The organism is Sphingomonas sp. (assembly GCF_050725575.1).
In the GTDB taxonomy this organism is placed as follows: Bacteria; Pseudomonadota; Alphaproteobacteria; order Sphingomonadales; family Sphingomonadaceae; genus Sphingomonas.
Genome location: NZ_JBOHHW010000005.1, coordinates 55,216 through 111,880, shown reverse-complemented (window position 1 = coordinate 111,880; position 56,665 = coordinate 55,216). Strand labels below are relative to the sequence as shown.

Here is a 56,665-nt window from a genome sequence, read left to right as displayed (position 1 = left end):
ATCGGGCGCGATTTTAAACATGAGAAAGGAAAGAACATGACTGCCAAGACCATCTATTCCGGAACCACTCACAATGTCGGTGGCCCCAACGGTTATACCCGCAGCGCCGATGGCTTCCTCGACCTGCAGTTGGCTGACCCGCACCCCGCAGCAGAAAACTTCTTCGGCGCCGCCTGGTCGGGCTGCTTCATGGGCGCGATCGGGGTTGCCGCCGCTCAGAAGAAGGTCAAGCTGCCAGAGGCCCCAAGTGTCGACGCGAAGATCGATCTGTTGATGGAAGGCGCCGAATTCTTCCTGCGCGCCAAGCTCGACGTCACCGTTCCGGGCATCGACATCGAACTGGCCCGAGAGCTGGTTCATCTCGCGCACCAGATCTGCCCCTATTCGAAGGCCACCCGCGGCAACATCGAGGTCGAAGTGACTGTGCTTGAGCCGGCCTTCGCCTGACTTTCAACCAACCAAACACTTCAACCGACCGAACGAACGGCGCCCAGCAATGGGTGCCGTTCGAGCCCTTCCGATTCAATCGGGTACGCTTTAGGTGATGAGCGATATTATATACTGGAAAGCAGGATCGATGGCGCACAACAGAAATCCACGCGAGTCCGCCAAGCTGGGCGAGTTCCTCTGTTTTGCGGTATATTCAGCCAATCTTGCCTTTGGGCGCGCCTATCGGCCGATCCTCGACAAGCTCGGCCTGACCTACACCCAATATGTGACGCTGGTCGCACTGGGCGAGGAGGACGACCAGAGAGTCAGCGATCTGGGCGACAAGCTGTTCCTCGAATCCAACACACTGACCCCGATCCTCAAGAAGCTGGAGCAGTTGGGCCTGGTCGACCGCCGACGCGATCCCGCCGACGAACGCCAGGTCCGCGTCAATGTGACGCCGGCGGGCCGCAAACTGCAGCAACAGGTCGAAAGCAGCGCGCCCCAGCGGATCGAAGCCACGGGCCTGGGGGACGATTTCGCCAAGGTCCAGCAGAGCATCGCCAGGTTGCGCGACAATCTGCTGAGTTCAACCAAGTCATAGTTCGGCTCTTTGCGCCAAGCTCCGCCCCCAGACGGTAATGACGTCTGACCGCGAAAGACGCAGGCACAATCGTCATCGCGACGAGTCGTACGCCCGATAGCGGACAGTCCGCTTCGCATTTTGCCTCAACCGCAGCGCCGTCTCATGTCTCGGCACCGGCACGAAATGTCGGCGGCGTTACCGCCCCACGCCAGGGCGATCGTCGCAATCCACCTCGTCGGCACGAGGTCATTGGCCAACCCAAACGCCAACGGCATCAGCACGAAGAATATATCGCCTGCCGCTTTCCCTTCAATCAGGGTCGGCCAATTGAGAAATAATACGGATAGACGGATCAATAGACGGTAAACCAGTTTTACCACCATTTTGGCTGTAAAATGGACACACACATTAGTAATCTGACATCACCGCAGCCAGAAAATTGTAAAAAACGGACATACACTCCTTCTAAAAATTGAACACTCTCTTCAAATATCACAGAGAATCTTTGGTGATCATTGATGTTGTGTAGATTTTCCTTGTCACACCGGCGATTCTGGTAAAGACTAGTACTCACAAGAAGCGCATTGAAAGTTGCTCAGCCAATTTCGGCGTTTGGCCGGTGTAAACTCTGCTTGGGGGTGGGGGATGTCGCTACAAACTTGTCTGTTGCTCCATCAGTCGTCGAGGGTATTGGCTCGATCGACCGCAAAACCCCGAACCCTGTTGTCCCGGGAGGCGTCTTAACAATCCGCAGAGCATCTCGCGTAATCCGATAGTCTTGGTGTGCCGACAAAATCCCTCATTTCAACGAAGGAAAAAGCGATGAAGACCGAAAAAATGCTCGCACATGACGCAAATACCTCGTCCACCCGCATCGATGCCCTGTTGGGGGGGACGATTTTCGCGAGCGAATTCGCGGGCGCGGCGTTCGATGTTCGGGTCGTCAGCGAAAACGCTGTCGATGCCCCCCAGGGAACTCAGACGAAAACCTGCAAGCCGACGCGCAATCCCTGCTGCAAGGGTCATAGCGAGGAGCCGGCTGCCGGGCATCGTCACGATGCACTTGATCTTCTCAGCGTCTGAGCATCACATGCGGCAGGACAATATGGCATCAGGCATGATCGCCAAATAGTGATCCTGACCCGACAGAATGTGCTCCACTATCTGGTCCAGGCCGATCATCTCGGCCTGGACCGCATCGTGAACGGCGACATCCAGATCGTCTCGCGAGAATCACGCAACCGCGCCTTCGCCGTTTCCGACGCGCGCGGGCCGGGCTTCTTCGTCAAGCAGCATCGCCCGGACGAAGGACATTGGAGCGGTGGCTCCACCCTGGAGAGCGAAGCACATATCTATGCGCTCGCTGCGGCCAACGACCGGCTCGCGGCCTTGCTTCCGCCTTTCCACAGCTTTGATTCGGAGCATCAGATCCTCGTCATCGGTCTTGTCGAACCGGCCGAGACGCTGCGCGCGCGCCATCGGCGAACCGGCACGCTCTCGCTTCCGGCCGCCGAAGCGATCGGTCATGCTCTGGCGACATGCCATATCGAGTTCGGCAAGACGCTTCGTTTCGGGCCACCCAACGCGTCGCTCGCAAAGCATCGCCCCTGGATCCTGAGACCGGACCGGCTCGATCCCCATGTCACGCCCAGCCAGAGCGCGGCACAGGCAAGGGTCATCTCGATCGTCCAGGATCACCCCGATCTGATCGATCGACTGCGCGCGCTTGAGCCCGGCTGGCGCGTCAACGGCATCATCCATGGGGACATGAAATGGGATAATTGCCTGGTGACGGATGCGGGAGCGTCGGGCGACACGACCGTGACTTTAGTCGATTGGGAAATGGCCGGAACGGGCGATGTGGCGTGGGATGTCGGTGGCATCCTGCAATCCTGCATTATTGCCTGGATTCGCTCGACCCGACCAAAATCGGGGGACACCGCCGCGTCGATTGCGGCGAGTGCCGAAATTCCCCTGTCGGCACTGCAGCAGACGACGCGCGGCTTCTGGAACGCCTATGCCGATCATCTGGACCTGGATCGACGCGCAACCGCCACATTGCTGTCGAGCGCGGTGGCCTATGCCGCGGCACGGATCGTGCAGACCGCGTTCGAAGCGACGAGCGACGACGCGCTGGTGAGCGCGCACATGATCCTCGCGCTGCAGTTCACCGCGAACATGCTCGCCGATCCGAAAGCCGTGGCCGCCTCGCTCCTTGGGCTGGCGGCGTGAACGCAACCGCCCGGGGCGCGAGCCGACCGCGCTGGCTCGACGATCTGCAACCTATCCTCGACACGGTCCAAATCGTGTCACCGACCTGCTTCACCCTCGCCGGCGAGCGAGTCGATACCACGCGGCGTCCCCCACCATCGTCTAGGGACGAGTTCTTCGATCCCGATCCACTGATGAGCATGTTGCACCGGCGGCTCTATGCCACTTTTCATGCGGGCGCCTCCGGCAGCGACGATGGCGGGGCGGAGCAGCAAATTTATGTTGCCGGGTTGTCGGCGGCGAATTTGAGCTTTGACCGGTGGGACAGGGGCTGGACCGTCGTCGAAACGCTGGCGAGCGGCGCCGTCATCGTAGAGAAGGGATATCGGACACGGCGCGCCAATCCCGGCGAATTCCTGTCCGGGACGGCGCCAGCCAATGTGGTGCGGGGAACCCCGGTCGAGATCCGCTTCAGGCGGGAAGCGAGAGTGCTGCAAGAGAGCTTCTATTATGCGTTCGGGGGTGAGCTCGACGATGATTTCGCACGGATGCGCTCAGTGCGGTATTATCTGAACATGGATGCGATTGCGGCACCGTCCGTCATCGGCATGCTGACCGGCGAATTTACCACCCGCGCTGTCCCGTTTGCGTGCAAATGCGCCAACAGCCCGGCCGGATTCGAGCGTCGCGATCCGTGCGTCCTCTATGTCGGCGCGCGGCACGCCCAGCTCGTCCATTATATCCTCCTGTCGCTGCTGCCGACGCTGGCGCCGCATTTGCGGCCGGCCGTGCCGATGCTGACCCACCAATTGGCGTCCGGTCTCGGATTTGCCGAGGAGCCCCTGGGAAACGACAGTTTCGGCAGTCACCGCATGCGTGCAATTGCCCTTGGCCTCATCACCGCCCACAAGGAAGAGCGTGACGACGTCGACGGTCGCCGTGCCGCGGTGCTTGCCAGCTTTGCCGCGCTTGGCATCGACCTCGATCTGCCACATCTCACGGCGAGCGATGCGGATCCGTTCGGACTGCGGCGGCTGAGTTTTTCCGATGACGAGTGACGCCGGCCAACGGATCGATGCGGCGCTGCGCATCGGCAATCTGCTCTGCGCCGATGCCTTGTGGTGGGACGGCCGTTGTACCTTCACCACCGACGATGTGGATCCGATCGCTGCGGGCTGGCAGATCGTTCACCGCACCTGTGGCGGCGACCTCTACACCGGTACCGCGGGCATCGCGCTTTTCCTGGCCCGGCTGGCCGCGCTAACCGGCGACCGCGTGATCGCGCGAACGGCCGCCGGCACGCTCGCCCATGCCCTTGCCGAGGCGGACACACCGGGGATGGAAGGCCGGAGCGCGCTCTATACGGGTCGCCTGGGCATTGCGGTGGTCGCCGCCATGGCGGGAGAGTGGCTCGGCCGGGCCGACTTCACGGCGGCGTCGGCGCGGCTGGTCACGTCGATCGAGACGAGCGCCATCGCCGGATTTTCCGGCGGCGATTTGATGGCGGGACTCTCGGGCGGGATCGCCGGCGCGCTGATCCTTGCACGACGGCTCGCTGATGATCGGCTGCTTGCCTGGGCATCCCAACTCGGCGATGCGCTGATCGCCGAAGCGCATCGATCGCCCTCGGGATGGCATTGGCCAACGCCGAAAGAACTGATCGGCCTGTGCGGCCTTTCGCATGGCGCCGCGGGTATTGCCTGGGCGTTCGCCGAACTCGCGCGCGCCACGGGCGAACAGCGCTTTGCTCAGGCCGCCGCCAATGCCGTCATACATGAACAACATTGGTTCGACGCTGACGCCGGCAACTGGCCCGATCTTTCGCCGGACAGCTGCGACAGTGCAGGCCGCCGCTCCTTCAGCCTGTCATGGTGTCACGGTGCACCCGGGATCGCGCTGACGCGGCTGCGCTTGTGGGAACTGACCGGAAACGATCAGTTGCGCGAACAGGCTCGCGTCGCGATCGCAACAACCGCGGCAGATCTCCGTGCAAGCCTCGAACAGGGCATCGGCAACTATTCGCTCTGTCATGGGCTGGCCGGCAATGCCGAGGCGCTGATCGAGGCGGGCCCATCCTTCGAAACGGGAGACCTGGCAGCGTCCGTTGCGATGGCGGGCATTGATCGCTTCGGCGCCGATCCACGATCATGGCCGGCCGGAGTCGATTCCGGCGACACCACCTCGCCGACATTGATGCTGGGTCTGGCCGGCACCGGCTATTTCCTCCTGCGCATCGACGACGCCGCGGGAACGCCCTCGATCCTCCTCCCCGACGCCGGTGTGTCGCCCGCGTGTCCGACCGTGCCGAGTCTTGTCGAAGCCTTTGCCGATAAAAGCGCGCGGTCCGGATAATTCCAGCATGGCCGCAGCCGGGTCGCTCGTATATTCTGGATTAACTACTTGATCTATAACAATTTTTCTTGAATTTTACGAGAACACGGCGAGGGGAGATATGACACGACCGGTGTCCCATATCTTTCGCCACTCGATCTCCCGGCCTTGCCGCCTGTCAGACCGCCGCCGTCATCTGCCCGGCATACCAGCGGACATAACGATCGACATTCTGCTCCTTGAGCGGCGAATAGGGCCCGGGTTCGAAACCGGGCGCGGTGACCCCGCGCCATTGCCGGCGGCAGATGTCCCAATCCTCCATCATCACCCGGTGATGGAATGCGGCGACCTGGTCCGGATCATAATCGCGCCCCGCCTCTGCCTTCTCATCGACCAGCCAGTATCCGCGCACGATCGTCCGCGTCGGCGAGACCGGGTGATGCGCACCGTATGGGCATAATCGGCATTGGCGTGGCACCAGAAATTGATGTTGGTGTTGGCGCGCGCGGTGCCCATGTCGGGATCGTTGAACCCACCCATCAGCACGGCGCATACCGCCTGTCCGTCCGGGCTTTCCGTCACCATGTCGCGGCGCACCGGCGTGCGGTTGGCGCGAAACCACTCGGCGGTATAGTCGGATGACGTATTGACCCGGCTGGTATCGAGACCCGCCTTTTCCCACCGCACCGTACAATCGGCGAGGCGTTCGGCAATCTCGCCCTGCAGCGCCGGATTGTCGTTCTCGGTGTCATATTGCACCGCGACATAGTCGGGATGGTTGGCCTTGCAATGATAGCATTCGCGGTTGTTCTCGACCACCAGCTTCCAGTTCAGCTCGAGATCGTAATCGCGCATCACCGCGATCTTCGCGCGGTCCATCCCCTGTGACGACAGGATCGGCGAGAGATGGTCGCGCAGCGCATCGATCGGCTCGGCGTCATCGGCCAGGTTGACGAAGACCAGGCCGTCAAACTCCGCGACCTGCACCGGCTTCAGGCCATGTGCGGCCTTGTCGAACCCCGCCCCCATCATCGGCGCCGCGATCAGCGCCCCGTCCAGCGCATAGGTCCAGCTATGATAGGGGCAGGTCAGGCGGGCCGCCCTGCCCTGCTCGCTGGTGCAGATGATCGACCCGCGATGGCGGCAGATATTGAGATGGCCGTGCAACACGCCGTCACCGTCACGAACGATGACGACCGGCGCATTGCCAACGTCCAGCGTCAGATAGGCGCCCGCCCCCGCCAGTTCGATCGAATGGCCGGCGAAGAACCAGTTGCGGTGAAAGATCCGCGCCTGTTCCTCGGCATAGACACCTTCGCTGAGATAGGCAGCGCGTGGTAGCCCGTAACCGGGACGATATGTGTCGAGCAGTTGAACATTCATTGTCATTTTTCCGGATCAGGCCATTGCGACCGCGCGGACCACCGGCCGCGGTCGAATGAAATGCAGCGCCGACAGCGCCACGCCGAGGATGCAGAACAGCGCCGTGCCGTAAGCGGTCGCTTCGAAGAAGCGCAGCCAGTCGAACTGGATCGCCGAGAAATTCTTCAGCAGCAACAGCCCGACCGTCCCGGCATAGCCGCATGAATCGGCGAGATAGATCAGGAAGCCGGCGGTGCCGACCTCGCGCGTGACCGCAATGATCCGATCGAACAGCATCGCGTTGAATGGCGTATAGGCCATGTACAGCCCGGCGCCGGCAAGGACCATCCAACCGGCCGGGCCAAGCCAGCCGCATTGATAGGCCAGGGTCGAGCCGCCGATCAGCAGCGCGCCGACGATGATCGCCCCATGCACGAAGAGCAGAGCGCGGCGATTGTCGCGCACGCCCATCAGCGCCCCGAGCGTGACGAGCGAGAATAACGCGACCGGCACTTCGCTCGCGGTGAACATCGTCGCGACATTGTGATAGCCGAGCGCCTGCCAGATCTCCGCCGCAAAATTGTCACGAAAATCGCGAAACGCCGTGAGCAGGACATAGGCGATGATCAACGGGATGATCGCTGCGGCATGGTTGCGCAGAAAGGTCGCGCGCTGGGTGCGGTTCATCGGCGCGCGCGGCGTGCGCTCGGCACGGTCGGCGGTGTCGGGCGGGGGCAGCATCGACAGGCCGACCACCGCGATCAGCAGCAGCGGGAAGAACAAGGCACCGGCCGCCACGGGCATCCAATAGTCGGTGACACCCAGGCCGAGCAGCCAGCTGCCGACCGACTTGACTACGCCGGATGACAGAATGAAGCTGGAACACAGGATCGCACCGAGCATTTCCGAGGTCCGCCGTCCTTCGACATAGCTGTAGACCAGCCCCCAGATCAGTCCCAGCGGGAGGCCATTGAGGAACATCGCGGCGACATTCCACGGCGCAGGCAGGATCGCAAACAGCAGCAGCGCGAACCAGGACAATGCGATCAGGCCGATGATCGCCGCGCCGCGATGCGCCTGCCCCATTTCGGAGATCAGCTTGACGCCGATGATCTTCGACAGGGCATAGCCCAGCACCTGGGCGATGATCAGCGCGATCTTGTAATCAAGGATGAAATGCCAGCCTGCGACGTGCTCGAACGTCGCCGCGGCGAATGGCTTGCGAAACGCATACATCGCGAAATAGGCGGAAAAAGACGCTGCACCGGCAAACAGGCAGAAAAAGACGGAGTGCGCGCGCTGGAGGCGATCGGCGAGTCTCATCGCTCGCCTCCCTTGTCGACGCCGGGCAAGGCGACCGGGCTGAGCGAGCGCAGCGTTTCGACGATCGCCATGACTTCGCGGACCAGCGCGGTGCGGCGCCGATCGGTAAGGCAGACGACATAGCCCGAGAGTCTGAAACCGACCTCCGAGCCCTCGACCGGGAGATAGACAATGCGCGGATCGGGCGGCGCCTCGCACGAGAAGAAGAAGCCAACCCCAACGCCCAGCGCCACCGCCTCGCGAATGGCCTCGCGAGTGTGCATCTCGATCGTGGCCACGGGTTCGATCTCCGCCGCCGCGACCAGCGACTGCGAAATCGCCCGGGTCCGCGACGTTTCCTCACGGATCAGCAGCGTCTCGCTCTGCAATGCCGCGAGGGGGAAAACCGTCGAGCCCGCGAGTGCGTGGCCGGCGGGCAGCGCGATGACGATGCGGTCGGCATAAAGCGGCTCATAGGCGAACAGCGTGTCGCCCGGCGGATCGGAGGCGATCGCGACATCGGCTTCCGCCTGCCGCAGCTGCTCGATCACTTCGCGTGCATTGCCGATGCGGACGCGCAGCTGGACCGTCGGGTGCAACCGATGAAATGCCGCAACCAGTTGCGCGGCATAGGGCGGCGAATCGGACGCGATCCGCAACGTCGTGCCGTCGAGCCCGACCGCACCGCTCAGCATTTCACTGATATCGTCGCTCGCCGAGAAGAGTTTCTGGCTGAGCCGGAACAATTGCTTGCCGGTTTCCGACAGTTTGAGCGGCGATTTCCGGCTTTCGAACAAAGTAACGCCGTGACGTTCCTCAAGTGCCTTGAGCTGCTGCGAAAGGGTTGGCTGAGACACGTTGAGCCGGCGCGCGGCGCGGCTAACGCTCGCCTCGACCGCGATCGCGTGAAATGCTCTCAGATGCTGGAAATTCACCGACACCCCGGTTCCGAACGAGATCGCTTTAGTCGCCATGGATGTCGGTTTGATGACGTTTGCGACGCAGCGCCAATTGGAGCTTTCTATAGGGGGCATAGACGCAATGACTTTGAAGCCGCCGCGACATCCGACCATTGGGGCTGCCGCAGGACGGCGGCACGACGCTCCCGTCTCCGACTTTCCTGGGGAGCAGAAACATGCATCGAATTACCAGACAGAGCCTCGCCGCTGGCGTGGCCCTGATCGCTTTAACGCTGGCCGGCGCCGCGCGTGCGGAGGACAAACCTGCCGACACGGCTGCGGAGTCGGCGCCCGAAGCGCCAGCCGACGATATCATCGTCACGGCAGCATCGGTTGCGCGCGGCAACAGCATCGTCAGCGCCGACCGGCTGCGCGCGCAGGGCTCGACGCTCAATGTGGTTAACGCCATCGCCGATGTGCCGGGCGTGTCGATCCGCGGCTCGGACGCCTATAATTCCGATCCCTGGAGCTACGGCATCAACATACGCGGCTTCGACGTGAACCTGCGTTCCTCGAAGATCGGCCAGACGATCGATGATATGCCGGCCTACAACGCCTCCTATTATCTCGGCGGTGCGCCGGCGCAGAAATATCTGCTCAATGAACTGGTCAGCGAAATCCGCGTCGATCAGGGAACTGCGGGCGTCGGCTCGGCTTCCGCCTCGGCGCTGGGCGGCACGATCGCTTATTACACCCGCGATCCGTCGGAGGCGATGGGCGGCCTGATCTCGGTCGGGATCGGCGACTATAATTTGCGCCGCTATGCCGGCTATGTCGAAACCGGGCGGATCTTCGACGGCACTACCCGCGCCTATGTTGGCGGCTCGCGCCTCACCTCGTGCCGCTGGGCCTATGGCTGCGCCGACCAGAGCGGCGCCGACGAATGGCATGGCGAGGCCAAGTTCGTCAGCGAACTCGGCAAACTCACGCTTACCGGCCGTGTTTCATACGACAAGGCAGTCGATGATCCGCTGATCGAGGCGTCGCGCGGCTTTCTCGACTCGACCAACGCGCCGGACGGCTCAGTACCCGCCTGGCTCGGCATCCCCGCGGGTATCAACGAAAATTGGGCGCATGCCTGGTCGGCGCACCGCGAGAATGTCTTCGGCTATCTGAAACTGAAATATCAGGCGAGCGACAGCATCAGCATTGAGCTCTCGCCTTATTATCACTGGCAAAAGGGCCAGGGCGACTGGGTTCCGCCATACCAGCAGATCGCGCTCGACCCCAATGGCGTCCGCACCATTGCCGGCGGCACCGCGCCGGGCGCGTCACGCAAGAAATCCTATTTCGACTATATCGACGCCTCAGGTCGTCAGCGCCCGGTGATCCAAGGCCTGGACTATACCGACACCGACGGGACCAGAGTGTTGTCATCCTATTGCTACGGCGCGGGTGGCGCAGTGAACGCATCATGCGCGCCAGCACAGACCTATCGCACCAGCATCTATGGCCATGACCGGTTCGGCTTCACCTCGAAAGTGTCGGCCGAACTCGGCGGCAACCGGATCGAGGGCGGCGTGTGGTACGAACGGCTCAACCGCGACTTCGGCCGCGAATGGCACCAGGTGATCGATGCCCGGCGCGGACCGGCCTATTATGGCGACCCACAGCTGATCGACTTTCAGCAGCATTTCCAGACCGACCAGTGGAAGCTCTATCTCGAGGACACGCTGACGCTCGGCAAGCTGACGCTGACTGGCGGCGTGCAGAAATATCTGATCGACATTCGTGGCCAGACCGAGGGCTGGGATGCGTTCGGCAAGCCGGTGGCGCCGCTCAGGACCAAGCTTAATGCCGATTCCAACCTGCTGTTCAGCCTTGGCGCGGTCTATCATGTCGACGACGCGCTGCAGGCATTCGCCGGCTTCTCGCAAAACTATGGCGCGGTCGGCGACTGGGCGCTCGAAAAGACCCAGACCGACACCACCAATCTCAAATCATCGGTTGCCAATGATTATGAAGCGGGGCTGCGCTACAGCAACCGCCGGGTGACCGCGCAGATCACCGGCTATTACATCGACTACCGCCACGCGATCACCTTCTACTCCGCCGACTTCATTGCGGGCGGGCCATCGGGATCGAGCGGCGGGATCAACTACACTGCCGGCACCTCGGGCGCTTACGCCAATACCGGCAAGGGCATCGCCTCACGCGGCGTCGAGGTCAGTCTGGCCTATCGCCTGACCCCCGCATTCGACGTCAGTGCGGCCTTCACCTGGAACCGCTCGACCTATCAGCAGGCTTTTCTGGGCGGCACCGCCAATGCTGGCACCGATGTGATGGTGGCCAAGGACAACAAGGTGCCGGGCGCCCCCACCACTCTGGTGTCGCTTGGCGCCAATTATCACACCGGCGACTTCCGCGCCGGCATCCGCGCCAAATATACCGGCAAGACGCCGGGCGACGCCGTCAACACACGAGCCCTGTACCTGCCGGCCTATACCCTGGTCGACGCCTCGTTCGGTTACCGCTTCAAGCTCGACGACAAGCGCTATCTCGATGCGCAGCTCAACGTCACCAATTTGTTCGAGGAGAAGTATATCGGCGGGATGCTCGACGAGTTCACCAGACTCTACACGCGTGGTGCACCACGCACTGTTTCCGCCACCTTGAGCGTAGGTTTCTAACGGCCATTGCACCGGCCGCGCAGGGTAACGCGCGGCCGGCATTTTCTTGAAGGACGATATCGTGTCAGAGACTTCTTTTGACGTGGCGATCGTGGGCGCGGGGATCATCGGCCTCGCGCATGCGCTGGCCGCCGCCCGGCTCGGCAAGCGCGTGGTGGTGATCGACCGCGACGCGCAGGCCAATGGCGCATCGATCCGCAATTTCGGTTTCGTGACGGTGACCGGGCAGGAGCGCGGCCTCACCTGGCGCCGCGCGCTGCGCACCCGCGATGTCTGGGCCGAAGTTGCAGCCCAGGCGGGCATCACGATCGAGCAGCGCGGGTTGATGCTGGTGGCTCAGCGGCCCGAGGCATTGAGCGTAATCCAAGCCTTTGCCGAAACCGAGATGGCGGAGGGCTGCATGGTCCTGTCGGCCGCCGATATGCAGGCGCGTTTCCCCCTGCACGGCGGCAAGGGCATAGCAGGCGCCTTGTGGAGCCCGCATGACCTGCGGGTCGAATCGCGTAGCGCCATCCCGCGCCTGGCCAAATGGCTCGAGGAACGCTGGGGCGTGACGTTCGTGCGTCAAACGGCAGTGCGCGAGATCGCCGCACCCGCGATTGTCACCAACAATGGCAGGTTTCGCGCGGACTTCATCGTGGTCTGCCCCGGCGACAATTTCACTGGCCTCTATGCCGACCGTATCGCCGCGCGCGGCTTGACGCGCTGCCGATTGCAGATGCTGCGCCTGGCCGATCCGGGCGTGCGGCTGCCCGGCGCATTGATGTCGGACCTCAGCATGGTGCGCTATCTCGGCTATGCCGAACTGCCCGAGGCCGAACCGCTAAAGGCGCTGCTCGACGCCGAACAGCCCGAGCATCTCGCCAACGGCATCCATCTGATCTTGGTGCAGGGCGCGGACGGATCGCTGGTGGTGGGCGACAGCCATCATTATGCGGAAACACCCGCGCCGTTCGCGTCCGAGGCCGTGGATCGGCTGATTCTCGACGAATATATGACATTGCTCGGCCAGGTGCCGCCCGTGGTGGAACGCTGGACCGGCACCTATGCCTCGGGCCCCGATCAAAGCTTTGTCGATGCGCCGGAGCCGACAGTGCGGCTGGTGATGGTCACGAGCGGATCAGGCGCCTCGACCGGCTTCGCGATCGCCGAGGATGTCATCGGCAAATTCTACGACGTCGAGCAGGAGGCAGCGGCATGAGCGATATGATCAGGGCGGTGGTGTTCGACTGGGCCGGGACAATGGTCGATTTCGGCTGTTGCGCGCCGGTCCAGGCGCTCCAGTCAGTGCTTGCCGAGGCGGGTATCCAGGCCAGCGAAGCCGATATCCGGCGCGACATGGGCATGGCCAAGCGCGCGCATATCGCTCGCCTGCTCGCCATGCCGGACCTGGCGGCGCAGTGGCAGGCGATCCATGGCCGGGCACCCGGCCAGACCGATATCGACGCGCTTCACGATGCAGTCGAACCGCTGATGATCGCCGCCGCCGCGGATTGTGCCGAGCTTATTCCGGGTGCCGCCGCGACCGCCGCAACGCTGCGCGCGCGCGGCATCCGGATCGGATCGAACACCGGCTATACCCGCGCGATGATGGCAGCGATCCTGCCGCGCGCTGCGGCGCAGGGCTATACCCCCGACGCGCTGGTCTGCGCAGGAGAAACCGCCGAAGGACGCCCCTCGCCGCTGATGCTGTGGCGGGTGCTGGTCGAGCTTGGCATCTGGCCTGCCGCTGCCTGCGTCAAGGTCGACGATGCACCGGTCGGGATCGCCGAGGGCCGCAACGCCGGCGTCTGGACGGTGGGCGTCGCCGCGTCCGGCAATGGCGTCGGTCTGACCGCCGATCAGCTCACCGCTCTCTCGCCCGCCGAACGCAGCAGCCGGATCGCCGCATCGGCCGCACTGCTGCGCGAAGCCGGTGCACATGTCGTGATCGACAGCGTGGCGGATCTTCTGCCGGTCCTGGATGAGATCGAGGCGCTCCGCCAGGCCGGCGGCGATCCGACAAGCCTGGTCAGCCGGCGCGATTGAGTTCGTCGATCCACGCGGGGAGCGCCGCGAGACTGTCGAGCTGACGGAACCGCGCGTCCCGTGTCGGCGGCTCGGCGCGTTCATGCGACCAGACTAGCGAGTGCGGCACAAACGCGGCATGCGCGCCGGCATCCAGCGCCGGCAGGATGTCCGACCGCATCGAATCCCCTGCCATCACGGCTTCATGCGGCGCGACGCCGTAACGTGCAAAGACCCGGTCGAACGTCTCGCGGGTCTTGTCGCTGACGATCTCGATCCCGGCAAAACGGTCACCAAGGCCGGAAGCAGCAAGCTTCACTTCCTGATGGAGCAGGTCGCCCTTGGTGACGAGCACCAGCCGGCCGCGCGCCACCAGTGCGTCGAGCGTGTCCTCGATTCCGGGCAGCAATTCCACGGGATGCGCGAGCAGGGCGCGGCCAACCTGAAGGATGCGCGAGATCGCATCGATCGGCAGCCGCTCACCGGCAAGCTCGATCGCGGCCTCGATCATCGACAAGGTGAAGCTCTTCGCGCCATAGCCATAGGCGCGGAGGTTGCGCATCTCCACCTCCTCGAGCCGCGAGCGAGCGATCCCCGCCTCGGCAAAGGGCGCCAGCAGGTCGAGCAGCAGATGCTCGGCTTCCTCGAAATGACGCATATTGTGCCAGAGCGTATCGTCGGCATCGAGGCAGATCAGGTCGATAGGCATGAGCGGCGCTCTGCCCAAACCGGCTGATTGGTGCAATCCCTGGCAGGCGGGATCAGTCATGCTCGACACCGCCTGGCCAATTCCTGCCGATCGCCCCTTCTCGGCGCGGTGCGCGGATGGCAGGATGGGGCATGATCGCCCGTCCCCTTGCTTCCATCGGTCCGCGATGATGCGCTGCACCCTCCCGGTGCTGATCGCCACCGCACTGCTGCTCGGCGGGTGCAACTGGCGCAGCGACGCCGGTCCGGTGATCGTCAGCGCTATCGGTGAGCCGCCCCGGCTCGGCGATCCGTCACGCGGCGGGCAGGATCTGCCGAGCCGCCTGCTGATCGATTCGACCGCTCAGGGACTGGTGCGCTTCGATGCCGCGGGCCAAATCGAGCCCGGCATCGCCGAACGCTGGATCGTGATCGATGACGGCATGAGCTATATCTTCCGCCTGCGCGACGCCGAATGGAGCGATGGACGCCCGGTCACTGCGGATGATGTGGTCGCCGTGTTGAGCCGCCAGATCGCGCGCGGCTCGCGCAACCCGTTGCTGCCATTCCTCAGCGCGATCGACGAAGTGGTCGAAATGACGCCCGAGGTAATCGAGGTGCGGCTGAAGCGCCCCCGCCCCGACCTGCTCAAACTGTTCGCCCAGCCAGAGCTAGCGGTCTTCCGCACTCGCCCGCCCGGCGGCAGCGGCCCGTTCCGCATCACGGCGACGGGCAAGCGCGACGTGACGCTGCATCCGGCCTTCGATCCATCGCGATCGCCCGATGACGAGGTCGCTGAGCCGGGCCCCGCGGCAAACGTCCAGCTGATCGGCGAACGTGCCGCGCGCGCTATCCTGCGCTTCGCCGCGCGCGATTCCGATCTGGTCAGCGGCGGCACCTTTGTCGACTGGCCGCTGCTGTCCTTTGCCAATGTCGCACCGGCAAACCGCCGGCTCGATCCGGCGGCGGGCCTGTTCGGGCTGGTGATCGCCGATCGCAGCGGCTTTTTCGGCGAAGCGCGCAACCGGCTCGCCATCGCCGGCGCAATCGATCGCAACGCCGTGCTGGGGGCCTTCACCGCCGACTGGGCGCCGGCGACCCAGCTCCTGCCCGAAAAGCTCGATTCGGCCGCGCCGCCGGCCGTCTCCGGTTGGACCACCATGGCAGCAGCGGACCGGTTAAGCGAGGCGCGCGCCCGCGTGTCGGAATGGCGTGCCGCCCATCCGGGGCCGCTCCGGCTGCGCATTGCCGTCCCCACCGGGCCAGGTGCAGCCATTCTCCACGCGATGATCGTTACCAATCTGCACAGCGTCGGTATCGACACCGCCCGGGTCCCTCTGGGCGCTGATGCCGACCTCAGGCTGATCGATGCGGTCGCGCCCTATGACAGTGCGCGCTGGTATCTGGCCACGGCCTGTGCGCCCTGCGGCGACGAGGCCCGTACCGCGATCGAGGCAGCGCGCGAGGCGCCCGATGCGCTATCGCGCGCGCAACGCCTGGCCGAGGCGGACATTGCCCTGGCAGCCGACGGCGCATTCATTCCGCTCGCTCGGCCCCTGCGCTGGTCGCTGGTCTCGCTCCGGCTGCGGCAGTGGCAGGGGAACTCCCGCGCGTGGCACCCGTTGAATCATCTGCGCAACGACACCAATTGAGGTGACATGGCCAACACCACACGAATGCACACCGATGCCGCCAAAATCGCCGGCATGATCCCGATCGGGCGCGACCCCGCTGCGGTGCGTCAACGTATCGAAGCGATGGAGCATCTGCTTGAGGGGCTGTTCACCATCCCCGGTATCAATCGCCGGATCGGCCTCGACGTCATCCTCGACGTGATCCCGGTCGGCGGCGACGTGATCGGATCGGTGATGGGTGCCTGGATGGTATGGGAAGCGCGCAACCTGGGCATGTCGAAGACTCAGATGGCGCGGATGTTCGGCAATGTCGGGATCGACTTCCTGCTCGGATTGATCCCGGTCGTCGGCATCATCCCCGACTTCTTCTTCCGGTCGAATACCCGCAACCTGAAGATCATCAAGCGCCACCTCGACCGCCATCATCCCTCGACGGCGATCGTCAACAACTAAGGGCCGGGCCTTATCGAACGGGGTTGGCCTGATTCAGACCAACCCCAATCTACCTAGCGGCTGCCGCGCCAGATCTTGAGCGTGGTGCGGCTCGACAAGCCGCCGCTGCCTGCCTTGCAACGCTCGTAACGGAAGCGCTTGTCGAGACAGAGCCAGACCTCATCGAGCCAGCCGCCGCGCTTGCCGGTCACGCGGATCGCGCTGGCTGGCAGGCCGGGATTGGCCGCGGCGAGCGCCGCGGCAAAGCGCGACACGGTCAGCGGGCGCCGCGACAGGCGATCCATGTCGGGATAGCGCAGGCCACCGAAGAGTTTGGTCGATTGCCCGAAATAGGCGGCCGGCGTCGTGCCCATGCAGGTCCCGTGCTTGGCCCATTCATGCTGGATCAGCTGCGCGGAGGGCGTCGAGCACAGGGTGCTGCGGATGACCGGGCGCGGCACGATTGCGGTCGCGGTGCAATATTGCGGCCAGGTCTTGCCAAGACCGTCGGGCCACAGGCCATGCAGCGTGAAGCCGAAGCGGTTGCCCGACCCGCACTGGAACCGTGCCGAGGGTTCGCGGCCATTGTCGCGGCAATATTGCGGCGCCCAGGTGATCGCCAGCGTGTAGCCGCCGATCGGCAGCACGCGCTGAGGTTCCTTCGCCGAAGCCAGGTCGGGGCGCGGATCGGGCACCATCCCCGGCACTGCGCATTTATACGCCTGGGCCTGCGCGGCCACCGGCAGGCCGATGAGCGCACCGCCGATGAGCAACGTCCCGATGCCCAAAGTCCCCATACGCAGTGTCATGCCCGCGCCTCGCCGAACCACACTTTGGTATCCGGCCGGAACAGGAACCAGATCGACACTGCCTGGAGCGCGGTGCTGGCAAACCCGAGAATACCGCTCACGCCGGACCGGTAGGTCCCCCCAAGAAGCGCGAGGGCCAAGAAGCCGACCCCAGCGACCACCAATATGGTCGCGATCCATTTCGCAACCGCCGCGCCCTGGCGCGCGATGGCATACCAGAGGATCAGGGTGATGCCGAACCCGATCGCGATGCCCACCGGCACTACCCAGCGTATGATCTGCGCGGCCTCCGGGACCTGCGCGGACTGCGTGGCCATGAGCGTCTGGTTGGTCGTCCAGGAAATTATGGTGTTGATCACGCCAAGGGCGAACCCGCCCAGATAGAGGCGCTCGAAAGTCACGATCGATGCTGGCCGGTCCATGCCCGTTCCCCCTTTATTCTCAAATCGCAGGTTTAGCCCGATCACGCGCCCGTGCAACCGGATTTGCAACCATTGCGCCGCGGCGATCCTTTTGCGGCCGTTACAGGGCAGCGAAATCCAGTCCGATATCCGCTGCCGGCGCCGACTGAGTCAGGCGTCCCACGCTGACATAGGTTACGCCCGTCTCGGCAATGGCGCGAATCGTGTCGAGCGTCACGCCCCCCGACGCCTCGGTCGGCACCCGCCCGCCGACCAGGGTCACCGCACCGCGCAGCATCGGCGGCGGCATATTGTCGAGCAGCAAGTGAGTCGCGCCGGCCGCGAGCGCGGGCTCGATCTGGTCGGTCGAATCGACTTCGACGATGATCCGCTCGATCCCCGCCGCCTTGGCTCGCCGCACCGCTTCGCGGACGCCGCCGGCGACCGCGACATGATTGTCCTTGATCATCGCCGCATCCCACAGCCCCATGCGGTGATTGGTCGCCCCGCCCATGCGCGTGGCATATTTTTCCAGCACGCGAAGCCCCGGAATGGTCTTGCGCGTATCGAGCAGGATCGCGCCGGTGCCGAGGATCTTGTCGACATAGGCGCGCGTCATCGTCGCGATGCCCGACAGATGCTGCACGGTGTTGAGCGCCGACCGCTCGGTGGTGAGCATCGCCCGGCCATTTCCCTCAAGTCGCATCAGATCGGTCCCCGCGGCGACCTTCTGCCCGTCCTCGACCAGGCGTTCGATCTTCACGTCGGGGTCGAGCGCGCGGAAAAAGGCTTCGGCGATCGGCAGGCCGGCGACGGTGATGGCATCGCGGCTGTCCATCACGCCGGAGAAGCGCGCATCGGCCGGGATCACCGCCGCGGACGTGATGTCGCCGGCATCGCCCAGATCTTCGGCAAGGGTCGCCGCGACGAACGCGGAGAGATCGAATGCATCAAGCGAGAAGGTCAAATCGGCCTCCGAAAATTCGCCGGCGAAACTGTCGGCAATGGCACCGGGCAAAGCGGTAGAAGCATGGCGGGAAAGAGCCAAGCAATGACTTTCCCTCACGATATCATGCACCGAAAAATCCGTTCGCTCGGACCGTTGCGATGACCGGATTTGGCTCCTAGGTTCCGCGCAACAATCGAACAAAGAGGGGATTCCCATGCGTCGCACCTTTGCCCTGCTGCTTGCCGCCGCCGCGCTGCCGACTCTGCCGTTTGCTACCATCGCTATGGCCGCAGCGCCGCAAGCGACCGCCGAAAGCGCCTTTACCGCCCTGTCGAAACGCTATGTCGAGGGCATTGCGCAATTCTCGCCGGTCTATGGCACGACGCTGGGCGATCATCGCTTCGACGACCGGATCGGCGATGTATCGGCGGCGGGGCGCACGCGGCGTATCGCGCACGATACCGCGTTGCTTGCCGAACTGGGCAGGATCGACCGCGCGACGCTGAGCCGCGAGAGCCAGGTCGATGCCGCATTGCTCGACAATGCGCTGCGCTACGACCTGTGGGATCTCCATACGCTGCAAAGCTGGAAATGGGACGCCCAGATTTACAATGATATCGCCGGCACCGCGCTCTACGGTCTGGCCGCGCGCGACTTCGCGCCCTGGCCGCAGCGGCTCAAATCGGCGACTGCGCGGATGGAGGCGATGCCCGCCTTCCTCGCCCAGGCGCGCGCGCAGCTGGTGCCGGCGCGTGTCCCGCAGGTCTTCGCTACGACAGTGGCGAAACAGAATAGCGGCGTGGTCGATATCGCCGAGACGATGCTTGCGCCGCATGCCGGCGAGCTGGCACCGGCCGACCGCAAGCGCTTCGATGCTGCCATCGCCACGCTCAAGACCGCCGTCGCCGAGCATCAGAAATGGCTCGACACCGTGCTGGTGCCGCAGGCCAAGGGCGAGTTCCGGCTCGGCGCCGCGCTGTACGATCAGAAGGTGAAGTTCGCGCTGGTGTCCACGCTGACCCGGCAGGAAATCAAGACGCGCGCGCTCAAAGCCAAAAGCGAGACGCGCGCCGAGATGTATGCGCTGGCGCGGCAAGTGCTGAGCGGCAAGTCCGACGCGCCCGCCCTGCCCGACCAGCCGACTGCCGAACAACAGCAGACTGCGATCGAGGCGGCGCTGGCGCGCAGCTACGCGCAGCGGCCCGACCGGGGCGGCCTGATGGACAAGGCCAAGGCGACGCTCGCCCAGGCGACCGACTTCGTGCGTGCCAAGGGCCTGGTGTCGATGCCGGACTCTCCGGTGAAGATCATCACCATGCCCAAATTCCAGCAGGGCGTGGCGGTGGCCTATTGCGACAGCCCGGGCGCGCTCGAACAGCAGCTCGACACATTCTACGCCATCTCGCCGATCCCCGACGACTGGACCGATGTCCAGGCGACCTCGTTCCTGAGCGAGTACAACAATTATATGCTCCAGGACCTGAGCATCCATGAGGCGATGCCGGGCCATTATCTGCAGATCGCGCACGCCAACCAGAACAAGTCGGTGCTGCGCGCGGTGCTGTCGTCCGGGCCGTTCGTCGAAGGCTGGGCGGTCTATGCCGAAGGCATGATGGCCGATGCGAATTATATGGACGGCGATCCGCTGTTCAAGCTCACCGTGCTCAAGATGCGGCTGCGCTCGATCACCAACTCATTGCTCGACATCGGAATCCAGACCGAAGGCATGACCCGCGACCAGGCGATGGAACTGATGACCAAGGGCGCGTTCCAGCAGGAGCGCGAAGCGGCGGGCAAATGGACTCGCGCCAGCCTGGGATCCACCCAGCTGCTGAGCTATTTCACCGGCTATAGCGAGCATATGGCGATGCGCGAGGAAGCGAAGCAGCGGCTCGGCGCCAAGTTCGACCTGAAGGCCTATAACGACGCGGTACTGGCGCATGGATCGCCACCGGCGCGGTTCGTGCGGCAGCTGATGTTCGACTTGCCGATCGGGTGAATTACGGAGCCTCTACGCCACTCTCCTCCCTTTCAGAGTGAAGTCCGTCATTCGGGTAAACCATGCCCCCGGCATGGTTTAGGGATTGCTGGGAGCAATCCCGACCCGAATGGCGAACTTCACCGGGCCGGGGGTGGGTCGACGCCCGCGCGACAACAGCGGCAAGGATCACCCCCACAACACCGTCCGGATTGGCCAGCACGTCATTGTTCCAGAAGCGCAACACCTGCCATCCCTGTGCCTCCAGATAGACCGTCCGCTGGTTGTCCAATGCGACCTGTTCGGCATGATGACTACCGTCGAGTTCGATCGCGACCTTTGCCGACCGGCAAGCGATATCGACGATATAGTGGCTGACGATGAGCTGGCGCGTAAAACGCGGCCGGTGATCGCCGAGTAGATGCCAGAGCTTTCGTTCCACCTCGGTTGCGTTGTTACGAAGCGTGCGAGCGTTGGATTTCAGTTCGGGTGGGGTGCGCTGCATGGTGCGAAACTAACCGGGGTCAGCGTGTGGTTCCACCCACCCCCGCCCCCTCCCTAAGAGGGAGGGGAGCAGGTTCTACGGCGCGACCACCTCCGATCAGACCAGCAGCCCGTCCAGCATCTTCCTGAACACGGCCACCGCCTTTTCCAGCGTCGCTTCGGGATCGTCCGAATTGGCGATCCACTGCGCGGCGATGGTCGAGGATCCCATGATCAGCCGCGCGGCGGCTTCCGGATCCATCTCGGCCACCACACCGTCCTCCTGCAGCGCGCGGATGCTGGACGAAATCATCGTGACGCAGCCCGGCACCGTCGGCCAGCTCGACGGATCGCCAAGCACCGCCGGCCCGTCGCGCAGCATGATGCGCTGGATTTCCGGCTCCAGCGCCATCTTTATATAGCCGACATTCTCGTCGATCAGGCCCTGCCAGCGAGTCGGCGCCTGCGCCGACAACTGGTTGAGCCGCTGCGTCATCTCCGCGTCGATCTGCTCGATGACCGCCATGAGCAGGCCCTTCTTGTCGCCGAAATGATGATAGAGCGCGCCGCGCGTCAGCCCGCATTCGGCGGTGAAGTCATCCATCGACGCATCGGCATAGCCGACCCGGCCGAACGCCGCGCGCCCCGCTGCGATCAGCTTGGCGCGGGTCTCCGCGATCATCTCGGTGCGCGGACGATGTTTCATGCTCTGCTCCAATCACATACATGTCGTATGTCAATTGACATACGCCGCGTACGTTCTTATCTCAACATTCATACGCCATGTATGTCATTTATATAAGTGGCATGGCCGAGAAATCGAGAGACGGATCATGACCAATCCCTATGCGACCATATTCCGGGCGCGCGGCGCCAAGGGTTTCGCTGCGGCCGGGTTCGTCGCGCGCCTGCCGATCGCCATGGCGCCGATCGGGCTGGTCACCATGTTGTCGCAGACACACGGCGAATATTGGCTCGCCGGGGCGGTCGCGGCCACCTTCGCGCTGGCCAATGCGCTGGTCGCGCCACAAGTGTCGCGGCTAGTGGACCGCCTCGGACAGGCGCGTGTGCTCATTCCGGCGGTGATCGTGTCGGTCCTGTCCTTCATCACGCTGATCGCGGCCGCTCATTTTGACTGGCCGGTCTGGGCCCTGTTCGCCGCCGCACTGTCGGCGGCGGCAATGCCGAGCATCCCGGCGATGGTGCGGGCGCGCTGGACCGAATTGTTCCGCGACGGCCCCGAGCTGGGCACGGCCTTCGCCTTTGAATCCGCGGCGGACGAGCTGGTCTATATCGCCGGCGCGTCGCTGTCGGTCGGCCTGAGCGTCGCGCTGTTTCCAGAAGCCGGAATGCTCGCCAGCACGCTGTTCCTCGCCATCGGGTCCTCCGCACTGATCCTGCAACCCGGTACCGAGCCCAAGGTGCGGACGAGCGCGCATGAGCATCGCGGCTCGGCGATCCTGTTGCGGCCGGTGCAGATCATCACCCTCGCGCTGATCTTCGTCGGTGCGATCTTCGCCACTGCTGAAGTCAGTGCGGTCGCGATCACCCGGGAACTCGGCCAGCCCGGCGCCGCAAGCCTGGTGATCGGCGTCTATGCGGTCGGCTCGTTCGTCGTCGGGATCATCGTCGGCGCGCTGCCGCTCAAATTGCCGCTGCAGCGCCAGCTGGCGATCGCGATCGGCGTCATCGCGGTGACCACCCTGCCCTTGCTCGCCGCCGATACCGTACCCTTGCTGGCGCTGGCGATCTTCGTCAGCGGCGTTGGGGTTTCGCCGGCCTTCATCACGGCGTTCGGCCTGATCGAGCGGCTGGTGCCACAGGCGATGCTGACCGAGGGCATTACCTGGGTAACCACCGGCATCGGCATCGGCATGGCGCTCGGCTCGTTCACCGCCGGCTGGGCCATCGATGCCTTCGGCCCGCATAATGGCTTCTGGGTGGCGGTCGCCGCGGGCACGATCGCGCTGATCACCGTGCTGCTTGGCCAGCGCGTGCTCGCCGCGCCGCGCGCCGGCAGCCAGATCGAGGGCTGAGGATGGAGCCCCGGCCCGCATTTAGAATTAAATAATTGATATATAACGAATTATACAGAAACCTCACTGTGGCGGTGGCCAGAGATATGGCACATTACCGGTGTCACATATCTCTCGCCGCCCGCCCATGCGGCCGGACCCAAACTCAGAATCGCTTGGCGATGCTGAACCCGACGATGCGCGGGTCAAGCGTGAAGACGTTGGCGGTCAGGCCAGTGTCATCGGAATTGAGGAAAGCCCCGGTGATCGGCGCGTCGTTGAAAACATTTTTGACATAGAATTGGAACGTCAAATCCGACTCGGGCCGCGCCAGGGTGACGGCGAGATTGGCGTTGTCCCAACTTTTAAGCCGATCTATCGCGTCATTATAGACACGCGCCCAGCTTTTGCCCTGGCGATAATAATCGCCGCGCAACGTCAAATCCCAATCGCTGATATGGAAAGAATATTGCGCGCCAACATTGACCGTCCAGTGCGGCGCATTGGGCAGTTCGTTGCCGCCGACATTCTTGGCGAAACCGGCTCCACCATTGGGCGCGTCGGTAAGCGGGTCGTAATAATTGCCGTCGCCCAGATAGTTTGGCCCTCCACCTCCCGCATATATACCAGGCCCGCCACCGGGGCCCTTATCTCTCGTGAATCCGCCCTGATATCCGCAAAAGCTGTTGAGAAGAATGGGATAAACTTCATCCCCATTATTCAAGTGAAGATTTTTCAGCGCGGTTGCGACAAGTGCCCTGGGCGCTATGCAATTGGAGGCCAGTTGCAGCCACGGCTTGACCACAACCCAATCCTCATTGCCGGCGGTGCGGTCCATCACATCGATCGAATATTGATTGCGGCCGATGCGCGTACGCAACAGGCCGAGATTGGCGTTGAGCTGGAAGTCAGGCACCGCCTTCCAGATCAGTTCGAATTCCGCGCCCCAGGTTTTCGTGTTGAAATTCTCATTAAGAGTTGCCCGGTCCTGGATCTGCGAGACCTGATAATCCTTATAGTCATTATAGAATAAGGTCGCGTTGAAGCTCATCCTCCCGCCGGCCAATATATGCTTCATGCCAATTTCGAATGCGGTGACATATTCGGCCTTGAAACGTGGATCGCGCTGCTCAAAGTTTAGGACCGCCGGATCGGCGTCGATACCCGGGGAATTGGTGCCGCCCGCCTTATAACCACGAGAGGCGGAGGCGTAGAGCAAGCTGCTGTCGGTAAACGGCAGTCGCGGCTTCCAATCGAGCACGATGCGTCCAGTCGGCTCGCTCCAGCTCTGACGAATCTGCGGTTTGGCGGGGTAGCCATAGCCGGTATAACCGCCGCCAAAGACAGGCACCGTCGATAGCAAGGTCTGGCTCGGCACCGGCGTGGTGGTCTTGACGTCGTGGGTCCAGCGCAGGCCGGTGGTCAGTTTCAGACTATCGGACAATTTCCAATAGGCTTCGCCGAAGATTGCGGTCGATTTCGTCTGGGCGAGGTTGGAGCTGCGGAAATAGTTGTGACCCTGACCATTGATGCTGCTCAGCGGATTCGGATCGATATAGATGCAGGGCGCGCCCGTGTTCGGCCCGCCGTCGAGTACGGCCGAAGCACCCGGCGGACAATATCCCGGACGGGAACCGATACCGCCCGAGTTAAAAAACAATTCGGCGGCGCTGGTGAAAGCATTGCTGAAAACATAATAATCTTCGTCGATTGTGTAATTCAGATAATTGGCGCCAAGGTTGAAATTGAACGCACCGTCGAACGAGGATTGCAGGCGAAATTCCTGCGACCATTGCCGGCTCTTCGATTTGACCAGATCGATGATCAGCAGGCGATCGGAACAGCCCAGTTGCGGGTCGCAGTACACGCCGCCCGGCGTCAGGTCATAGGCTGGGATCACACCGCTAAAATCCGGAAGAAACTGAACCAGCCCGTTGGTGTCGTTGAAAACGGGGCTGGATTGAAAACGCGCATAATCCTGAGTCGAATAGTAGCGATCGCGCGTATACAGGGTCTGCGAGATGAAGTTCAGATGCTCGCCGATGCCAATATCGACATTGAACTGCGCCACGTCATTGGTCGCCTTAAACCGCGGATCATAATTGGTGGCAATCCGGCGCAGATCACGCGACTGGATTACCCCGGCATAGGGATCCCGGCCTTGCGAGGTGAGAGTTTGCACCCCGATGGGAAAGCCATCCGGCCCCATGATGAAACCAATGGTGCCGGCTGGTGATGCAGTACCCAGCACAAAGGGCAGGCTGGCGCCATTGGGGACGCCGAACGCGCCCTGGTTGTAGAGCGATCCATCGACACAACCCTGGCTCATAAAAGCGCGATCCTTCGCCTGGATTACATAGTCGCCAATTGCGGCGGGACCGGGATCATTGTGGCAAAGCTGCTTGCCGGTGCGCGAGCGACTGTCGTTCTCGCTGAAATGCTCCCACACCAGGCTGGCCTTGACGCGGCTGCTCGGCTTCCAGCTCATCGAAGCCCGTCCGCCCCACAGGTCGCGGCCATTGACGTCGCGGTTGGTGACGGTGTTGAAATCATAACCGTCGCGCTTGGTAAAGGCGCCCGCCACGCGCACCGCCAGCGTATCGCCAAGCGGCACATTGAGCATTCCGCTCGCCCGCATCGATCCATAATTGCCGGTCTCGATCTTGATATCCGCCTTGAGACGATCGGCGGTGGCAAGGTTGGGGATCATGTTGACCACGCCCGCGGTCGCGTTGCGGCCATAAAGCGTGCCTTGCGGTCCGCGCAGCACCTCGACCCGGCTCACGTCGAAATATTCCTGCTCGAAGAGCCGGTTGCGGATCATCGGCGAGCTGTTGAAACTGATCGCCACGGCCGGGTCAGTTGTCACGGACAAGGCCTGTGTGCCGATCCCGCGGATCGAGAAATTATAGCTCGCGAAGTTGGTCTTGGTGAAACTCACATTGGGCGTGCCGCGCAGCAATTCGCTGCCGCCTTCGATCTTCTGCTCGTCTAGCGTCTTTGCCGTGAATACCGAGATCGCGATCGGCACGTCCTGAATCTTCTCCTCGCGCTTCTGCGCCGTCACGATGATGTCGGGACCCACATCATTCTGCGCCACCGGCGCCGGCGGCGTTTCATCCCCGGCCGCCCGCGCCGCCCGCACGATCGACCAGGTCTGGTCGCCGGTCTTGCGCGCCTCGAGCCCGGTGCCGCGCAGCATGGTCGCGAGCGCCGCATCGATCGACATCGCCCCGCTGACTGCGTTGGTGCGCACCGCCGCACCGACGCGCCCGGCCAGCAATATCTGCACCTTCGCCTGCCGGGCGAGCGTCGGCACGGCGGTCGACGCCGCCTGTGCCGGAACGTCGAACATACGGACCTGCGCCGCTGCGGGCGCCGCATGACCAAGACAAGCATAGACCGCCGACGCCATGAACGCCGCACGCAGATTCCGTTCCCCGACCGGCATTGCCCGCCCCCTCCGATTTTATCTTATGTCTCCTAGACACGCCGACATTGCGTTTCCGCCGGACCGGGTAAAATTATCCCAGACGGGGCCTCAGCGCGCGGCGGGTGGCGCGGGCGCGCCAATCACAATGGTGTCGCGCCCAGTCAGTGTGACCGGTACCGACAGCCCCTGATGCACAGTTTGCGCGAACCCCTCGGGATCGTCGGCGCGGAACAATCCGAACAGCGGTTCTCGCGCCAGGGCGGGATCTGCCAGGACGATCTTGCGAACATTGTAGCGATTGAATTCGTCGATCGCGCCGGCCAGCGCCATGCCGGCAAAGTCGATCTGGCCGGATCGCCACGCCAGAGAGCGATCGATATCGGCAGCCGCCACCGGCTTGCGGAGAATGGCGGCATTATCGGCAAGAAAGGCGCCCTCTCCGGCCGACAGGCGGATGCGGTGGCCATCGGCGCCGTCCGCCCAGGCGATCACCGTCCCCTCGGTCACCATCACATCGGCCCCGCCGGCGCGCCGCCGGACGGAAAAAGCGGTGCCCACTGCCTCGACGCGAACCCGGCCCGCTGCGACGACGAAAGGGCGTGCGCGGTCCTTGGCGACCTGGAACCATGCTTCGCCCCGCGCCAGCCGGACCGTGCGGACATCCGGCGCGAACGAGACGGTGACCCGGCTGTCGGTGTTGATTGCCGCGGTCGAGCCATCGGCCAGCGGCACGCGGCGGATCTCGCCGATGCCGGTGCGATAGCTTTCCCCGGCGCCGAGAAAGATGCCGCCCGCAACCGATGCCGCCGCCGCAACGCCGCCGGCCCAGAGCAACCGCCGCCGGGTAAAGACGGGCATCCGCAGCATGGCCGGCTCAGCCGATGGGACATCGGCCGCTTCATCCCCAAGATGATCATGGATCAGGTGCCAGGTCGCCCGGGCACGCAGCATCGCGCCTTCGCGGCGCGGATCGCCCGCGATCCATTCGGCAAGCTCACCGGTCAGCTCGGGCGTGTGGCCATGACGGTCGAGCCGGGCAAGCCACATCGCCGCGGCTTCCTCGATCGCCCGGGCGCTTTCCCTGGTCATGCGCGTCTTTCCTCACCCGGCCGGACAGTCCGGTGCTCATCGTCCGCCAGTGCGGCCATCACCAGTTTCAGCCCTCTTGCCGTTTCATGCTCGACGACATTTTCGCTCACCCCCAGCCGTGCGGCGATCTCGCGCTGCGACAACCCTTCCAGCTTGCGCAGCCGGAAGATCGCGCGGCAGCGTTCGGGCAGTGCGTCGATCCGCGCCTTCACTCGCGCCAGCTCGCGCTGAGCGCCGGCCGCCTGTTCGGGCGACGGCGCATCATCGGCATAGGCGAGTTGCTCCACGCCGCTCCCAACGCTGTTCAGCACCTCGATCCGCACCAGCCGGGCGTGGCGCAACTGGTTGAGCAGCAGGTTGCGCACCACCCGGAAGAAATAGCCGTCCGGCCGCTCGATCGCTTCGAACGCCTCGACCCGGGCCAGCTTGCAATAGGCCTCCTGAATGAGATCATCGATATCCGCCGGGTTGACCAGCGACCGCGCCAGCCACATCCGCACCGCCGGCTCATGCGGCAGCACGGCGCGGGTGACCCACTCGGCGATCCGGCGGTGGCGTTCTTCATTCACGATGATGGTCCGGCTCTCATCGGTGGCGATGATAGCATAGACACCCCAGCCGGGTTTTTCCGCCGGCCAAAATGCACCTGCCCGGCTTTCAGGCCCCCGCTTTCAGGCCCCCGCTTTCAGGCCTTGTCGGGAACCCGGGTGAGCTGTGTGTAGCTGATCCGCCAGCGATGATCCTGCTTCACCCAGAAATGGACGATGCGCAGCCGGCGGTCATGATGGCTGCCCTCCTGGGTCCAGCTCAGCTGGAAAACCCCGCCGGTCAACGCGGTATCGCCGCGCACCTTGTAGACCGGCTGTTCCACCACATAGGGATCGAGCTTGAAGCCCGGCACGGCGAAGTCGTGGAGATAAGAGGCCTTGCCCTGAACGCTCGCATCCGAATTCACCAGCATGTAATCGTCGGTCACGATGGCCGAGAGCGCCGGGATGTCGCTGCCGATCGTCGCGCGATTATAGGTGTCGAGCGCTTGCGCAAGATCGGCCGGAAGCCGGGCTGACTCGGCCGGTGCGGCAGACGCCAAGCCCGCGGGCGCGAAGGCCGTCGCCACCGCAAAGGCGGCGCCGGCGATGGCTCCGTGCCAGTGGCGCCGGTTGCCGGTCGATTGTCGCATCTTCCTCTCCCTCCCTTGCCCGGCGATCGCGCCGCCGGATCAGCTCTTTTCCATCAGCTCACGGATCTGCCCGGCCACCGCCTGAAGCACCTCGCCATAGGGTTCTTCCGGGCTACCTGTGTACCACAGGGTTCGATCGTCATTGGAATAGAGCCGCATCGTCCCCGTGGCATGGCGAGCCAGCGGCGCAGTGCTGAAGATCTGCGCAATGGCGTCAATCGCAGCGGCAGTCGGCGGCCCGTCCTTTGGTGGCAGGCTCCCGCTTCTTTGCAGGGCCACAAGCCCCGGAACCGCATCGACCACAGCGCAGTCATAGCTGACCGTTGCGATTTTCTGGCCCTTGATCGACTCATTATCGGTCATCGTCGTGCCGGTCGCCCGGCATTGGCTTCGCTTCACAGCACCCAATACGGCTTTGGTCATCCGGGTGAACGGGCCTTTCAGACCCGCCTGGATGTTTTCCGGCATCCCTTCCAGCATGGAGCTGCTCATCTGAGCGGCAAGCGTATCGCTCATTTTCGAAACTTCGGTCACGTTGATGGAGTCTCCGCCCGTAACGGCGGGCCCCAGCAGCTCATTGAGCCTGGCGGCTTTGGCCAAATCCTCATTGACGAAAATGCCGAGGTAAAGCTCGGCGACCTGCTCCGGCGATACTGCGACCTTCTCTTTCGCGAGCGCCGGCGCGGGAAGCAGCGCCAGCAGGCAGGCGGAACCAAGGGAGAGGGATTGTTTGATCATTAATACTCCATGATCCTTCGACGCCATCACGATACTCTCGGGATTATCTTCAACTGGCAATGCTACGCCCGGGCCGCCCCGGTCGTCGATATCGATGCGGGTCAACGTCGTTCACCGCCCAGATTCACCGCCCGGACTCTGCGCTCATACTCAACGCCACCGCCTCGGCGATCTTGATCCCGTCCACCGCGGCGGAAAGGATCCCGCCGGCATAGCCCGCGCCCTCACCGGCGGGGAACAGGCCGGCGGTGTTGAGGCTCTGCAGATCCTCGCCGCGGGTGAAGCGCACCGGCGACGAGGTGCGCGTCTCGACTCCGGTCATCACCACATCGGGATGGTCGTAACCCGCGATCTGCCGCCCGAACACCGGCAGCGCCTCGCGCATCGCGGTGACGGCGAAGTCGGGCAGGCACTGCGCCAGATCGGTCATGTGCACGCCCGGCCGATAGGACGGGATCACACTGCCCAACGCCTCGGACGGACGCCCGGCCAGAAAGTCGCCGAGCCGCTGCGCCGGCGCCTTGTAGCTCGATCCGCCCGCGACATAGGCCAGCGATTCCCAATGCCGCTGCAATGCGATCCCGGCGAGCGGATCGCCGGGATAATCGCGCGCCGGGTCGATCGCCACGACCAGGCCGGAATTGGCGTTGCGCTCGTTGCGCGAATATTGGCTCATGCCATTGGTCGCAACGCGCCCCTCCTCCGATGTCGCGGCAACCACCGTGCCGCCGGGGCACATGCAGAAGCTATAGACCGTGCGGCCGTTTTTGCAGTGGTGCGACAGGCTGTAATCGGCAGCCCCCAGGATCGGATGGCCGGCATCGGCGCCGAACCGCGCGGTATCGATCCAGGATTGCGGGTGCTCGATCCGCACGCCGATCGAAAAGGGCTTGGCCTCGACATGCACACCCGCTGCCTGGAGCATGGCGAAGGTATCGCGCGCGCTATGCCCGATCGCCAGCACGACGCGATCCGCCGCGAGATAGTCGCCGGTATGCAGATGCAGTCCCTGTATCCGCCGCTTGCCCTGCGCATCGGTCACGATGTCGAGCCCGTCGACGCGGTGCCCGAAACGATATTCGCCGCCCAGCGCCTCGATCGTCTCGCGCATGCTTTCGACCATCGTCACCAGGCGGAAGGTGCCGATATGCGGATGCGCCTCGGTCAGGATTTCCTCGGGGGCACCGGCCTTGACGAATTCGGTCAGCACCTTGCGGTCGAGGTGGCGCGGATCCTTGATCCGGCTGTAGAGCTTGCCGTCGGAAAAGGTGCCCGCACCGCCTTCGCCGAACTGCACGTTGGATTCGGGGTTGAGCACGCTGCGCCGCCACAAGCCCCAGGTGTCCTTGGTCCGCTCGCGCACCACCTTGCCGCGATCCAGGATGATCGGGTTATGACCCATCTGCGCCAGGATCAGCCCGGCGAACAGGCCGCACGGGCCGGCACCGATCACCACCGGCCGGGTCCCGCCCTCGGGCGCCCTGGCGACGAAGCGATAGCTGGTATCGGGGGTGCGCTGGACAGTGCGGTCCTTGCGGAAACGGGCGAGCACGCCCGCTTCGTCCTTCACATTCACATCGATCGAATAGACCAGCAGGATGTTGGTCTTGTCGCGTGCGTCATGCGCGCGCCGCGCCACGACATGGCGCACCAGTTCGCGCGGCGTGATCCGCAATCGCTTGCAGATCGCGGCAGGCAGCGCCTCGTCGGGATGGTGGAGCGGCAGCGTCAGTTCGGTCAGGCGTAACATGGCGGCCGCCTTAGCCGGTGACGGCGTCCCGTGCCAATCGCCCGAGCCCGCTCTTCCATCGGGGAGCTTCGGCAAAGGTCGCGCGTTGGGACCGGAGAAGGGAAAACTCCCATGCCAAAACTCAATAGCGAGTGGACGGTCCAGCCGCATGGCGACCTTGTCGCCCTCACTGACGGCATTCTCACCGTCGAGGGGTCAATCGTGATGCCGCTGGGTAACTTCCCCCGGCGCATGACGGTCCTCGCCCTGCAGGATGGCGGCAGCGCGGTCTGGAGCCCCATTCCCCTGCGCGAGCCCGAGATGGCGACAATCGAGGCGCTGGGTGACATCCGCTTTCTGATCGTGCCCAATCAGGCCCACCGCCTCGATCTGAAGCCGTGGCGCGACCGCTATCCCGGCGCCCGGATCATCGCCCCACCCAGTGCCCGCGACGCGGTCGCCGAGGCCGCGCCGGTCGATGCAACGAGCGACATCATCGGCGATCCGGCGATCGCCTTTCACATCGTCGCCGGCATGAAGGGGGACGAGTTCGCACTGACCGTCACGCGCAAGGACGGTGTCACGCTCATGATCAACGACAGCCTGTCCAATGTCCGGCACCCCAGGGGGATCGGCGCGCATATCATGGCGCGTTTATTAGGTTTCGGCGTGAAACGGCCGCAAATATCGCGCCCCGTGCGCCGCATGTTCCTCGACGACCCGGCAGCGCTGGCGCAGCAATTCCGCGCCTGGGCCGCCCTCCCGAATCTGCGCCGCATCATCGTCTCGCACGGCGACGTTATCGACGAGTCCCCGCGCGAATCACTCGCGCGCGTCGCGGCGGATATCGCACCCTGATGCGTCACCAACATGACTGGCACGGCAGGCTCGATATCGGCTTTTAGCGGTAGCGAGGCCCGGGATTGATCGTTATGCATTCGTCCCGGGGCGGGCATCATTTGTTTGTGTACAGGAGTTGCCAATGGCCGATCGTCTGCAGGAGTATCGCAATCGGGTAAGCGACGCCGTGGATTCCTGGCAGGCCAATGTCTGCAATCCCTATATCATCGCCTACAACACCGCCTATCTCGCCTATAACGCTGCGTTCAACCTGCAGAAAGAAAGCGACAAGGCGCGCGCCGAACTGTTCGTGTCGGCCGCCGCGATCTTGCCGGGATCAATCCTGATGGCGACAGCGGCGAACTCGTCGCTCCGCGTGCTGGCCAATCGCGTCGCGCTTCAGGCGCTGGCGCATCGCAATCTTTCGCGGGTCCTCAACGTCTATCAGGCGGTCGGCAACAACGCTACGGCCGTGTTCGCGGTCGGCAAGGTACTCGATGGCGTGAAGGCCGAGATCGGCAAGAAGATCAAGGAATCGGTGATCAAGGCGATGCAGGTCAGCACCAACCTGCTCGCGACCGATCCGCTCAACCGCGACAAGCAGCTCAACACCTGGCTGACCAACCACAAGCTCTGCGCTTTCGAAGCCGCCGATGCGATCGAGCGTGGTTCGATCGGCAACACGGAGAAGCAGCGCTTGTTCGACCAGCTGCTGCAGGCGCCGATCGCGAACAAGCCGGTCGGCATCATCGATCCGTCACGGCTGGCGCTCAAAATCGAACTCGGCTTCTACATGATGTGGTTGCTCGATTCGGACGCCTTGAACAGCTCGCCCGGAGGGGGAGCGGAAGCCGGTGTCTATAACGCCAAGAGCAAGCCGATCGACGTCATGCCCAGCGATCCGAAATATCCCCGCCCGACCCTGCCGCGTTCTCCGTACGCCGCCTATGACTGGGTCAGCATCACGCGGCCCGGCGGTGACGTCGAGGATCAGATCGACAAAGTGCACAAGCAAGTGCGCGGTACGGCTTTCTACGCGCCGTCCGGCTGGTTCGGAAAATCCGACCTGGCCACCGTCAAGAGCAAGGAACTGGCCGACGCGGAAAAAACCCTTGGCTGGCTCGCGGTGCAAACCTCGCCACTCAGCCCGCTCGGCTTGCGGTCTTGAGGCTGATGAACAGGACGGGCGTCGCCTTCGCGGCGCTCGCCGGGCTGACCACCGGGGCCTGTCAGGCGCAATCGCCCTCCGACGCGGAGGCGCTGACTCAGGTTCGCGCTGCCGTTGATGGGATCCCGGTCTGCGCACCGCTCGTGTCGGGCAGCTGGCCGATCGAATTCAGCGCGGAGGCACTGGCAACGCCCGGGATCGATGCGCTGGTCGCGGCGGGGCTGGTCAAGCGCGTGGCACAGCCCAACCCCACAAAGGAACGCGAACGCGTCCGGATCGAACCCGTATCGACGGACAAGAGCGACGTCCGCCTGTTTCGCATCAACGACAACAGCCCGCCCCAGCCGCAGCTGTGTTTCGGCCACAAGCAAGTCGAATCGGTCCGGGTCGAACCCGACGGCGGCACCGGCCAGCGGCTGCGCTATACCTATCGTATCGTCGGCGCGCCGGCCTGGACCGCGCGTCCGGACATTCGCGCCGCCTACCCGTTCCTCGCGCCCCTGCTGGACAAGCCGCAGCTGGCGCGGGAAGCGGCTTTTCTCGAGAAGGGCCAGTGGCAGTTTCCCGGCAAGGCCGATCGCAGCGGCAATGGCGACCTGGAGATAACAATCCTGTTCAAATGAGGCGCTGTCACTGTGATCAGCAACTTCATTTAAGATGTCGACGATATGGACTGCGGCGTTTATGAATAATCTTCCTGTAGCGTAAGGGGTTACCGATGCAGAACAGCAACGAGGCAAAGGCCGGGCAGGTTTCTGCCGCGAAGGAAGAATGGCTGCAGCCGGAAATCGTGTCCGTCACACCCATCACCGAGGCGCGCGGCCTTGGCGGGGCCGGGATCGATTTCGCCTCCGAACAAAGCTGATATTCCTACACACCAGTATCGGTTCGGCGGTCTCAATCTCTCGTCGGGGACACCCCTGACGGGATTGAGGGACCTGGATGCTGCGTATGCCGCCGATGCCGGGATTGATATCCGGATCGAGATCCACGAACCGCCGCACCCCATCCCCGGGCAGATCATCTTCGAATGGGGCGGGCGTTATGCGCTTCAGCTCGGTCGGGTCGGGCAGGATTGGTCGTTCGGCTCGCGATTCGACGGAACGATATTGGTCGCACCCGACGGACGATCGATCGGTCTGGTTTCCGCCACAAATCCTCCTGGCCCAGGCATGGCCGACATCGTGTCGCGCCGTGTGTTGCCACGCGTGGCGACGCTTTTCGGCGGTACGGCGCTTCACGGCGCGTCGCTGAGCAAGGGCGATGCCGGGCTGTTGCTGCTCGGATCCTCCGGCGCAGGCAAATCGACCACCACCGCCGCGCTGGCGGCCGCCGGCTGGCATATCCTCAGTGACGATATTTCGATTGTGCGGAATGACGGCGCACCACGGCTCGAGCCCTGCACGACTGGCGTCTGCGTCTGGCCAGACTCGCTCGCGGCATTGGAGCTGGATCTCCGGGCCTGCACGAATATGGCCGGCTATGACGGCAAGGTGCGTTACGATCCGGCGGTCGAGCACAGGATATCCCCGGCACGGTTCAGTGCCTGTATCCTGCTGCAAAGATCCCCGGACGCCGCAGCGATACGCCTGGAGCGCCTCAGCCAGGCGGAGGCGCTGATCTCGGCCATTCGTCAGCTTGTCGTGTTCAACCCCGCCGGCCCGCATGAGGAACGGGCGCTTCAGGTCAGCCGGCTTAACACGATCATGTTGAAAACACCGGCTTTCCGTCTGGTCTATCCCGAGGGCTATGCCTTTCTTCCTGCCGTTGCCGACCAGCTGAGCGAAGTCCTGCACCGGCGTTGAGTCACCCCAGGGACCCCCCGCAAGACCGACCCGTCAATCCTGCTCGACCACAATCAGCTTACGCTCGCGCATATCCGCCATCCACGCCTCGATTTGCGCGGCGCACAGCTCCGGCGTCACATGGTAGCGATCCAGCACCAGCGCACACAGGCCGGAGACCGTGTTGGGCGTATCGAGCAGCTCCCAGACCCGCGCCGCCGTCCGATTGAGTTCGAGAAAATTGCCGCTCGCGATATCCATGATCATCGCGCCGTCATCGAGCGGCGCCGTGATCAGATCCGGTGCGCGGCGAACGCGTATCTCACTCATCTACCCGCCTTCGCATCCTGTTACACCCGAAGCTTAAAGGCATTTTCGAGCCAGATGTCCACCGCAACGCAAGCCCAGATGCCGGTCAGAAACGGATTGGGCGCTGGACCGGCGAGGCCGGAACGCCGCCATGCGCGGTGCCCGTCGAACAGTCGGCCGACAACCGCGCCATCGATCCACCCCATGCGTGCCGCCAGCAGTTCCGTCGCTGGCCGCTGGTCGAAATACTGCGCCACCCCATCGATGACCGGGGCGGCAAATCCCGCCTTGTCGCGCCGCGTCCTGATCGGCTCGGGCAAGGTGTTGCGCATCGCCTCGCGCAACAGATGTTTGCGCTGGCCATCCCGCAACAACATCCCGCCAGCCGCGCCCATAAAGAACCGCACGAGCCGAAGATCGTGAAACGGGTGGCGCAACTCGACGCCGTGGCGCGCGACGCTGGCATGGACCGGATCGAAGACAAGTTCCCGGTGCGCCGGCGCCAGCGCGGCGGACCGCCGCTTCTGCGCGAACCCCGGCAGATCGTCCCCGTGCGATTCCGCGTGCCAGCGCTCGGCCAGGCCAATCTGCCCGGCCCAGTCAGGCCGTATCCAGGGCGGCAGCGGCGCGGCCGGATCGACAAACGGCCAGACGGCTCTGCGCCTCCGCCCTGCGCTGAGGATCGGGCCAATGCCCTGGGCCAGGACGCGACGGGCATTGCCGACAAAAGACCGGTCCAGCCCGTGCGGAAACCCTTCCCGCAACAGGCTGCCGACCTGCCCGGACAAGAACAGGTCGGGCCAATGCGCGTGCGAACCGTTCATCCAGTCGTCGCCGCCCTCCCCGGTCAGCAGGACGCGCTCGTCCAGTTGCTGCATCAACCGGCAGGCCGAGAGAGTCGGACCAAGCGAATTCGGCCGCATCGGAAAGAGCATCGTGTCGGCGCACCAGCTACGGCTCGCGTCGACATCATAGGCGGAGTCCGGGATAACCCGGGCCGAAATCCCGAGATGCTGCTCGACCAGCTCGCTCCAGCGCGTCTCGTCATGCGGTTCGCCGGGATAGCGGGCACTGATCGCCCCGGGCGGCCGATCAATCCGCCCGGCGCGATAAAGTTCGGTCGCCCGGCACATGATCGCCGAGGAATCAAGCCCGCCGGACAGATGCGCCGCGACCGGCCTGTCGCTGCGCAGGCAGGCGATCAGCGCCTGATCGAACAGGGTGTTGAAACGCTCGACATGCTCATGGTCGGAAAGGCGCGACAGATCCTCATAGCGCTCGTGGTACCAGCGCCATGTCCGGACACCGCCACGCTCGAACGACAGCGCACCACCGGGCGCGAGGCGGAAGATGTCCTGCCACGGCGTTTCGGTTCGGCTGACGAAGCGGGCGGAGAGTATCTCTCCCAACAATCCCTGATTGAGCGCGGGAGGATTGCTCAGTCCGACCATCAGGCCGCGCGGCTCGGTGGCAAAGGCGAAGCTGGATCCGCTCAGCGTCCAGAGCAGCGGCTTCCACCCCGTCGCCGATCGCGCGCAGAACAGGCGCCGTTCCCGTTGCTGCCAGATCGCCAGCGCGAAATCCCCGACCAGCTCGTGCAGGAAGCGCTCACCAAGGTGAACGAACAGGGCGAGCGCGATCTGCGAATCGGGGGCGGCGTGCAGCACCCGCCCGCTGTCGCCGAGACGCTCCAGCAATGGCTCGCGATTGTCGAGGCGGCCATCGAAGCAGATCGTGACCTCCGCTGCTTGCCCCGTCGATTGATGATGAATGCCGGTTGGCGACGCACCGAACAGGCCGGCGGGTCCGTCATGCCAGAGCTGCGCGGGATCGTTGCCGGGCAATGGCAAGGTCGCGGCCATATCGCGCAGCAGCGACGGTTCGACGGTGCGGCCGTCGCCGCGGATAACGCCCGCTATCGCCCCCATCGCACTCACGCCTTCCCTTGAAGCACCACCACCATCGGGCGCGCCGATGATCGATTCAACCCCGGCATCGATTGGGGCAGGGTCGCGCTGGAAGGACACTCACCCAATGCCCGCCCCGCTTTTTGACATGCCCGGAAAAAATACCGGATCGCCGGCACGGGAATTTCTCGGAGCAACCGTCTCGCCCCGGCGAGAGCGATACGCCGCTCCCTGTTATCTCTCTGCATCTCCCTGTTATCGTTTCGCCCGCTCCCTGTTCTTGCATGTCATCTCCCTGTTATTTGATAACAGGGGGATGACATGCAAGCATCTGATAAGAAATGATAATATCGCCAAAAAACGGGCCGGAACCGGCAGAAAAAATACCCGCTCCCTGTTATTCTCCCTGTTATTACCAATTAACAGGGAGAATTGGCCCGGCAAAACGGGCCCGGCACCAGCGTCTGGATCAGTCGCCCGTCACCTTGACCGGCCCGAGATCGCCCAGCCCGACCGTCCCGCTCGCCATGGCGAGCATCGCGTCGAGGCTCTTCTTGGCCTGCAGCCTGAGCCCTTCCTCGATCTCGACCCGCGGCTCCAGGTCGCGCAGCGCGAGATAGAGCTTCTCCATCGTGTTGAGCGCCATGTACGGGCAGATATTGCAGTTGCAGTTGCCGTCGGCGCCGGGCGCGCCGATGAAATTCTTGAGCGGCTCGGCCTTTTCCATCTGGTGGATGATGTGCGGCTCGGTCGCGACGATCAGCGTGTCGCCGTCCATGTCACGCGCATAGGCCAGGATGCCGCTGGTCGACCCGACATAATCGGCATGGTCGAGGATATAGGGCGGGCATTCGGGATGCGCGGCGACCGGCGCGCCGGGATGCTGTCCCTGCAGCTTGAGCAGCTCGGTCTCGCTGAATGCTTCATGCACGATGCACACGCCCGGCCACAGCAGCATCTCGCGGCCGGTCTTGCGCGCAAGATAGCCGCCGAGATTCTTGTCCGGGCCGAAGATGATCTTCTGGTCGAGCGGGATCTGGCTGAGGATCTTCTCTGCCGAGGAGCTGGTGACGATCACGTCGCTCAGCGCCTTCACCTCGGTCGAGCAGTTGATATAGGTCAGCGCGATGTGATCGGGATGCGCCTCGCGAAAGGCCTTGAACTGATCCGGCGGGCAGCTGTCTTCCAGGCTGCACCCGGCATTCATGTCGGGCAGCACGACGATCTTGTCGGGGCTGAGGATCTTCGCCGTCTCGGCCATGAAGCGCACGCCGCAAAAGGCGATGACATCGGCATCGGTCGCGGCGGCCTTTTTCGACAGGTCGAGGCTGTCGCCGACGAAATCGGCAAGATCCTGGATCTCCGGCTTCTGGTAATAATGCGCGAGGATGACGGCGTTGCGATCCTTGCGCAGCCGGTCGATCTCCGCACGGAGATCAAGACCGGTCAGGCTCCCGCCTATGCCACCCCGGCCGTTCGATACGCGTGCGTCCAATGTCGTGCTCCCGCCAGTACAGCGCTCACATGGCCCCGCACGCGCCGCCGATCAACCCGTGCCGATCAACCCGTAAGCGCGGCGGTCAGTGCAAGCATCGGCGGTGTGAAGGCCAGCGGGCGGATCAGCGCGGTTGCAACCGTGATCGTGCCGAAGCCCCAGAGATAGGCCGGATGCACCCGGCCCCGCGTCACCACGTCATAGATCATGCCGGCGCTCGCATAGACCAGCAGCACGGCCCAGATCGTCCAGATGATCCAGGTGCCGAGCAGCGGCAGCGGCAACAGACGGCCGGCGCCGGGCGCCATCAGATAGAGCGTCCCGCACAGCATCAGCCGGCGGTGCCAGTCGGTGCGCTTGCGCAGGCCGATCGCGGCAAACGTCAGTCCGGCAAAAACCAGGACATTCATCCAGTCCATCACCAGGAAGACATTGGTTTCGAAGAAGGGCGGGATGCGGTGGAATGTCGCCGCCAGCGTGTTGACGCTCACCCCGACCAGCACCAACCAGCAGACCAGCCCGGCGCCGATCCAGCCGAGGCGGCGATGCAGCCCGGTCGCACCGCGATAGATCAGCAGATTCTGCGTTACATACAGCGCGAGCCACGCCATGAAGCTGATACCGTGCACATGGACCCACCACGGCGCGCCGAGGCTCGAGCGTCCCATGATGAATTGCAGGCCGAACCCGGCGACGATCGTCGCGGCGATCGCCAGCGCCATCGCCAGGAAGAAGGTCCGGTCGCGGCCTGCCGCACCGAGCCGCGTTTCCGCTGTCGTCGCCATGGATCCCCCAGAATACCCGGCGAGTCTATCCCTCAGGGCAACAGCGTCAACCGCCGATCAGCGGCGATTGCCGAGCACTTCCTCAAGCGAGCGCGATCGGTCCATCTGCTCGCTCGGTCCGCGGCGCTCGAACGGAAAGCTGACCACGACGCGCACATCGCCAAGCCCCGTCGCCGCCAGCGGGCCACTGGCGATGTTGGCCAGGACGCGGCGGGCATTTTCGCGGGCGACGGCCAGATGCTCGGGCTTCACGCCCTCTTTTTGCGCCGCGGTCTTCGCATTGAGCGTAGCCCGGCGGACCAGCTGGTCGGCGGCATCGCGGGTGACGAACAGGCCGCGCGTGCGATTGGCGGTCTGTGCCGCCCAGTCGATATTGGGGGCCGCGGGCACCACGTCAGGCGCTTGAATGGTCAGGGTGCGGCGCGCCGGATCCCAATCATAGGCATCGGCCGAGACGCGCGACATATCGATGAAATAATCGACCGAGAACGGCGCCTTGACCACCTTGTCGGAGGTCAACATGCCGAAGCCGCGCGTGTCGGAGGCCGACGCCTGCACCGTGCCGGACAGCGCGCCAACCTTGATCGCGCTGGCGCCGGCGAATTTGGCGCTGACGATCTTGGTGATCGCAGAACCATCATCCTCGCGGCTGATGGCATATTGCTCGGTATATTTGTCCCACGCGATCCAGCCGCCGAACAACGCGGCGGCGATCACCATAACGGCGAGAACGACCTGGGCGAGGCGCTTGCTGTCCATCGCTCAGTCCTTCGCGATCGACCAGGTATCGCCGCGATCCGCGACCAGGCCGCGATCGCGCAGGTCGATCAGATGGGCCAGCACCGATCGCTCGGCGGCGGGAAACAGGCGCGGATCGATCCCGACATACATGCGCTCGACCATCGCCGGGATCGCGCGCGCCTCGTCGCGGAGCAGGCGAAGGATCTGCCCTTCGCGCTGCTTGCGGTGCCCCATCATGCCGCGCACCAGCCGCTGCGGACTCTCCACCGGATCGCCATGCGCGGGGTAATAGATACGGTCGTCGCGCTGCATCAGCTTGTCGAGGCTGCGCATGTAATCGGCCATGTCGCCGTCGGGCGGCGAGACGATGCTGGTCGACCAGCCCATCACATGATCGCCGGTGAACAGTGCCTTGGTCTCGGGCAGCGCGAAGCAGAGATGGTTGGAGGTATGGCCCGGTGTCGCCAGCGCGGTCAGCGTCCAGCCCTGCCCAGCCACCGACTCGCCCTCGGCCAGGATGCGATCGGGCGCATAGTCATGGTCGAACGAGGCATCGGCGCGCGGACCGCTATCGTCGAACGCAAGCGGGGCGCAGCCGACGATCGGTGCGCCGGTCGCCGCCTTGAGCGGGCGCGAGCCGGGACTGTGATCGCGGTGAGTATGGGTGATGACGATCGCGGTGACGGGCCGGCCGGCGATCGCGGCAACCAGCGCGTCGATATGGGCGGGCGTATCGGGTCCCGGATCGATCACGGCCAGGTCGGTCGTGCCGACCAGATGCACTTGCGTACCGGTGTTGGTGAAGGGCGATGGATTGGGCGCAAGCACACGGGAAACGAGCGGTTCGAGCGTTTCAGCCACGCCGGTCGGTTGCTCGGTCATGCTGTTCAGATGGCCGCTGGCGCCATCAAACGCAAGGGCGCCGGCCCTGCTGATACAGTGACCGGCGCCGCGCTTCCTCCCCGACTTGTCCTCCCGACTTATCCTTATGCGTCAGTTGACCCTGGCAAGATTGGCTTCCATGTCGCGGATCGAATCATCGATCGACTCCAGGGCATCGTCGCGCGCATCGCCGCTCATATTGAGATTGCGCGCCATGTTGGCGCGCGCGCTGCGCAACCCGCCCAGCGCCGATCGATAGGCTCTCCGCTCGATTTCCCGGCTGTTCACGGCATCGTTCGCGGCCAGCGCCGAACTCCTTGCGGCCAGCGCCGCCGCCCTCGCGCCCATCTCCGCGCCTTCGCGCGCAACACGCTCAATGCGATTGTTGCAGATGATGATCTTGTGCTTGTCGCCGTCACGCTTGTTGATGACCATTTCCTGGCGGTCGCCACCACCGCTGCAATTGGCCGAGGAAACTTCGGGAATGTCTCGCAGCGCCGCCATGCTGTCATACTCTTCGGTGCGAAGCTTGCCGTCCTTGCCGCGCGTGACAACCCTCACCCGCCGCACCGTCTTGCCGTCATCATCGGTCGTCATGGTGGTCGTCACCTGGCGGCTCTGCGTGCCATGCCATTCGGCGGGTGCCGCGGGTGCGGGAGGCGCCGGAGGCTCAGGCAGCGGCTCTGCCTGGGCAAGTGCCGCCGGTGCCGCCGGTGCCGCGATCGGGGCAGGAGCCGATACGGGCACTGGAGCGGCGGGCGCCACTGGCGGCACGATATCGAGGCTCGCCAGATTGACGCCGGTGGCGGTCTCGACATTGCTGCGGATGGCGGCGGCCGCCTTGGTACCCGATGCGGTGAAACCCAGGCCGGCGACGGTCAGCATCGCGACCGCGGCGGCACCACTGATCAGGCGGGTGCGCGATGTCTTGTTAGTGGTCAGCATCTTCAGTCTCCCTTTCAGATCGTTGATGGTGTGAAGGTGGCAGGCGGCGGACACCGCCCCGCCATGCGCGGATTTGACGATCGCGCAGGCATAGGTGTGGCGCGCGATCGGGCTCAGCCCGGCCAGGACGCGTGCGTCATTGGCGATTTCCTGATCGGCGCGGAACGCGCGGAAGGCACGCCAGGCGACGGGGTTGAACCAGTGCAGCGCAAGGATGAACAGCGCGACCCAGTTCGCGATCAGGTCGCCGCGTTCATGATGGCCGAGCTCGTGCGCCAGCGCGAGATCGCGTTCCTCACGATCGTACCGCTCGACGAAATCGCGCGGGAAAGCGACATATTTGCGCAGGATACCGAAAGCGAGCGGGCCGCTCGCCGCATCGGTCTCGATCAGGTGAATGCCGCCATCGATCTGCGCACCACGCACCTGGCGATCCAGGATGCGTCGGCAGAAGCGGAGATGCGACACCGAATGCCAGGCGAGAAAGACCCCCGCGCCGGCAATCCACAGCGCGGCCAGCATCAGGCCAAGCCACGGATAGAGCGATGCGTAGAGCGACGGATGTTGCGCGGCCGGTGCGGCAGCGGCGCCACTCAGCGGCCCGCTGAGCGGTTCAATGACGTAGATGGTGATCGTCTCGCTCGCACGAGTCACCGGCGCAACCGCCATCTCGCGCCAGGATGCGGGGATCGGCGGCAGCAACAGGCGCAGCACGGGCAGCGCCCAGAGCGCATAGGCGACGTCCGGCCCGAACGCGCGACGGACCGGCCCGCGCAGCGCAAGGACACCGACCATCAGGATGGTGGATGCGATCAGCGCCTCGAGCGCCCATCCGGCGAAGAGCGACGCGCTCACGCCTTCAACCCCTTCAGCAGCGCCTCGATCTCGGCAATGTCGCTGGCGCTGAGCTCGTCGCGCTCGGCAAGGTGCGCGACCAGCGGCATCAGCTTGCCGCCGAACAGACGGTCCATCAGCTTGCGCGATTCGCCTGCGACATAATCACCGCGCGCAACCAGCGGACGATAGAGGTACCGGCGGCCATCCTCCTCATGCGCGATGATGTTCTTGGCGAGCAGCCGGCCGAGCAATGTCTTGACGGTATTGGCGGACCAGTCGCGGCCCGCCGGGATGCGTTCGGATACGTCCTGCGCGGTCAGCGGCGCTTCGTCCCACAAGACTTCCATGACCGCATGTTCAGCATCGCTTATCCGTTCGGCCATTCGAATCGCTCCCGTACTGACTACGTTTGTAATCTTCTTGATTACGTCTGTAGTCAATGGGCTGAACGCTCGATGAATGCGGTTGAGCCGATGCGCGACACGTGTAGGCTGACGCAAAAGCGAAAGAGCCCGTCCCATGACCAGTTTCACCACCATCACCACCGGATTGCGCTTCCCCGAAGGACCGGTCGCAATGCCGGACGGCAGCGTCATTCTGGTCGAGATCGAGAATGGTCGGATCACGCGCGTCCGGCCCGACGGATCGACCGAGACCGTGGCGGAGCCGGGTGGTGGGCCGAACGGGCTGGCGATCGGCCCGGACGGCAAACTCTATTGCTGCAACAATGGCGGCTTCAACTGGCGCGAGAATGGCGGCTTCCTTGCGCCACATGGCCAGGCGGACGATTATTCCGGCGGCCGGATCGAGCGCATCGACATCGCCACCGGCGCGGTCGAGATCCTGTACAAGGATGGCGATTTCGGCTGCCGTCTGCGCGGCCCCAACGACATCGTGTTCGACGACCAGGGCGGTTTCTGGTTCACCGATCATGGCAAGAACCGGCCGCGCGAGCGCGACATTACCGGCATCTTCTACGCCCGCGCCGATGGCAGTCATCTCGAGGAAGTGATCTTCCCGAGCGAGAACCCCAATGGCATCGGGCTGTCGCCCGACGGCAAGTCGCTTTACGCGGCGGAAACCTACACGTGCCGCCTGATGAAATTCAATGTGATCGGCCCCGGCAAGATCGATCTCGCCGCAGGTTTGGGCGGGCCAGGCATCCCGCTCTACCGCCCCGCCGGCTATAAATTCTTCGATTCGCTTGGGGTCGAGGCCAGCGGCAATATCTGCGTCGCGACGATCGGCGAAGGCGGCATCAGCGTGGTGTCGCCCAAGGGCGAGCTGGTCGAGTTCGTGCCGACACCCGACGTCTTCACCACCAATATCTGCTGGGGGGGACCGGACCTGCGCACCGCCTACATCACCTTGTCGGGCACCGGGCAGCTCATCTCCATGCCATGGGCGCGGCCGGGACTGAAACTGGCCTATGGCTGAGATGCGACCCGTCGGTCAGGCAGCTCAGGTCCGCGTGATCGACACGCCGCCATCGGCATAGAGCGCGCTGCCGGTCGTGAAGCTGGACAGATCGGACGCCAGATAGAGCGCCGAGTGCGCCACTTCTTCAGGCCGCCCGATCCGCTTCATTGCGTGTAGCCCTTTGACGAACGCGAGCGCCTCGGGCGTGTCCATCGTCGCGCCGGGCGTGTCGGTGCCGCCCGGCAACAACGCATTCACCCGCACGCCAAGCGGGCTGAACTCCGCGGCGAGCGTCTTGACCAGCCCGATGATACCGGCCTTGCTCGCGGCATAGGCGCCCATCTCGGGCATGCCCACACTGTTGCCGACAAAGCTCGAGGTGAAGACAAGCGAACCGCCGCCACGTGCGAGCATCGCTGGAATCTGATACTTGGCGCCGAGGAACGCACTGGTCAGATTGGTCGCCAGCGTGTCGTTCCATGCCTCGAGCGACAGGTCCGGAATGCGCTTCATCACCCCGGCGCTACCGGCATTGTTGAAGGCGATGTCGAGCCCACCGAACAGATCGACCGCCGTCGCGACCAGTGCCTGTGCATGGTTTTCGTCGCGGACATCACCGGCCAGCGCATGCGCTTTGCCGCCCATGCCTTCGATCGACGCGACCAATGCCGCGAGTTCCGTGTCGCGGCGCCCGCCAAGCACCAGTTTCGCGCCATGCTCGGCAAACAGTTTCGCCGTCGCATAGCCGATACCCGAACTTGCACCGGTGATGATGGCGACCTTGTTTTGCAGGAGTGTCATGTGCCGAGCCTTTTATATTTATTGCGGACTATGACGTAACGCAGCGCCGACCATACGAGGTCCCGTTCCTTGCTCCCTAAGCAACATTCCGCGGCCGGTTTGCCGATCGTGCCGATTGCGTTGCCTGCAACTGCTCCAACGCCGTGCTGCAATTGACCCATGCGGGCGCGCACGCCTATTGCCCGGTCGATAAATCTCTGGAGAGCCCTGCGATGAAGAAGCTGTATTCCGATGCTGCGGGAGCGCTCGACGGCCTGTTGTTCGACGGCATGACGATCTGCGCGGGCGGGTTCGGCCTGTGCGGCATTCCCGAACGGCTGATCGACGCGATTCAGGCGGCGGGCACCAAGGACCTGACAATCGCCAGCAACAATGCCGGGATCGACGGCGAGGGGCTCGGCAAGCTGCTGCGCAGCCGCCAGGTGAAGAAGATGATCTCCTCCTATGTCGGCGAGAACAAGGAGTTCGAGCGGCAATATCTGAGCGGCGAACTCGAAGTCGAATTCTGCCCGCAGGGCACGCTCGCCGAACGCTGCCGCGCCGGCGGCGCGGGCATTCCTGGCTTCTACACCAAAACCGGCGTCGGCACGCTGGTCGCCGAGGGCAAGGAGGTGAAGAGCTTCGACGGAGAGGAGTATATCCTCGAACGCGGCATCCGCGCCGACCTGTCGATCATCAAGGGCTGGAAAGCCGATGAGAGCGGCAACCTGATCTTCCGCAAGACCGCGCGTAACTTCAACGCACCGATGGCGACCGCGGGCAAGATCTGCGTCGCCGAAGTCGAGGAAGTGGTGCCCGTCGGCAGCCTCGATCCCGACACGATCCATCTGCCCGGCATCTATGTGAAGCGGATGATCGTCGGCGCCCCCTATGACAAGAAGATCGAGTTCCGCACCGTGCGCGAGCGGGCCGACGCGTGAGCGATGACCGCTCTTCTCCCCTCCCGCTTGCGGGAAGGGGGATGTGGATTGCGCTGACGGCCCTAGCGCTTTCGGGCTGCACGGCGGCGCGAACGCCGCCGCTGGCGACTATCGCCGCTCCATCGACAACTGTCCCGCCCGGCATGCAATATCTCTACGGCTCGGGCGAAGGCGCCGCGATCAGCGCGCAGGCATGGCGCGCCCTGGTCAATTATGTCGGATGGGATGCCAAGAGCGAGACCGGCGAGTCTGCGGTGCTTGCACCCGACGCGACGCTGGCCGTGCCGCGATGGGTGCCTTGCGGCACCAAGCCTCGCGCAGCGGTGTTCGACGTCGATGAAACGGTGCTGCTCAATACCGGCTTCGAATATAATGATGCGATCCATCCCGCGCCTTATGACGAAGCGCGCTGGCAGGCCTGGGAGAAGACCGGTGTCACTCAGGTCGCAGCGGTTCCCGGCGCCGTCGAGGCACTGAACGATTTGCGCAAGATGGGCGTGACGGTGATCTTCAACACCAACCGCTCGGCCGCCAACGCCGCACAGACCGCGGCCGCCATCACCGGCGCCGGGCTCGGGCCGGCCGTGCATGGCGAGACGCTGTTCCTCGCCGGAGACGATGCGACCGGCAGCAAGAAGGATGGCCGCCGCGCGGCGATCGCCGCGAAATATTGCGTCGTCGCAATGGGCGGCGATCAGCTCGGCGATTTCAGCGATCTGTTCAATGCCGGACTCTCCCCTGCCGCGCGCCGCGCCGCCGTGACGACCGGTGCGATCGCGGCGAGATGGGGCGTGGGTTGGTTCGTGCTGCCCAACCCGGTTTACGGCAGCGGGCTGAAGGGCGGCATCGACGATGTGTTCCCGCAGGACAAGCGCTGGGCGCCCCCTGCTGCCGTGGAGGCAAAATGACCGGCAAGCCAGTTCCGATCGACCTCGTCCCCTATACCGACCTGCTCGAAGGATCGCGCGAGTTCCTGCGCGTTTGGGCGAGCGAGGGCGGTCCGGTGACCTGTTTCATCAATCCAGTGCCGATCGGCGCCGACCCGGCCGCGTTCGGCATCGCGCTGGTCGATTGCGTGCGTCACGGCGCGATCACCTATGCCCGCGCGACCGGCATCAGCGAAGCCGAAGCGCTTGACCGTATCTGGCTCGGCCTCGATGCCGAGCGTGCCAATCCCACCGATGTCGCGACCCCGATACCGGGCGCCAAAGAGGAGCTGAACTAGATGGCCCAGGAAACCAAAGGCTGGACCCGCGACGATATGGCGGCGCGCGCGGCGCGCGAGCTGCAGGACGGTTATTATGTCAATCTCGGCATCGGCATTCCGACCCTGGTTGCGAACCACATCCCCGACGGCGTCGAGGTGACGCTGCAGTCGGAAAACGGCATGCTCGGCATTGGCCCCTTCCCGCTGGCGGGCGAGGAAGATGCCGACCTGATCAATGCCGGCAAGCAGACGATCAGCGAGCTGCCGCAAAGCGCCTATTTCAGCTCGTCGGACAGTTTCGCGATGATCCGCGGCGGGCATATCGACCTGACCGTGCTCGGTGCGATGGAAGTCGCCGAGAATGGGGATATCGCCAACTGGATGATCCCGGGCAAGATGATCAAGGGTATGGGCGGCGCGATGGACCTGGTCGCCGGCGTCAAGAAGATCATCGTCGTGATGGAGCACAACTCCAAGGCCGGTGACCCGAAATTCATCCCGGCCTGCACCTTGCCACTGACCGGCAAGAATGTCGTCGACATGATCATCACTGATCTCGCCGTGTTCCAGCGCCCCGATCATGCCAGCCCGTTCAAGCTGATCGAGATCGCGCCGGGCGTCACGGCGGACGAAGTCGCGGCAAAGACCACTGCGCACTACATCAGCTAAAGGGCATCCATGCCGCTGACCCTGATCACCGCCAACCGCAATTATTCGAGCTGGTCGCTGCGCCCCTGGCTGCTGATGAAGGCGCTGGGCATCGCGTTCGAGGATCGCATCGAGCTGTTCGCGGCCGATGACAATCATGACGCGTTCCGCGCCTTTTCCCCCTCGGGACAGGTGCCGGCGCTGATCGACGGCGAGCGGACGATCTGGGACTCGCTGGCAATCGCCATGTATCTCGCCGAACGCTTTGACGGCGTGTGGCCGGCGGATGACGCGGCACGCGCCTGGGCAATGTGCGCGGCAGCGGAGATGCATGGCGGCTTTGGCGCCCTGCGCAACGATTGTACGATGAATGTCGGTGTCCGCGTCACACCCAGACCGGCTTCGCCCGCACTGGCGCGACAGATCGCCCGGCTTGCCGAACTATGGGCGGAAGGAGTCGGTCGCTTCGGCGGCCCATGGCTGGCGGGCCCGGCTTTTACTGCGGTCGATGCCTTTTACGCCCCGGTCGCGTTTCGTGTGCGCACCTACGGACTGGATGTCGGTGCGGCCGGCCACGCCTGGGTCGAGCATCTGCTCGCTCATCCGGCAATGCGGCAATGGAAGCCGAAGCACTGGCCGAACCATGGCGCGAGGCGGACCATGAAGCCGAGCTCGCCGCCGCGGGTATCATCACTGCGGACTACAGGATCGTCTGATGCGCGTTCTACTCACCGGATCGAGCGGCTGGCTCGGACGCTTTCTCGCTCCCCGGTTGCGCGAGGCGGGGCATGAAGTCACCGGCCTCGACGTCGCACCGGGGGTCGATACCAACGTCATCGGGACCGTCGCCGACCGTGCACTGATCGACCGGGTCTTCACCGGGCATGGGATCGAGGCAGTTATTCATGGCGGCGCGCTGCACAAGCCCGACATCGTCCGCTATCCCCGGCAGGCGTTCATCGACGTCAATGTCACCGGCACGCTCAACCTGCTCGAAGCCGCAGTCGCGGCCGGGGCAAGCCGCTTCATCTTCACCTCCACCACATCGCTGATGATCTCGACCGCGATCCGTGAAGGGCATGGCAATACGGCGGTGTGGATCGACGAAAGCCTTGCGCCACTTGAGCCGCGCAACATCTATGGCGTGACCAAGCTTGCCGCCGAGCAGATCTGCCGCCTGATCCATGCCGAGCACGGCCTCCCCGTGCTGATCCTGCGCACCAGTCGCTTCTTTCCCGAAGATGACGATACGCACGACAGCCTGTCGGGCGAGAATATGAAGGCCAATGAGCTGCTCCACCGCCGGCTGACCGTCGAAGACGCCGCCGAGGGACATCTCGCTGCACTCGACCGCGCACCCGAGCTTGGTTTCGGCACCTTCATCCTGTCCGCGCCGACGCCCTTTGCGCCCGGCGATGTCGCCGAGCTGAAGGCGAATGCCCCTGCGGTAATCGCGCGCTATTTTCCCGATGCGGCGGCACTGTACGCCGTAAATGGCTGGACGCTGCCGCACTCGATCGACCGCGTTTATGACGCCGGACATGCGGAGCGCGTACTGGGCTTTCGCTGCCGCACCGATTTTGCCGGGATGCTCGCGGCGCTGCGCCAAGGCGGCGATCTGCCGGTGGCGCACGATGCCACCTATGTCTCGCCAAAGGAATCGTGCGCGCAATAAGGCAGGTCGACAGGCGCCCCGCGTCATTCATTAGCGCCCCCTTTCAATGGGGCACGCCATTCTCTGCCTTGTCACAGAGACTATAACCGATTGGCGTTTCCTGAAAAATTCGATGAATGTTGCATATATTGCGGTGCAGCGAAGTCTTCGTGGGTTTCAATAATTGAAAAACTGAAATATTTTCTCGGTAACCACAGGCAGATCCGGCAGTAATTTAGTCGATAAACTCTGCTTCATATAAATAAAAGGGGCCGCGAATGCATAACCATGCAAGAATTCCCTTGAAGTGCATCATTAAGCTCCTTTCCAATACTGTTGGACAAATACCAAATTACCTCGACGAAGATCGGAATATCGCAAGGGGATTCCGGAAATGATCAAGCAATATCGTGCAGATATTGACGGGCTGCGAACTGTCGCCGTCATTCCGGTCGTTATCTTTCACCTCGGCACAAGCCTGTTTTCCGGCGGCTTTGTCGGCGTCGATGTCTTTTTTGTCATCTCCGGCTTCCTCATTACCCAGACGCTGGTGGGCGAGCAGGGCGCATGGCGCGAGGCGCTGTTCGATTTCTACAAGCGGCGCATTAAACGCATTTTTCCTGCGTTGTTCGCACTTTACCTCTGCGTGATGCTCGTCGCCTTCGGCTTGTTGATGTCCGATCAGTCGGCCGAGGTTGCCAAGTCGATCGTCGCCTCCATCTTCTTCGTGTCGAACATTTTATTCTACGGCCAAAGCGGATATTTCGATGGAGAGCTGGACAGCAATCCAATGCTCCACACCTGGTCGCTTTCGGTGGAAGAGCAATTCTACGTCTTCTTTCCGCTGCTGATCTTCTTCACCCGCCACTGGACCGCCATGCACCGCCGGCAGCTTGTCTGGGCGCTAACACTGGTCAGCTTCGTTGCCGCGCAGTGGATGGTCTCGCGCAACGCGAATGCGGCCTTCTACCTCATCCCCTTCCGCGCCTGGGAATTGTCACTGGGGTCGCTCCTGGCGATCGGGGCCATTCCGGGGCCGCGCCGGCAATGGCAGGCCGAAATCGGGGTCGTGGCCGGCCTGGCGCTGATCGCCTATGCGGTCCTGTTCTATAACAAGGCGACCCCGTTCCCGGGTGCCGCCGCTCTGATCCCCTGCCTCGGCACCGCCCTGATCTTGCTGTGCGGAGAAGGGTGGCGCACGGTGGGCGGGCGGCTCCTGTCACTTCCACCGATGCGGTTCATCGGGCTGATCTCCTATTCGCTCTATCTCTGGCATTGGCCGATCATCGTCTTCTACCGCACCATCGACAGCCGCCTGGACAATATCGAGCGGGTGTCGCTCCTGGCCGCGGCCGTGGTGGCCGCGACGATTTCCTGGGCGTTGGTCGAAAAGCCCTTCCGACGTTCCAGCCGCCTGACCTCTCGCGCCGTGGTGCTGCGCGGCACCGCGGCCATGGCGACATGCGGTGCGGCGGTGCTGTCGCTGGGCTTTTTCAGCAACGCGCTTTATCCGATTTCCGCACAGGCGCGCGGCGTGCTGGCCTATGGCGAACGGACCGGGCGCACCGAGATGATGCGGACCGGATCCTGTTTCCTGACCTCGCAGAATCGCCTGTCGGACTATTCCTTCAAACACTGCATGACGGCACCGCATGACAAACCCCTCGTCCTGGTCATGGGCGACAGTCATGCAGCGCATCTTTATTATGGACTGAACCACGCCCTGCCCAACATGCACGTGCTTCAGGCCACCGCGTCAGGCTGCAAACCGCTGATCCACAGCCGCGGTGATGCGCGCTGCCTGGCGCTGATGCACCAGGTCCTCACCGATCAGTTGCAGCGCGCGCGGCCGGATTTGGTGATCCTCTCCGCCCGCTGGCTCGACAAGGATGTCGCGGATGTCGAACAGACCGTGCGACTGATCCAGCGGACCGTGCCGCATGTCATCGTGTCCGGCCCGATTGTCGAATATGATCAAGCGTTGCCTCGCCTGCTGGCGCGGCATATCGACCAGAATGAGCCGATCGACCTGCACCGCAACCAGCAGGTTGCGCTGGTCGACCAGCGACTGGCCGAGGCGATGACGCGAGCCAATATTCCCTATTTCTCGCCCTATCGCAGCCTTTGTACGCCCGATTGCCGCTTGTGGGTCACGCCGGGCGTGCCGGTCCAGTTCGATTATGGCCATCTCACGCAGCAGGGATCGATCCTGATCGCCAATCTCATGGCCCGGGAAATCCGGCCTGAACTGGCCGCTGCGCCGAAGATGGCCGGGATGGATTAGCTGGAGCCGGCCAGACCTCCGGAAAACCTTCCGCGCAATAAAGCGCAAGCCAAGCATTGCCTTCACGCAGCTTTTGACTAGATCGCCCTGATGGCCAGCCGTCCGCTCACTTTGTACGAGAAGATCTGGGCCGCTCATGTCGTCGAGCGGCGCGATGACGGCACCTGCCTGATCTATATCGACCGTCACCTCGTGCATGAAGTGACGAGCCCGCAGGCATTCGAGGGGCTGCGTGTCTCCGGCCGCAAAGTGCGGCGCCCCGATCTGACGCTGGCGGTGCCCGATCACAACCTGCCGACCACCCCGCGCGTCGATGCGCAGGGTAAGATGCTGCCGATCGCCGACCGCGAAAGCGCGCAGCAGCTTGATGCCCTGCGCCGCAACACCGCCGAATTCGGCATCGATTATATCGACGCGATCTCGCCCGATCAGGGCATTGTCCATGTTGTCGGCCCGGAACAGGGCTTTACCCTGCCCGGCACCACCCTGGTATGCGGCGACAGCCATACCTCGGCGCACGGCGCGATGGGGGCGCTCGCCTTCGGGATCGGCACCAGCGAGGTCGAGCATGTCCTCGCCACCCAGACGCTGCTGCTGACGCCGTCAAAGACGATGGAAGTGCGCGTCGACGGCACGCTTGGCTACGGCGTGTCGGCCAAGGACGTGATCCTGTCGATCATCGGCAAGATCGGTGCAGCCGGCGGTACCGGCCATGTCATCGAATTCACCGGCGAGGTCATCCGCAGCCTGTCGGTCGAGGGACGGCTGACCGTCGCCAACATGTCGATCGAGGGGGGCGCGCGCGCCGGGCTGATCGCCCCCGACGAGACGACCTTCGCTTATCTCAAGGGCCGGCCGATGGCGCCGAAGGGTACCGACTGGGATCAGGCGGTCGCGTGGTGGCGCAGCCTGCCGAGCGATCCGGCCGCCAGCTACGACGCATCGGTGCGGCTCGATGCGACCGATATCGCACCCGCGCTGACCTGGGGTACCAGTCCCGAGGATGTCGTGCCGATCACGGGCCGCGTCCCCGACCCCGAGAGCTTCGCTGATCCCGCCAAGCGTGACGCCGCGCGCAAGTCGCTGGCCTATATGGGCCTGACGCCCGGCACGGCGATGCAGGACATCGCGGTCGGCCATGTCTTTATCGGCAGCTGCACCAACAGCCGGATCGAGGATTTGCGGGCCGCCGCCGCGGTCGCCAATGGCCGCAGCGTCGCCGACGGCGTGCGCGCGCTGGTCGTGCCCGGATCGGGGCTGGTCAAGCGCCAGGCCGAGGCCGAGGGGCTCGACCGCATCTTCACCGATGCCGGGTTCGAATGGCGCGAACCGGGCTGCTCGATGTGCCTGGCGATGAACCCCGACAAAGTGCCGCCGGGTGAACGATGTGCTTCCACTTCCAACAGAAATTTCGTAGGACGGCAGGGACCGGGGGCACGAACGCACCTGGTTTCGCCGGCAATGGCGGCGGCCGCAGCCGTCACCGGTCGACTGAGTGACGTCCGCGACCTGATGGGGGACACGAAATGAAACGCGCACTGGTACTGCTGGTACTCGGCACCGTCTTGAGCGGCATCGCCGCCTATGCCGCTACTGCCCGCCCCGCCAGCGAGTCCCCCCGCCCCGGCAAATAGTCGAGACAAGCTCCTCCCCAACCGTCAAATCACACGACCAAAGGGGGGATACCGCCATGAAGATCGCCTTGTTCGCCGCTGCCACCGCCGTGTCACTGATGGCTCAGGCCGCCCCGGCATCCGCCGCCCCTGCCCCGATCAAATTGTGGCGGCTCGACTGCGGCACGATCGCCGCCAATGATCTCAACGCCTTTTCCGACACCAAGGCCTATACCGGGCAGCGCAAGGACCTGGTCGGCAGCTGCTATCTCATCAAGCATGACGACGCCTATCTGCTGTGGGACGCCGGCCTGCCCGCGGCGATGAAGGGCAAGCCGCTCGATCTCAAGATCATGATGGACGCGACGCTGACCAAGACGGTGGTCGAGCAGCTCGCCGAACTGGGCCTGAAGCCCGAGAACATCACCTTGCTCGGCATCAGCCATTATCATTTCGACCATATCGGCCAGGCGGCGGACTTTCCCGGCGCAACCCTGCTGATCGGCAAGGGTGATTTCGACGCGGTGAAGGCAGGCGCGCCAGGCGTGAATCCCGCGCTGCTCGCGCCCTGGATCAAGGGCACGAGCAAGGCCGATCCGGTCAGCGGCGACCGCGACGTGTTCGGCGACGGCAGCGTGACGATGATCGACGCGCCGGGCCATACGCCCGGCCATCACGCGCTGCTGGTACGGCTGAAGCACGGCACCTATCTGCTCGCCGGCGATGCCGCGCATTTCCAGGAAAACTACGACAGCGACGGCGTCCCCGCCTATAACAGCAGCCGCGCCGATACCGTTACCTCGCTTGAGCATATCAAGAAGCTGGCGAAGGAGCGCAAGGCGACTGTAATCATCCAGCATGAAGCGGCCGATGTCGCCAAGCTCCCTGCATTTCCGAAGGCAGCCGAATAATGGACCCCGTTACCCAAGTCTCCGGCCGCGCCTATCCCTGGGGCGCGAAGAACATCGATACCGATGTGATCATCCCGGCGCACTGGCTGAAGACAGTGACGCGCACCGGCCTGGGCAAGGGCGCGTTCGAGACGGTGCGCGCGCAGGAGGGCAATATCTTCGACGATCCGCGCTATGCTGGCGCGCCGATCCTGGTCGCGGGCGACAATTTCGGTTGCGGGTCGAGCCGCGAGCATGCTGCCTGGGCGCTCGCCGATATGGGCATCACCGCCGTGATCGCGCCAAGCTTCTCGGACATTTTTTCGGGCAATGCGTTCAAGAACGGCATCGTGCCTGTGGTGCTGCCGCAGGACGCGATCGACCGGCTGGTCGAGGTTGCGAAAACTGATACCATCACGGTCGATCTGGAGACGATGACCGTCACCACGCCGTTCCAGGACCGCTTCCCCTTTCATCTCGACGCTTTCCGCCGCCAATGCCTGATGGAAGGGCTGGACGAGGTCGGCCTGACACTGGCAAGGGATACCGCGATTTCGAAATATGAAGCCGGTGTTGCCGAACATCGGCCATGGATGAGCGGAGAACGGAGACATGCGGGCACTGTTGTCGAAAGCACCGGGCGGACCTGAAACCCTAATCATCGATGAGCTGCCGGACCCGGTGGCCGGCAAGGGCCAGGTCGTGGTCGCGGTCAAGGCCTGTTCGATCAACTATCCCGACGTCCTGATCATCGAGGACAAATATCAGTTCAAGCCGCCCCGCCCGTTCGCGCCGGGCAGCGAGATTGCCGGCGTGATCGAAAGCGTCGGTGAGGGCGTGACCGACTGGGCGGTCGGCGACCGCGTGATCGCGACCACCGGCTCGGGCGGGCTGGTCGAGAAGATCGCCCTGCCCACCACCAGCCTGTTCCGCCTGCCCGAGGGGCGCAGCTTCGCGGAAGGCGCCTCGCTGCTGCTCACTTATGGCACGACGATCCATGCGTTGCTCGACCGCGGACGCCTTGGCGAGGGGCAAACCTTGCTGGTGCTCGGCGCGGCCGGCGGCGTCGGCCTGGCGGCGGTCGAACTGGGCAAGGCATTCGGCGCCCGCGTCGTCGCGGCGGTCTCGTCGGAAGAAAAAGCGGCGGCCGCGAAGGAAGCCGGCGCCGATGTGACTCTGGTCTATCCGCGCGCGCCGTTCGACAAAGACCAGTCCAAGGCGCTGGCCGATCAGTTCAAGGCGGCACTTGGCGCGGGCGGCGCGGACGTGATCTATGATCCGGTCGGCGGCGATTATGCCGAACCGGCGCTGCGCTCGATCGCCTGGGAAGGCCGCTATCTTGTGGTCGGCTTCCCCGCCGGCATTCCGCGGCTGCCGCTCAACCTGACCCTGCTCAAGAGCTGCGATGTGTGCGGCGTCTTCTGGGGCGCCTTTGCCGCGCGCGATCCCAAGGCCAACACCGCGCATATTGAGCGGCTGTTCCGGCTGTGGAAGGACGGCAAGATCGCCCCGCGCGTGACCGAAACCTTCGCCTTCGAAGACGGCGGCAAGGCGATCGCCAAGATGGCCGCGCGCGGCGCGATCGGCAAATTGGTAGTGAAAGTCGCGGAGTGACGAGCGAGGAGCGCAGCCTGGCCGCACCCGGGACGCCAGAGACGATTAAGGCATCGGCCCTGCCGGCTGGTCGCCCGAATCGCCATGCCGGGCTGCTCGTGGCGCTGGCCACGGCGGTGCTGTGCCTGCCGTTCCTCCGATCCGTCTGGTGGGTGTCGGATGAGGGCATCTGGCTCCATGCAGCGCAGCGCGTCATCGGCGGCCAGGTTCTGTACCGCGACTTTTTCGAATTCTATCCGCCACTCGGCTTTTTGATCGTGACCGGCTGGACCACGCTGTTCGGTTCATCACTGCTCGCCGCACGCCTGTTGATCGTGCTGGTCATCGCGCTCACGGCATGGTTCACCTTTTCCTGTTGCAGGATCATGTCCAACCGGGTCGGCGTGTCGGCAATACTGACCCTTGCATGGGTGATCGGCTCTCAGGGCCCCTGGACTCAGGTCAATCATCAATGGCTGAGCAGCCTTTTTTCGGTGATGGCGCTTTGGGCAATCCTGTCGGCCGAAGGAAAGACCGGACGGCTGGCACTGGCAGGTCTGGCGGCCAGC

Annotated in this window: 55 protein-coding genes and 1 pseudogene (1 of these 56 cut by a window edge); 31 read left to right on the top strand and 25 right to left on the bottom strand. The window is 64.0% G+C overall.

Features of this window, described 5'->3' with window-relative positions:
• The first annotated feature begins 36 nt into the window (after positions 1-36).
• From ACRECS_RS05465 to ACRECS_RS05440, 6 genes are all read left to right on the top strand, one after another.
• Positions 37-447: an Ohr family peroxiredoxin gene (locus ACRECS_RS05465; protein WP_431581946.1), complete on the top strand. Its 411-nt coding sequence runs from the start codon at positions 37-39 to the stop codon at positions 445-447.
• A 130-nt stretch (positions 448-577) separates the two neighbouring features.
• Positions 578-1,033, top strand: a complete 456-nt coding sequence (locus ACRECS_RS05460; protein ID WP_431581945.1) for a MarR family winged helix-turn-helix transcriptional regulator — start codon at positions 578-580, stop codon at positions 1,031-1,033.
• A gap of 804 nt (positions 1,034-1,837) precedes the next feature.
• Entirely contained in the window at positions 1,838-2,098 is a 261-nt protein-coding gene (locus tag ACRECS_RS05455) for a hypothetical protein (protein ID WP_431581944.1), read from the top strand.
• 48 nt (positions 2,099-2,146) lie between these two features.
• Complete coding sequence (locus ACRECS_RS05450; RefSeq protein WP_431581943.1) at positions 2,147-3,247, top strand: aminoglycoside phosphotransferase family protein; 1,101 nt, start codon at positions 2,147-2,149, stop codon at positions 3,245-3,247.
• Positions 3,244-4,284: a T3SS effector HopA1 family protein gene (locus ACRECS_RS05445; protein WP_431581942.1), complete on the top strand. Its 1,041-nt coding sequence runs from the start codon at positions 3,244-3,246 to the stop codon at positions 4,282-4,284. The genes ACRECS_RS05450 and ACRECS_RS05445 overlap by 4 nt, the downstream gene beginning before the upstream one ends.
• On the top strand, positions 4,274-5,578 hold the full coding sequence (locus tag ACRECS_RS05440; RefSeq protein WP_431581941.1) for a lanthionine synthetase LanC family protein: 1,305 nt from the start codon (positions 4,274-4,276) through the stop codon (positions 5,576-5,578). The genes ACRECS_RS05445 and ACRECS_RS05440 overlap by 11 nt, the downstream gene beginning before the upstream one ends.
• A 157-nt stretch (positions 5,579-5,735) precedes the next feature.
• On the opposite strand, the gene ACRECS_RS05435 is transcribed toward ACRECS_RS05440, so the two are convergent.
• The 4 genes from ACRECS_RS05435 to ACRECS_RS05420 are packed head-to-tail and all read right to left on the bottom strand — an operon-like array spanning position 5,736 to position 9,195.
• On the bottom strand, positions 5,736-5,969 hold the full coding sequence (locus ACRECS_RS05435) for an SRPBCC family protein (protein ID WP_431581940.1): 234 nt from the start codon (positions 5,967-5,969) through the stop codon (positions 5,736-5,738).
• Positions 5,882-6,940 (bottom strand): aromatic ring-hydroxylating oxygenase subunit alpha, encoded by a 1,059-nt coding sequence (locus ACRECS_RS05430; protein ID WP_431581939.1) that lies wholly within the window; start codon positions 6,938-6,940, stop codon positions 5,882-5,884. Before ACRECS_RS05430 ends, ACRECS_RS05435 begins: the two co-directional genes overlap by 88 nt.
• A gap of 15 nt (positions 6,941-6,955) precedes the next feature.
• Positions 6,956-8,242: a DUF5690 family protein gene (locus ACRECS_RS05425; protein WP_431581938.1), complete on the bottom strand. Its 1,287-nt coding sequence runs from the start codon at positions 8,240-8,242 to the stop codon at positions 6,956-6,958.
• On the bottom strand, positions 8,239-9,195 hold the full coding sequence (locus ACRECS_RS05420; protein ID WP_431581937.1) for a LysR substrate-binding domain-containing protein: 957 nt from the start codon (positions 9,193-9,195) through the stop codon (positions 8,239-8,241). Before ACRECS_RS05420 ends, ACRECS_RS05425 begins: the two co-directional genes overlap by 4 nt.
• Positions 9,196-9,356: 161 nt before the next feature.
• Here ACRECS_RS05420 and ACRECS_RS05415 point away from each other — a divergent pair, with 161 nt between their 5' ends.
• The 3 genes from ACRECS_RS05415 to phnX all read left to right on the top strand — a co-directional run bounded on the left by ACRECS_RS05415 (position 9,357) and on the right by phnX (position 13,838).
• Positions 9,357-11,810: a TonB-dependent receptor domain-containing protein gene (locus ACRECS_RS05415; RefSeq protein ID WP_431581936.1), complete on the top strand. Its 2,454-nt coding sequence runs from the start codon at positions 9,357-9,359 to the stop codon at positions 11,808-11,810.
• Between the two features lie 61 nt (positions 11,811-11,871).
• Positions 11,872-13,011 (top strand): TIGR03364 family FAD-dependent oxidoreductase, encoded by a 1,140-nt coding sequence (locus ACRECS_RS05410; protein WP_431581935.1) that lies wholly within the window; start codon positions 11,872-11,874, stop codon positions 13,009-13,011.
• Positions 13,008-13,838 carry a phosphonoacetaldehyde hydrolase gene (gene phnX, locus ACRECS_RS05405; RefSeq protein ID WP_431581934.1) on the top strand — a complete coding sequence of 277 codons (831 nt, stop codon included), beginning with the start codon at positions 13,008-13,010 and terminating at the stop codon, positions 13,836-13,838. The genes ACRECS_RS05410 and phnX overlap by 4 nt, the downstream gene beginning before the upstream one ends.
• Here phnX and ACRECS_RS05400 read toward each other — a convergent pair.
• Positions 13,822-14,526 carry an HAD family hydrolase gene (locus tag ACRECS_RS05400; protein WP_431581933.1) on the bottom strand — a complete coding sequence of 235 codons (705 nt, stop codon included), beginning with the start codon at positions 14,524-14,526 and terminating at the stop codon, positions 13,822-13,824. The genes phnX and ACRECS_RS05400 overlap by 17 nt on opposite strands.
• 169 nt (positions 14,527-14,695) lie before the next feature.
• Here ACRECS_RS05400 and ACRECS_RS05395 point away from each other — a divergent pair, with 169 nt between their 5' ends.
• Positions 14,696-16,156 carry an ABC transporter substrate-binding protein gene (locus tag ACRECS_RS05395; protein ID WP_431581932.1) on the top strand — a complete coding sequence of 487 codons (1,461 nt, stop codon included), beginning with the start codon at positions 14,696-14,698 and terminating at the stop codon, positions 16,154-16,156.
• Positions 16,157-16,162: 6 nt separating this feature from the next.
• Positions 16,163-16,591 carry a DUF4112 domain-containing protein gene (locus tag ACRECS_RS05390; RefSeq protein ID WP_431581931.1) on the top strand — a complete coding sequence of 143 codons (429 nt, stop codon included), beginning with the start codon at positions 16,163-16,165 and terminating at the stop codon, positions 16,589-16,591.
• 53 nt (positions 16,592-16,644) lie between these two features.
• Here the strand turns inward: ACRECS_RS05390 and ACRECS_RS05385 are convergent, their stop codons facing one another.
• The 3 genes from ACRECS_RS05385 to nadC all read right to left on the bottom strand — a co-directional run bounded on the left by ACRECS_RS05385 (position 16,645) and on the right by nadC (position 18,747).
• Positions 16,645-17,379, bottom strand: a complete 735-nt coding sequence (locus tag ACRECS_RS05385) for a ribonuclease T2 family protein (RefSeq protein ID WP_431581930.1) — start codon at positions 17,377-17,379, stop codon at positions 16,645-16,647.
• On the bottom strand, positions 17,376-17,801 hold the full coding sequence (locus tag ACRECS_RS05380; protein ID WP_431581929.1) for a hypothetical protein: 426 nt from the start codon (positions 17,799-17,801) through the stop codon (positions 17,376-17,378). The genes ACRECS_RS05385 and ACRECS_RS05380 overlap by 4 nt, the downstream gene beginning before the upstream one ends.
• 100 nt (positions 17,802-17,901) lie before the next feature.
• On the bottom strand, positions 17,902-18,747 hold the full coding sequence (gene nadC / locus ACRECS_RS05375) for a carboxylating nicotinate-nucleotide diphosphorylase (RefSeq protein WP_431582035.1): 846 nt from the start codon (positions 18,745-18,747) through the stop codon (positions 17,902-17,904).
• A 196-nt stretch (positions 18,748-18,943) separates the two neighbouring features.
• Here nadC and ACRECS_RS05370 point away from each other — a divergent pair, with 196 nt between their 5' ends.
• Entirely contained in the window at positions 18,944-20,728 is a 1,785-nt protein-coding gene (locus ACRECS_RS05370; protein ID WP_431581928.1) for a DUF885 domain-containing protein, read from the top strand.
• Position 20,729: 1 nt separating this feature from the next.
• On the opposite strand, the gene ACRECS_RS05365 is transcribed toward ACRECS_RS05370, so the two are convergent.
• Together ACRECS_RS05365 and ACRECS_RS05360 are read right to left on the bottom strand one after the other, a co-directional pair.
• On the bottom strand, positions 20,730-21,212 hold the full coding sequence (locus tag ACRECS_RS05365) for an endonuclease domain-containing protein (protein ID WP_431581927.1): 483 nt from the start codon (positions 21,210-21,212) through the stop codon (positions 20,730-20,732).
• A gap of 96 nt (positions 21,213-21,308) precedes the next feature.
• A complete protein-coding gene (locus ACRECS_RS05360) occupies positions 21,309-21,896 on the bottom strand; it encodes a TetR/AcrR family transcriptional regulator (RefSeq protein WP_431581926.1) in 588 nt (195 codons plus the stop codon).
• A gap of 127 nt (positions 21,897-22,023) precedes the next feature.
• Here ACRECS_RS05360 and ACRECS_RS05355 point away from each other — a divergent pair, with 127 nt between their 5' ends.
• A complete protein-coding gene (locus ACRECS_RS05355) occupies positions 22,024-23,226 on the top strand; it encodes an MFS transporter (RefSeq protein ID WP_431581925.1) in 1,203 nt (400 codons plus the stop codon).
• 145 nt (positions 23,227-23,371) lie between these two features.
• Here the strand turns inward: ACRECS_RS05355 and ACRECS_RS05350 are convergent, their stop codons facing one another.
• The 6 genes from ACRECS_RS05350 to ACRECS_RS05325 form a co-directional block, all read right to left on the bottom strand.
• Positions 23,372-26,656 (bottom strand): TonB-dependent receptor domain-containing protein, encoded by a 3,285-nt coding sequence (locus ACRECS_RS05350; RefSeq protein ID WP_431581924.1) that lies wholly within the window; start codon positions 26,654-26,656, stop codon positions 23,372-23,374.
• Positions 26,657-26,746: 90 nt separating this feature from the next.
• Positions 26,747-27,727, bottom strand: coding sequence for a FecR family protein (locus ACRECS_RS05345; RefSeq protein WP_431581923.1), 981 nt, complete (start codon positions 27,725-27,727; stop codon positions 26,747-26,749).
• On the bottom strand, positions 27,724-28,296 hold the full coding sequence (locus ACRECS_RS05340) for an RNA polymerase sigma factor (RefSeq protein WP_431581922.1): 573 nt from the start codon (positions 28,294-28,296) through the stop codon (positions 27,724-27,726). Before ACRECS_RS05340 ends, ACRECS_RS05345 begins: the two co-directional genes overlap by 4 nt.
• Positions 28,297-28,412: 116 nt before the next feature.
• Complete coding sequence (locus ACRECS_RS05335; protein ID WP_431581921.1) at positions 28,413-28,907, bottom strand: nuclear transport factor 2 family protein; 495 nt, start codon at positions 28,905-28,907, stop codon at positions 28,413-28,415.
• 39 nt (positions 28,908-28,946) lie between these two features.
• The gene (locus ACRECS_RS05330) at positions 28,947-29,750 is read right to left on the bottom strand and encodes a hypothetical protein (protein WP_431581920.1); all 804 of its coding nucleotides are present in this window, start codon (positions 29,748-29,750) and stop codon (positions 28,947-28,949) included.
• A 19-nt stretch (positions 29,751-29,769) separates the two neighbouring features.
• Positions 29,770-31,395 (bottom strand): NAD(P)/FAD-dependent oxidoreductase, encoded by a 1,626-nt coding sequence (locus ACRECS_RS05325; RefSeq protein ID WP_431581919.1) that lies wholly within the window; start codon positions 31,393-31,395, stop codon positions 29,770-29,772.
• 111 nt (positions 31,396-31,506) lie between these two features.
• Here ACRECS_RS05325 and ACRECS_RS05320 point away from each other — a divergent pair, with 111 nt between their 5' ends.
• The 5 genes from ACRECS_RS05320 (at position 31,507) to ACRECS_RS05300 (ending at position 35,187) form a co-directional block, all read left to right on the top strand.
• Positions 31,507-32,232 (top strand): hypothetical protein, encoded by a 726-nt coding sequence (locus ACRECS_RS05320; protein ID WP_431581918.1) that lies wholly within the window; start codon positions 31,507-31,509, stop codon positions 32,230-32,232.
• Positions 32,233-32,356: 124 nt separating this feature from the next.
• Complete coding sequence (locus ACRECS_RS05315; RefSeq protein WP_431581917.1) at positions 32,357-33,382, top strand: hypothetical protein; 1,026 nt, start codon at positions 32,357-32,359, stop codon at positions 33,380-33,382.
• Between the two features lie 5 nt (positions 33,383-33,387).
• Positions 33,388-34,005, top strand: a complete 618-nt coding sequence (locus ACRECS_RS05310) for a hypothetical protein (RefSeq protein WP_431581916.1) — start codon at positions 33,388-33,390, stop codon at positions 34,003-34,005.
• A 95-nt stretch (positions 34,006-34,100) separates the two neighbouring features.
• On the top strand, positions 34,101-34,247 hold the full coding sequence (locus ACRECS_RS05305; protein ID WP_431581915.1) for a hypothetical protein: 147 nt from the start codon (positions 34,101-34,103) through the stop codon (positions 34,245-34,247).
• A gap of 64 nt (positions 34,248-34,311) precedes the next feature.
• Positions 34,312-35,187, top strand: coding sequence for a hypothetical protein (locus tag ACRECS_RS05300; RefSeq protein WP_431581914.1), 876 nt, complete (start codon positions 34,312-34,314; stop codon positions 35,185-35,187).
• A 33-nt stretch (positions 35,188-35,220) separates the two neighbouring features.
• Here the strand turns inward: ACRECS_RS05300 and ACRECS_RS05295 are convergent, their stop codons facing one another.
• The 8 genes from ACRECS_RS05295 to ACRECS_RS05260 all read right to left on the bottom strand — a co-directional run bounded on the left by ACRECS_RS05295 (position 35,221) and on the right by ACRECS_RS05260 (position 43,450).
• On the bottom strand, positions 35,221-35,496 hold the full coding sequence (locus ACRECS_RS05295) for a PqqD family protein (RefSeq protein WP_431581913.1): 276 nt from the start codon (positions 35,494-35,496) through the stop codon (positions 35,221-35,223).
• Between the two features lie 20 nt (positions 35,497-35,516).
• Entirely contained in the window at positions 35,517-37,403 is a 1,887-nt protein-coding gene (locus ACRECS_RS05290) for an asparagine synthetase B family protein (RefSeq protein WP_431581912.1), read from the bottom strand.
• Positions 37,404-37,851: 448 nt separating this feature from the next.
• Entirely contained in the window at positions 37,852-38,877 is a 1,026-nt protein-coding gene (gene nadA / locus ACRECS_RS05285; RefSeq protein WP_431581911.1) for a quinolinate synthase NadA, read from the bottom strand.
• Between the two features lie 65 nt (positions 38,878-38,942).
• Positions 38,943-39,662, bottom strand: a complete 720-nt coding sequence (locus ACRECS_RS05280) for a hypothetical protein (RefSeq protein WP_431581910.1) — start codon at positions 39,660-39,662, stop codon at positions 38,943-38,945.
• Between the two features lie 57 nt (positions 39,663-39,719).
• The gene (locus ACRECS_RS05275; protein ID WP_431581909.1) at positions 39,720-40,421 is read right to left on the bottom strand and encodes a DUF4230 domain-containing protein; all 702 of its coding nucleotides are present in this window, start codon (positions 40,419-40,421) and stop codon (positions 39,720-39,722) included.
• Positions 40,422-40,424: 3 nt separating this feature from the next.
• Positions 40,425-41,285, bottom strand: coding sequence for an MBL fold metallo-hydrolase (locus ACRECS_RS05270; RefSeq protein ID WP_431581908.1), 861 nt, complete (start codon positions 41,283-41,285; stop codon positions 40,425-40,427).
• Between the two features lie 111 nt (positions 41,286-41,396).
• Positions 41,397-43,085 carry a M56 family metallopeptidase gene (locus tag ACRECS_RS05265; protein WP_431581907.1) on the bottom strand — a complete coding sequence of 563 codons (1,689 nt, stop codon included), beginning with the start codon at positions 43,083-43,085 and terminating at the stop codon, positions 41,397-41,399.
• Entirely contained in the window at positions 43,082-43,450 is a 369-nt protein-coding gene (locus ACRECS_RS05260; protein WP_431581906.1) for a BlaI/MecI/CopY family transcriptional regulator, read from the bottom strand. The genes ACRECS_RS05265 and ACRECS_RS05260 overlap by 4 nt, the downstream gene beginning before the upstream one ends.
• Positions 43,451-43,586: 136 nt before the next feature.
• Here ACRECS_RS05260 and ACRECS_RS05255 point away from each other — a divergent pair, with 136 nt between their 5' ends.
• Complete coding sequence (locus tag ACRECS_RS05255; RefSeq protein WP_431581905.1) at positions 43,587-44,504, top strand: SMP-30/gluconolactonase/LRE family protein; 918 nt, start codon at positions 43,587-43,589, stop codon at positions 44,502-44,504.
• A 24-nt stretch (positions 44,505-44,528) separates the two neighbouring features.
• On the opposite strand, the gene ACRECS_RS05250 is transcribed toward ACRECS_RS05255, so the two are convergent.
• Positions 44,529-45,287, bottom strand: coding sequence for an SDR family oxidoreductase (locus ACRECS_RS05250; RefSeq protein WP_431581904.1), 759 nt, complete (start codon positions 45,285-45,287; stop codon positions 44,529-44,531).
• Positions 45,288-45,499: 212 nt separating this feature from the next.
• On the opposite strand from ACRECS_RS05250, the gene ACRECS_RS05245 reads away from it, so the two are divergent.
• The 12 genes and pseudogenes from ACRECS_RS05245 to ACRECS_RS05190 all read left to right on the top strand — a co-directional run.
• Entirely contained in the window at positions 45,500-46,207 is a 708-nt protein-coding gene (locus tag ACRECS_RS05245) for a CoA transferase subunit A (RefSeq protein WP_431581903.1), read from the top strand.
• Between the two features lie 41 nt (positions 46,208-46,248).
• A complete protein-coding gene (locus tag ACRECS_RS05240) occupies positions 46,249-47,115 on the top strand; it encodes an HAD family acid phosphatase (RefSeq protein WP_431581902.1) in 867 nt (288 codons plus the stop codon).
• Positions 47,112-47,432 carry a DUF5076 domain-containing protein gene (locus tag ACRECS_RS05235; RefSeq protein WP_431581901.1) on the top strand — a complete coding sequence of 107 codons (321 nt, stop codon included), beginning with the start codon at positions 47,112-47,114 and terminating at the stop codon, positions 47,430-47,432. The genes ACRECS_RS05240 and ACRECS_RS05235 overlap by 4 nt, the downstream gene beginning before the upstream one ends.
• Positions 47,433-48,083, top strand: a complete 651-nt coding sequence (locus tag ACRECS_RS05230) for a CoA transferase subunit B (protein WP_431581900.1) — start codon at positions 47,433-47,435, stop codon at positions 48,081-48,083.
• A 9-nt stretch (positions 48,084-48,092) separates the two neighbouring features.
• Positions 48,093-48,778: pseudogene (locus ACRECS_RS05225) on the top strand (glutathione S-transferase family protein).
• The gene (locus tag ACRECS_RS05220; protein ID WP_431581899.1) at positions 48,778-49,737 is read left to right on the top strand and encodes an NAD-dependent epimerase/dehydratase family protein; all 960 of its coding nucleotides are present in this window, start codon (positions 48,778-48,780) and stop codon (positions 49,735-49,737) included. Before ACRECS_RS05225 ends, ACRECS_RS05220 begins: the two are co-directional and overlap by 1 nt.
• 373 nt (positions 49,738-50,110) lie before the next feature.
• Positions 50,111-52,000, top strand: coding sequence for an acyltransferase family protein (locus ACRECS_RS05215; RefSeq protein ID WP_431581898.1), 1,890 nt, complete (start codon positions 50,111-50,113; stop codon positions 51,998-52,000).
• Positions 52,001-52,090: 90 nt separating this feature from the next.
• Positions 52,091-53,530, top strand: a complete 1,440-nt coding sequence (gene leuC / locus ACRECS_RS05210; RefSeq protein WP_431581897.1) for a 3-isopropylmalate dehydratase large subunit — start codon at positions 52,091-52,093, stop codon at positions 53,528-53,530.
• Between the two features lie 160 nt (positions 53,531-53,690).
• On the top strand, positions 53,691-54,524 hold the full coding sequence (locus ACRECS_RS05205; RefSeq protein WP_431581896.1) for an N-acyl homoserine lactonase family protein: 834 nt from the start codon (positions 53,691-53,693) through the stop codon (positions 54,522-54,524).
• On the top strand, positions 54,524-55,153 hold the full coding sequence (gene leuD / locus ACRECS_RS05200) for a 3-isopropylmalate dehydratase small subunit (protein ID WP_431581895.1): 630 nt from the start codon (positions 54,524-54,526) through the stop codon (positions 55,151-55,153). The genes ACRECS_RS05205 and leuD overlap by 1 nt, the downstream gene beginning before the upstream one ends.
• Positions 55,116-56,117 (top strand): NADPH:quinone oxidoreductase family protein, encoded by a 1,002-nt coding sequence (locus ACRECS_RS05195; protein ID WP_431581894.1) that lies wholly within the window; start codon positions 55,116-55,118, stop codon positions 56,115-56,117. Before leuD ends, ACRECS_RS05195 begins: the two co-directional genes overlap by 38 nt.
• Positions 56,114-56,665, top strand: partial view of a glycosyltransferase family 39 protein gene (locus ACRECS_RS05190; RefSeq protein WP_431581893.1) — the start only. Its footprint extends 1,029 nt past the window's final position; 552 of the gene's 1,581 nt are visible here — the first part of the coding sequence; the start codon lies at positions 56,114-56,116; the stop codon falls past the right edge of the window. The genes ACRECS_RS05195 and ACRECS_RS05190 overlap by 4 nt, the downstream gene beginning before the upstream one ends.

Bases quoted from the DNA above. Each gene is read 5' to 3' on its own strand.
- ACRECS_RS05465 (WP_431581946.1), top strand. From the start codon at position 37: ATGACTGCCAAGACCATCTATTCCGGAACCACTCACAATGTCGGTGGC.
- ACRECS_RS05460 (WP_431581945.1), top strand. From the start codon at position 578: ATGGCGCACAACAGAAATCCACGCGAGTCCGCCAAGCTGGGCGAGTTC.
- ACRECS_RS05455 (WP_431581944.1), top strand. From the start codon at position 1,838: ATGAAGACCGAAAAAATGCTCGCACATGACGCAAATACCTCGTCCACC.
- ACRECS_RS05440 (WP_431581941.1), top strand. From the start codon at position 4,274: ATGACGAGTGACGCCGGCCAACGGATCGATGCGGCGCTGCGCATCGGC.
- ACRECS_RS05430 (WP_431581939.1), bottom strand. From the start codon at position 6,940: ATGAATGTTCAACTGCTCGACACATATCGTCCCGGTTACGGGCTACCA.
- ACRECS_RS05425 (WP_431581938.1), bottom strand. From the start codon at position 8,242: ATGAGACTCGCCGATCGCCTCCAGCGCGCGCACTCCGTCTTTTTCTGC.
- ACRECS_RS05420 (WP_431581937.1), bottom strand. From the start codon at position 9,195: ATGGCGACTAAAGCGATCTCGTTCGGAACCGGGGTGTCGGTGAATTTC.
- ACRECS_RS05415 (WP_431581936.1), top strand. From the start codon at position 9,357: ATGCATCGAATTACCAGACAGAGCCTCGCCGCTGGCGTGGCCCTGATC.
- phnX (WP_431581934.1), top strand. From the start codon at position 13,008: ATGAGCGATATGATCAGGGCGGTGGTGTTCGACTGGGCCGGGACAATG.
- ACRECS_RS05400 (WP_431581933.1), bottom strand. From the start codon at position 14,526: ATGCCTATCGACCTGATCTGCCTCGATGCCGACGATACGCTCTGGCAC.
- ACRECS_RS05395 (WP_431581932.1), top strand. From the start codon at position 14,696: ATGCGCTGCACCCTCCCGGTGCTGATCGCCACCGCACTGCTGCTCGGC.
- ACRECS_RS05390 (WP_431581931.1), top strand. From the start codon at position 16,163: ATGGCCAACACCACACGAATGCACACCGATGCCGCCAAAATCGCCGGC.
- ACRECS_RS05385 (WP_431581930.1), bottom strand. From the start codon at position 17,379: ATGACACTGCGTATGGGGACTTTGGGCATCGGGACGTTGCTCATCGGC.
- ACRECS_RS05380 (WP_431581929.1), bottom strand. From the start codon at position 17,801: ATGGACCGGCCAGCATCGATCGTGACTTTCGAGCGCCTCTATCTGGGC.
- ACRECS_RS05370 (WP_431581928.1), top strand. From the start codon at position 18,944: ATGCGTCGCACCTTTGCCCTGCTGCTTGCCGCCGCCGCGCTGCCGACT.
- ACRECS_RS05365 (WP_431581927.1), bottom strand. From the start codon at position 21,212: ATGCAGCGCACCCCACCCGAACTGAAATCCAACGCTCGCACGCTTCGT.
- ACRECS_RS05360 (WP_431581926.1), bottom strand. From the start codon at position 21,896: ATGAAACATCGTCCGCGCACCGAGATGATCGCGGAGACCCGCGCCAAG.
- ACRECS_RS05355 (WP_431581925.1), top strand. From the start codon at position 22,024: ATGACCAATCCCTATGCGACCATATTCCGGGCGCGCGGCGCCAAGGGT.
- ACRECS_RS05350 (WP_431581924.1), bottom strand. From the start codon at position 26,656: ATGCCGGTCGGGGAACGGAATCTGCGTGCGGCGTTCATGGCGTCGGCG.
- ACRECS_RS05345 (WP_431581923.1), bottom strand. From the start codon at position 27,727: ATGACCAGGGAAAGCGCCCGGGCGATCGAGGAAGCCGCGGCGATGTGG.
- ACRECS_RS05335 (WP_431581921.1), bottom strand. From the start codon at position 28,907: ATGCGACAATCGACCGGCAACCGGCGCCACTGGCACGGAGCCATCGCC.
- ACRECS_RS05325 (WP_431581919.1), bottom strand. From the start codon at position 31,395: ATGTTACGCCTGACCGAACTGACGCTGCCGCTCCACCATCCCGACGAG.
- ACRECS_RS05320 (WP_431581918.1), top strand. From the start codon at position 31,507: ATGCCAAAACTCAATAGCGAGTGGACGGTCCAGCCGCATGGCGACCTT.
- ACRECS_RS05315 (WP_431581917.1), top strand. From the start codon at position 32,357: ATGGCCGATCGTCTGCAGGAGTATCGCAATCGGGTAAGCGACGCCGTG.
- ACRECS_RS05310 (WP_431581916.1), top strand. From the start codon at position 33,388: ATGAACAGGACGGGCGTCGCCTTCGCGGCGCTCGCCGGGCTGACCACC.
- ACRECS_RS05305 (WP_431581915.1), top strand. From the start codon at position 34,101: ATGCAGAACAGCAACGAGGCAAAGGCCGGGCAGGTTTCTGCCGCGAAG.
- ACRECS_RS05295 (WP_431581913.1), bottom strand. From the start codon at position 35,496: ATGAGTGAGATACGCGTTCGCCGCGCACCGGATCTGATCACGGCGCCG.
- ACRECS_RS05290 (WP_431581912.1), bottom strand. From the start codon at position 37,403: ATGGGGGCGATAGCGGGCGTTATCCGCGGCGACGGCCGCACCGTCGAA.
- ACRECS_RS05280 (WP_431581910.1), bottom strand. From the start codon at position 39,662: ATGGCGACGACAGCGGAAACGCGGCTCGGTGCGGCAGGCCGCGACCGG.
- ACRECS_RS05275 (WP_431581909.1), bottom strand. From the start codon at position 40,421: ATGGACAGCAAGCGCCTCGCCCAGGTCGTTCTCGCCGTTATGGTGATC.
- ACRECS_RS05270 (WP_431581908.1), bottom strand. From the start codon at position 41,285: ATGACCGAGCAACCGACCGGCGTGGCTGAAACGCTCGAACCGCTCGTT.
- ACRECS_RS05260 (WP_431581906.1), bottom strand. From the start codon at position 43,450: ATGGCCGAACGGATAAGCGATGCTGAACATGCGGTCATGGAAGTCTTG.
- ACRECS_RS05255 (WP_431581905.1), top strand. From the start codon at position 43,587: ATGACCAGTTTCACCACCATCACCACCGGATTGCGCTTCCCCGAAGGA.
- ACRECS_RS05250 (WP_431581904.1), bottom strand. From the start codon at position 45,287: ATGACACTCCTGCAAAACAAGGTCGCCATCATCACCGGTGCAAGTTCG.
- ACRECS_RS05245 (WP_431581903.1), top strand. From the start codon at position 45,500: ATGAAGAAGCTGTATTCCGATGCTGCGGGAGCGCTCGACGGCCTGTTG.
- ACRECS_RS05240 (WP_431581902.1), top strand. From the start codon at position 46,249: ATGTGGATTGCGCTGACGGCCCTAGCGCTTTCGGGCTGCACGGCGGCG.
- ACRECS_RS05235 (WP_431581901.1), top strand. From the start codon at position 47,112: ATGACCGGCAAGCCAGTTCCGATCGACCTCGTCCCCTATACCGACCTG.
- ACRECS_RS05230 (WP_431581900.1), top strand. From the start codon at position 47,433: ATGGCCCAGGAAACCAAAGGCTGGACCCGCGACGATATGGCGGCGCGC.
- ACRECS_RS05220 (WP_431581899.1), top strand. From the start codon at position 48,778: ATGCGCGTTCTACTCACCGGATCGAGCGGCTGGCTCGGACGCTTTCTC.
- ACRECS_RS05215 (WP_431581898.1), top strand. From the start codon at position 50,111: ATGATCAAGCAATATCGTGCAGATATTGACGGGCTGCGAACTGTCGCC.
- leuC (WP_431581897.1), top strand. From the start codon at position 52,091: ATGGCCAGCCGTCCGCTCACTTTGTACGAGAAGATCTGGGCCGCTCAT.
- ACRECS_RS05205 (WP_431581896.1), top strand. From the start codon at position 53,691: ATGAAGATCGCCTTGTTCGCCGCTGCCACCGCCGTGTCACTGATGGCT.
- leuD (WP_431581895.1), top strand. From the start codon at position 54,524: ATGGACCCCGTTACCCAAGTCTCCGGCCGCGCCTATCCCTGGGGCGCG.
- ACRECS_RS05195 (WP_431581894.1), top strand. From the start codon at position 55,116: ATGCGGGCACTGTTGTCGAAAGCACCGGGCGGACCTGAAACCCTAATC.